This is a genomic window from Prevotella sp. AGR2160, from assembly GCF_000424185.1.
In the GTDB taxonomy this organism is placed as follows: Bacteria; Bacteroidota; Bacteroidia; order Bacteroidales; family Bacteroidaceae; genus Prevotella.
The window spans coordinates 1-57,671 of the sequence record NZ_AUJK01000008.1 but is presented as its reverse complement, the minus strand read 5'-3'; the positions used below and the strand labels follow the sequence as shown (position 1 = coordinate 57,671).

Here is a 57,671-nt window from a genome sequence, read left to right as displayed (position 1 = left end):
GATGACTTGTTTGACGCCCTTGACCGTCTTGAGCTTCTTGATAAGCTGCTGGGTCTTCGTGGCATCCTCGATCTGCACCACCACATTGCCCGAGAAGAGGCCGTCATGACTGTCGATGTTGATGGACCGCATCTTCAGCTTATCCTCACGGGAGATGATGTTCGTGATGTTGCTCACGATCCCGATGTCATCCTGACCGATGATGCGCAGGGTGATGGTATACTGGCTCTCACCCTTCCCGCTCCATTTCGCCCGGACGATACGGTAGCCGAAGCGGCGGCGCAGCTCGGGGGCGTTGGGACAGTCGCAGCGGTGGATGGTGATGCCGCCGCCGGCGGTGACGAAGCCGAAGACCTTGTCGCCGTAGATCGGATGGCAGCAGCGGGCGAGCTTATAGTCGATACCCTTGAGGTTCTTGTCGATGACGAGGACATCCTCGTTCTTCGCCACCTCCTCGTCGGGGTTCTCGTAGTTGAAGTTCTCCGCCGACACGTTCTCCTGCGGCTTGTCGAGGCCGTTGAGGTGGTCACGCGTCTCCACATATTTCTCGATGACGGTATTCGGGTCGAGGCGTTCCTCGGCGATATCCTTATAGAAGTCGCTGACTTCCTTATAACCGAGTTTCTTGATGAGATGGCCCATGACGGACTCTTCGACGGCGACTTTCCGGTTCTTGAAACGGCGTTCGAGGAGTTCCTTGGCATAGAGGCCATCCTTCTTCTTCGTCTCCTTCAGCGCCAGTCGGATCTTCGCCTTCGCCTTCGGTGTCATGGCGATGTTCAGCCATTCCTGTTTCGGCGTCTGGTTGTTCTGCGTGAGGATCTCCACCTCGTCGCCGGAGTGGAGGAGCTGCCGCATGCTCACGACCTTTCCGTTGATCCGACCGCCGATACACGTGTTGCCGATCTTCGAATGGATGCGGTAGGCGAGGTCGAGGACGGTGGCTCCCTTGGGGAGTTTGAGCAGGTCACCCTTCGGCGTGAAGACATAGACCTCATCCTCCACGAGGTCCATCTTGAACTGGTCCATGAGTTGCAGGTCATCATTATTCTCCAGTGCCGACCGGATGTTGGCGAGCCACTCATCGATGGCCCCCTCACCGCTCTTGATGCCCTTGTAGCGCCAGTGGGCGGCGAGGCCGTGCTCGGCGATCTCATCCATGCGCTCGGTACGGATCTGCACCTCCACCCATTTGTTCTCCGGTCCGAGGACGGTGATATGGAGACTCTCGTAGCCGTTGCTCTTCGGCACGGAGAGCCAGTCACGGAGGCGTTTCGGGTTCGGCTGGTACATATCGGTGATGATGGAGTAGACCTGCCAGCACTGCATCTTCTCCTTCTCCAGGGGGCTGTCGAGGATGATACGGATGGCGAAGAGGTCATAGATCCCCTCGAAGCCACATTTCTGCTTCTTCATCTTCTGCCAGATGGAGTGGATGGACTTCGTACGGCCTTTGATATGGAACTTCAGTCCCGCGGCCTCCAGCTTCGCCTTCACCGGTCCGATGAAGCGGTCGATATAGGCATCACGTGCCGTCTTCGTGGCGTTGAGCTTGTCCTTGATCATATAATAGGCGTCGTGCTCGAGGTATTTCAGACTGAGGTCCTCAAGCTCGCTCTTCAGCTTGTAGAGGCCGAGCTTATGGGCCAGGGGGGCGTAGAGATAGGAGGCTTCCTCACTGACCTCATGGCGGGCATCCTCGGCCTTCGTGTCCCGAATCTGCCGCATGACATTGACACGGTCGGCGATCATGATGAGGATCACGCGCATATCTTCGGAGAAGGAGATGAGGAGGTTGCGGAAGTTCTCACTCTCGATGACGGGGTTGCGCTTATAGAGTTCCTGGATGCGTACGAGGCCATGGACGATATGTTCCACATCCACTCCGAAGAGCTTCGTCACACGGGTGGCATCGGCATCGGAGAAGGTGTCGGGGTAACAGGCGTAGAGGAGGGAGGCGATGACGCCTTCCCGCTTCAGGCCGATCTCGTCGGCGGCGATCTCCGCCGTCTGCAGGGCCCGTACGATGGGGTTCAGACCGAAGCAGTCCCGCTGCAGCAGACCGCTCTCGGCGGCTTTCTCCAGCCAGTGGCGCAGGTTCGGCGTGTCATTGGGGAGAAAGGACTGTCCGATGGTCTGACGGAGGTGGTGTACGATACGGAGGGTCTCCGTGCGTTCCTTAGGGGTAAAAATCAGTTTTCCTTCACTCATAGACGCATGATTGTTATAAAATTCTATGGCAAAGTTACAAAAAAAAGAGGAAATATTTCTTTTTTTCAGAAAAACTTGCTATTTTTGTGGAAAATATACGGCTTGCAGGGGCCGTCCCTTGTGGCGGCCCGATGCCGGTAACGGCATTCCCTGCCACGAAAATAATCCCATTACGATTCGCCCTTCGGGCGACGGGCATTGGGTGTCGATGAACGGCGTTCCGCCGTCGGGCCGCCACAAGGGACGGCCCCTGCAAAAGGAAAATATACCAACGTAAAGAACCATACGATATGCTAAACAGAAAAGACCTGGAGCAGATTTCACAGCGTGGAATCACCGAAGAACAAGTAAATCATCAGTTGGAGGAGATCAAGACGGGCTTCCCCTATCTCAAGCTCGCTGCCGCTGCCTCCGTGGGCAATGGTATCCTGCGCCCCGAGGCCGAGGCCTGTGACCGTTACCGCAAGGCGTGGGCGGCCTATCAGGATGCCGGTCACAAGGTGGTGAAGTTTGTCCCCGCCTCGGGTGCCGCGAGCCGTATGTTCAAGAACCTCTTTGCCTTCCTGAATGCCGACTATGACGAGCCGCAGACGGATTTCGAGAAGACGTTCTTCGATCATATCAAGCAGTTCTCCTTCCGGGAGGCCCTGTGCGACAAGTGCAAGGAGAACGAGGGGAAGAGTATCATGCAGCTCCTCGGGATGTACCAGTATAAGTCCGTCGTGGCCAACCTCCTGGAGCCGAAGGGCCTTGACTACGGCAACCTGCCGAAGGGTCTGTTGCTCTTCCACAGCTATCCCGACGGTCCCCGCACGCCGATGGAGGAGCATCTTGTGGAGGCGGCCCTCTATGCTGCCTGCCAGGGTGAGGCGCATGTCCATTTCACCGTCTCCCATGATCATCTCGTCCTCTTCAAGCAGAAGGTCGCTGAGGTGAAAGGGAAGTATGAGAAGCTGTTCGGCGTGAAATATGACATCACGTTCAGTGAACAGAAGCCGTCGACGGACACCATTGCCGCGAACCCCGACAACACGCCGTTCCGCAATGATGACGGCAGTCTGCTGTTCCGTCCCGGAGGCCACGGCGCCCTCATCGAGAACCTCAACGAGATTGACGGTGATGTCATCTTCATCAAGAATATCGATAATGTCGTGCCCGACCGGTTGAAGACGGACACGGTGACATGGAAGCAGATCCTCGCCGGTATCCTCGTGACGCTGCAACAGAAGGCCTTCGGCTATCTGCGGGTTCTCGACAGTGGTACGTACAACCACGAGAAGCTCGAGGAGATCATCCGTTTCGTACAGCGTGACCTCTGCTGCCGCAAGCCCGACATCAAGGAGCTCGAGGATGCCGACCTCGTGATCTACCTCAGGGAGAAGCTGAACCGACCGATGCGTGTCTGTGGTGTGGTGAAGAATGTCGGAGAGCCCGGTGGCGGTCCCTTCCTCGTATACAACGCTGACGGTACGGTATCGTTGCAGATCCTCGAGAGTTCTCAGATCGACCAGAGCAACGCGGCGTATATGGACATGTTCAAGAACGGTACCCATTTCAACCCCGTGGATCTCGTCTGTGCCACGAAGGATTATGAGGGCCATCCCTTCGACCTGCGCAAGTATGTCGACAAGACGACGGGCTTCATCTCCCACAAGAGCAAGAACGGCCGTGACCTGAAGGCCCTGGAGCTCCCGGGCTTGTGGAATGGTGCCATGAGTGACTGGAACACAGTCTTCGTGGAGGTCCCCCTGAGCACCTTCAACCCCGTCAAGACCGTCAATGACCTGCTGCGGGAGCAACACCAATAAAAGTAAAAAAGTAAAATTCACAGATCCATTTGTAGGTGTCGTCCTATTGCGGCCACGCAAGGAAGATGGGGAAATTTGTTTTTTCCGATCGATGCGGGTGCGTGGCTGCCTTGTGCTTGCAAAGCACAAGCACATGACGGCAGGCCATTCAACATGGGCGCATACCATCTGCCCATGAGAGAGTGCTCCTACAGTGGCAGAAACACGACACGCCCTTCCATCCCGTTTTGCCGGGAAGGAAGGGCGTGTTAGTTTTTTTTATGTGTGGGGGATTATCCCAAATATTTCATCAATATTTTCGCGTTGCCACTCTCGCGGATCTTCGCGATGCTCTTCTCACGGATCTGACGGACACGCTCACGGGTGAGACCGAATTCCTCGCCGATCTCCTCCAAGCCACGCTCATGACAGCCGATGCCGAAACAAGCCTTGAGGATCTTCAGCTCACGGTCTTTCAGCACACCGTTGAGGACCTTGTCGAGATCCGTGGCCATGGACTCGAAGTCAACCTGACGGTCCGTACGACTGTCACTTCCGGAGGCGAGGACATCGGCCATGGAGTTCTCGTCATCATCACCGAACGGCGCGTCGATACTCATGTGGTGAGAGTCGGCATTGAGACTCTGCTCGATCTTGATCTCGTCCATGTGGAGGATCTCGGCGAGCTCCTGGACGGAGGGACGGCGGTTGTGCTCCTGGACGAACTTGCTCGTAGCCTGGGAGATCTTGCTCACGGCACCGACCTGGTTCAGCGGCAGACGGACGATACGGCTCTGCTCGGCGATGGCCTGCATGATGCTCTGACGGATCCACCAAACGGCATAGGAGATGAACTTGAAACCACGGGTCTCATCGAATTTCTCCGCTGCCTTGACGAGGCCGATATTGCCCTCGTCGATGAGGTCGGTGAGCGACAGTCCCTGATGCTGATATTGCTTGGCAACAGAGACGACGAAGCGGAGGTTCGCACGTACCAGTTTCTCCTTGGCACGTTCTCCCTCTTTACCGCCCTTGCGGATCTTCTCCGCCAGTTCGATCTCCTCGTCCACGCTCACCATCGGCTCGCGGGCAATCTCGGCGAGGTACTTGTCAAGTGCCTCACTGGAGCGGTTCGTAATACTTCTGTTGATTTTTAATTGACGCATTCCCATACCTCAAATTGTATTTTTTAAGTGTTTATCCTTTTATTGTTTTTCTAATGCCTGTTGCAAATTTCGTGCCTTTTCGTCAGGGGCGAATGCCCCCAATATAAAAAGCGGTGCAAAGTTAAGCATTTTTTTTCATATCTTCTTCATGAAAACGTAAGAAAATGGTAAAATTTAAGAATTATTAAAGCCTCACCCGGGTGAGGCTTTAAATATACCTCATTTTGGGTATTGCGGGGATGGGGAAAAGATCGTACCTTTGCAACCGAGATAAGGAACTCCGTTGCCGTTTACCAGTTGTTGAAGAGCTCGAAGGAGAACTTCATGCCGACGCCGTTGAACTTGTGGAAGGTGAAACCGGTGAAGATGCCGATGCTCACGGCCCGTGTGGTACAGCCGTAGCCGAGTTCGACGTACGGATTCAGTCCGGCGACACAGAGGCTGCTGGCATAGAGGCGCTCCCGCTCGATGATCTGTCCGAGTTTCGGAATGAAGGTGAGGAACATCAGCGGGGACTCATAGGTGGCGTTGGCGCGGATATAATATTTCGAGGCGTTATACCAGTTGCTGTTGAGCAGTTCGAAGTCGCCCGTCCACCGGTCCTGCCATCCGCCGGGGAGGAAGTCGAGTTGGAAGTTGGAGTAGTCGAGGAAGTAGGCGTGGTCGTCGCGGTTCGTATAGATACCCGATCCGAAGCGCAGGGAGAGGCTCCGTGTGCAGATCATCGGGAGGAAATACTGCAGGTCGGCCTCCATCTTCTCATACCGCGTGTTGGCACCGAAGAGTCCGCGCATGCCCCGTTCCCATTGTGCCGTGATGACGGGGCCTTCCTGGCCGACGGGACGGTAGGACAGTTGCAGGAAGGGTGCTGTGGAGTGGTAGACCGTCTCTTTCCCCGCCTGGAGGAAGCCCTCGGGGTGGACGGCGGAGCGTCGGTGGGTGATGAGGCCCGCCTGCAGGCCGAGGCGGTCGGGGATGATATCGTAGTTCACGGCTGTCTTCCACTCCATATCCTTGAAGTAGTCGAGGCTCATGGCGTCCCAGTTGATGGTGTCGCGTCGCATCGTCGGATTGGCGGCTTGCTGGGCTTTGATCTCGTCGAGGATCCGTGAGTTCGTGATGCGGTTACCATTCCTTATCTCTATCTGTATGAAACCGTTACGCCGTTTGTTGAAAGTATACGTCAACGGGATGTCGAAGTAGAACTGATGGAGCTTAAAGGCATAACCGAGGCGTGTGCGGAACTCGATCTTCTGTTGTGGGGAGAAGGTGTAGTTGCCGTTGACATCACATTTATAGACCAGTCCGCGGTGGGCGGAATATTCGAAGTAGAGCGGGTTCAACAGCGGGCCGATGCGCAGATGGCCCTGCCGGTTGCTGCCGAGGTCGGTATTGATGCGGTTCACCATATTATCGCCGAGGATATCCCAGAAGATATATTTTGCCGTCTTGCCCAACCGGTGGAAGAAACTCTTACGCTGGTGATGTTCCTCCATGGCCGTCACCGTCTGCAGGCTGTCGGCCCTGGCCGCGGCGATACTGTCGTTGGCCGACCGGATCCGCAGATAGTCCTTCACCACATGCTCCTCCGTGGGGGTCAGGGGAATGGGACGCAGGGACTCCATGAGCGGGATATTGTCGGAACCCCAGAGCTCACGGGCCACCGGTGTCTGCTGATTGTAGACACTCGTATAGTACGCCTGCAGCTTGTTGCCCATGACATTGATCTCCGCGGAGATATCGCAGCGGGCGGGGAAGGTAGAGGCGAAGCCGTGGTCGCCCATCGTCCCTTTCAGTCCGAAGGCGATCATGTCGTATTCGCCACGGACATAGAACTCGGTGATGCGGCCGTCTTGCTCTGCCATCACCCAGCCTTCCACGAGCTCGGTGTTCTTCAGTCGTGGCTTGAAGCGGATCATCGTCGTCGTGCCCATCGACAGGAAGGAATACTGGTAGTAGCGGCGGTTATGCTTGTTGATGGGGGAGAGGATATGGTCGCCGAAGAGAGTCGGCTCATAGAACCGCGGCTTGAGGAAGTCGAAGACAACGGTCAGTGACCGGTGGTTGTGATAGATGGTGGAGATATTCAGGATATCCCGGCGGTCGACGCGGTAGGAGAGGGGGCGGCGATGGCGACTGCCCCGTTTGTCCCGTCTGTCCACGATGAGTTGGTATTGCGAGTAGTTCTCTCCGAAATATTCCCGTCGGCCGTCACGGGCTATATAAAATAAGGTGGGAATACCGATGAGGGTGAAGTTACGGCGCTCCACCTCGATACGGTATTTCGTGTAGCCGTAGGTCACGAGGGTGTCCTGACGGGGTTGGTTGATGATCATGCGGGGATAGTTCATGACCATCCGGAGCAGTTGCCGGTCGGCAGTGCTCTCAGCCCTCGTGATCCGACTCCCGAAGGGAAGGATGAGGAGGCTCATGATGATGATCATTCTGATGAACCGCATACGTTGACAAATTTACGATTTTTTTTAGTTATAAGACGTACCATTCGTAAAAAAATTGTACCTTTGTCCACAAAAAAAGAATAAAAACGAAATGAAGCGACAGATTCTTCTCTTCCTCTTCCTCCTCAGCGTCCTCGTAGTGGCAGGACAGCAGAAGCGGGCCTTCCGCGGCGCGTGGATCCAGTGTGTCAACGGTCAGTTCCAGGGACTGGGACGCGACGCCATGCAGCAGACCCTCTCCCGGCAGCTCGACGAACTGCAGAAGGACGGTGCCAACGCCATCTTCTTCCAGGTCCGGGCCGAATGCGACGCCCTCTACCCGTCACCCTACGAGCCGTGGAGCAAGTTCCTCACGGGCCGTCAGGGCCTGGCGCCAGAGCCTTACTGGGATCCGCTGCAGTGGATGATCACCGCCTGTCACCACCGTGGCATGGAGCTCCACGCCTGGATCAATCCCTATCGGGCCAAACATGGGTCGACGACGGAGATGGCTGCCACGCATATCGCCCTGCGCCATCCCGAGCGTGTCTTCGCCTATGGTAACCAGCTCATCCTCAACCCCGCCCTGCAGGAGAACCGGGATTATATCTGTCGCATCGTCGATGACATCGTCACACGCTATGATGTTGACGGTATCCATATCGACGACTATTTCTATCCTTATCCCGTGGCCGGACAGACGATCCCCGATGCTGCCCTCTATGCCGCCCGTCCCGAGGGCTGCAAGACCATCGGCGACTGGCGCCGCCATCAGGTGAGCCTCGCCATCCGGCAACTCTCCGACTCCATCCATCAGCGCAAGCCCTGGGTGAAGTTCGGCGTCAGCCCCTTCGGCATCTGGCGCAACAGTACCAGTGATCCCCGCGGCTCCGCCACCCATGGCCTGCAGAACTACGACGACCTCTATGCCGACGTGCTGCAGTGGGTCGACGAGGGATGGGTAGACTACTGCGTGCCCCAGCTCTACTGGCCCATCGGCCACAAGGCTGCCGACTATGAGACCCTCATCCGTTGGTGGGACCGTCATGTACAGAACCGTCCGCTCTATATCGGTGAGGATGTGGAGCGCACGGTGAAGAGTGCCGATCTGCGGAATCCGTCGGTGAACCAGATGGGCGAGAAATACCGGCTCCATGACCTCCTGCCCAATGTGCAGGGCACCGTCCTCTGGTATGCCAAGGTCGTGGCCGACAACTACGGCAACTACGGCCATGCCCTCCGGGACTATTACTGGCGTTATCCCGCCTTGCAGCCCCGGATGCCGTGGCTCGACAATGAGGCGCCGAAGGCCGTGAGGAAGATGAAACGGCTGATGATGTCCGACGGCCCTGTCCTCTTCTGGACAGCTCCGAAGGCCAAGACGCCCCTCGACGAGGCGACCCATTTCGCCGTCTACCGTTTCGCCAAGGGGGAGAAGGTCGACCTCAGTGATCCCTCCCATCTGTTGCGCGTGACCTATGACAACTTCTTCCGCCTCCCGGCCACGAAGGAGAAAGCCACCTATGTCGTCACCTCCCTCGACCGTGTGGGCAATGAAGGGAAGGGAAAGAAGTGTAAGTGGTGATTTTTTTGATTTTTTCGCATTCCTACGCTGTTTATATGAAATAAAAGTTGTATCTTTGCACGGATATTGAGGCTCCCGGAAACGCTCAGAACGCACGAAAAGGGCCTCAGACGCAATTTTAACACAAAACAAAAGAATAACAATAAGCAATGGATGAAAATCTGACGATTGATCATGACCGTATTATGAAGATCAATATCGAGGAAGAGATGAAATCCTCGTATATCGACTACTCCATGTCGGTCATCGTTGCCCGTGCCCTCCCGGATGTCCGTGACGGTTTCAAGCCCGTTCACCGCCGTATCCTCTATGGTATGCTCGGTATCGGCAACACGAGTGACAAACCCTACAAGAAATGTGCGCGTGTCGTCGGTGAGGTGCTCGGTAAGTACCATCCCCACGGTGACAGCTCCGTCTACGGTGCCCTCGTGCGTATGGGCCAGGACTGGAACATGCGTTACACCCTTGTCGACGGTCAGGGTAACTTCGGTAGTATCGACGGCGATTCTCCTGCCGCCATGCGTTATACCGAGTGCCGTCTGTCGAAGATGGGTGAGCATATCATGGATGACCTCGACAAGGATACCGTGGATATGCAGAACAACTTCGATGATACCCTCCAGGAGCCTACCGTCATGCCGACGAAGATCCCGAACCTCCTCGTCAACGGTGCCAACGGTATCGCCGTCGGTATGGCCACGAATATCCCGACTCATAACCTCGGTGAGGTCATCGACGGCTGCTGCGCCTATATCGATAACCCCGATATCGACCTCGACGGGCTGATGCAGTATATCAAAGCCCCGGACTTCCCGACAGGTGCCTATATCTATGGTATCAACGGCGTGAAGGATGCTTATGCCACCGGTCGCGGACGTATCGTCATGCGTGCCAAGGCAGAGATTGAGACGGGTGAGAACCATGACAAGATCGTGGTCACGGAGATCCCTTACGGGGTCAACAAGGCCCAGCTCATCGAGTATATCGCTGAACTCGTCAAAGAGGGTAAGATCGATGGTATCTCCAATGCCAATGATGAGTCCGGCCGTCAGGGTATGCGTATCGTCATCGACGTGAAGAAGGATGCCAATGCCAATGTTGTCTTGAACAAGCTCTTCAAGATGACGGCTCTGCAGAGCAGCTTCTCCGTCAACTGCATCGCCCTCGTCAAGGGCCGTCCCCGTCTGCTGACGTTGAAGGACTGTGTGCGCTATTTCGTCGAGCACCGTCATGACGTGACGATCCGTCGTACGAAATATGATCTGAAGAAAGCCCAGGAGCGTGCCCATATCCTCGAAGGCTTGATCATCGCCTGCGACAATATCGACGAGGTGGTGCACATCATCCGTGCCAGCAAGACGCCGAGTGAGGCCCAGCGTAACTTGGAACAGCGCTTCTCCCTCGACGAACTGCAGTCGAAGGCGATCGTCGACATGCGCCTCAGCCAGCTCACCGGTCTGCGTATGGACCAGTTGCATGAGGAGTATGACGAGTTGGAGAAGCAGATTGACTATTTCAACCGTATCCTCGCCGATCCCGAACTCTGTAAGAAAGTCATGAAGGACGAGCTCCAGGAGGTGAAGGAGAAATATGGTGATCCCCGTCGTACGGAGATCAAATACTCCAGTGAGGAGTTCAACCCCGAGGATTTCTATCCCAATGATCCCGTCGTCATCACTGTCAGCCATCTCGGCTATATCAAGCGCACGCCGCTGGCCGACTTCCGTGAGCAGGCCCGTGGTGGTGTCGGCTCGAAGGGTGCCCGCACGCGTGACAAGGACTTCACGGAGTATATCTATCCTGCCACGATGCACCAGACGATGCTCTTCTTCACGAAGAAGGGCCGCTGCTACTGGCTGAAGTGCTACGAGATCCCTGAGGGTGACAAGAACTCCAAGGGCCGTGCCATCCAGAATCTGCTCAATATCGACAGTGACGATCAGGTCAACGCCTTCCTCCGTCTGCGCGGATTGAATGACGAGAAGTTCATCAACAGCCATTATGTCGTCTTCGCCACGAAGAACGGTACGGTGAAGAAGACCTCTCTCGAACAGTACTCCCGTCCGCGTGCCAATGGTGTCATCGCCATCAATATCGCCGAGGGTGATGAGGTCGTCGATGTCCGTCTGACCAATGGCCATAACGAACTGATCCTCGCCAACCGCAACGGACGTGCCGTTCGCTTCCATGAGGACGGTATCCGTGTCATGGGACGTAATGCTACCGGTGTCCGCGGCATGCGCCTCGATGGGGGTGATGATGCCGTCATCGGCATGATCGTCGTCAATGATCCCGAGAAGGAGACGGTGATGGTCGTCAGTGAGGAGGGCTACGGCAAGCGCTCCCAGGTGGAGGACTACCGCGTCACAAACCGTGGCGGCAAGGGTGTCCGCACACTGCAGATCACGGACAAGACCGGCCGCCTCGTGGCCATCAAGAATGTCAACGACCAGAATGACCTGATGATCATCAACAAGAGTGGTATCGTCATCCGTATGGCCGTCGCCGATATCCGTGTCATGGGTCGTGCCACACAGGGTGTCCGCCTCATCAATCTGACGAAGAAGAATGATGTCATTGCCAGTGTCACCAAGGTCATGAGCTCCGAGCTCGAGGCCACCGTGGAGGAGGAGAGCCGTCAGGCCTGGGAACAGAAGAGTGAGGAGATCAAACAGGACTCCGTCGCTGATGTCCCCGCCGGTGAGCCCGCAGCAGAGGCTCCTGCCGATGCTCCTGAAGGGTCAGCCGATGACAACCGTCAAGAATAAACCAAACCTTTAAAAAGAAAGAATATGAAACATTTCGTTACTGCAGCTCTGTTGGCACTGGGTGCCACAGCTGCCTTTGCCGGTGACAGTGATCAGCTGAAGGCCATCCTGAAGGCCGGAAGCTATGCTGAGACCGAGCAGCTCATCAACCAGAACCTCAACCAGCTCGCAGGTAATGAGGAGAAGGCGAAGGCCTACAACCACCTCATGGAACTGGCGATGAAGAAGTACAACAAGGAGTCGACCATCGTGACGCAGAATCAGATGAACGACCAGCTCAAGCAGAGTGATAAGAACCAGCCCTACGATACCTTAGGTATGTATAATGCCGTTGTCGATGCCCTCAATGCCGGTATGAAGTGCTATGAGTTTGACAACCTGCCGAATGCCAAGGGTAAGATCAAGCCGAAGTACGACAATAACGCCACGACGCTGTGGGCTGCCCGTATCCAGCTCGTCAATGGTGGTCAGTCGGCTGCCCAGAAGGGTCAGAACGACAACGTGTTGAAATGGTGGGGTAAGTTCCTCGATACGGAGGACGCTCCGATCTTCAAGGGTCAGAACCACGCCACGGAGAAGGATTATCTCGGTCAGGTGGCCCTCTTCACGGCCCGTTATGCTTACCAGGCTAAGCGCATGGATCTCTGCGACAAGTACTGTGACATGGCTATGAAGGACTCCACGCAGGCAAAGGATGCCCTGAACCTGAAGCTCTACTCGATGAAGAACGACCTGAAGAACCATGCTGACTCGCTGGCTTACGTGGAGAAGCTCAAGGGTCTCTACGCTCAGGATCCCGCCAACGAGGTGATCCTTGACAACCTCAACGGTATGTATGCTTCCCTGAAGATGGACAAGGAAGAGCTTGCCCTCCTCGATGACGCTATCGCCAAGAACCCGAACAACTTCGTCGCATTGGCTGACAAGGGTATGTACTATGTCAGCAAGAATGATGCTGACAAGGCTATCAAGTGTCTGCAGGCTGCCCTGAAGGTAAAGCCCGACAATGTCCTCGTGATGACCTATCTCGGTGCTTGTCTGAATGTGAAGGCTGCCAACCTGCAGGATCCCAACGGCCGTAAGGTCGTCTACACCGAAGCCCTGAAATGGCTCGACAAGGCTAAGCAGCTCGACCCCGAGAAGCAGCAGGCTAACTGGGGCTATAACCGCTACCAGACTTGCTACGGCCTCTATGGTGCCAACGACCAGCGCACGAAGGACGCTGAGGCTGAGAGCCACTAAAGCCTCACACCAACCCCTCCCCAAAGGGAGGGGCTTACATAGAAACAACACGGCCCCGCCTTGTCATAAGGCGGGGCCGTGCTGCGTTATAGTCTGCCTCGTTCATGGCCTGCCGTTGTGTGCTTGCGCTTTGCAAGCGCAAGGTGGCGCCTTTGCCAGCACAAGGGGTCGCCTTTGTCAGCGCAAGGAGGCGCGCAAGGGGTTCGCCGATCGGGGTCAGTGCGCGCCCAGATATTCCCGGATCTCCTTGGTGAAGATCTCCCCGTATTTCTGTTGCTTGAAGTTGCCGATGCCACTGACGGTACCGAAAGCCTCCACGGTGGTGGGACGGATGGTGGCGAGGTTCTGCAAGACCTTATCGGAGAAGACAATATAAGGCGGCAGACCTTGTTCCGTGGCCAGTCGGGTGCGCAGCACCTTCAGCCGTTTGAAGAGTTCGGCATCCAGGGCTCCATTGTCCACATGAAGGGCGGAGGCGTGGACTTCGGGGAACATGCTGGCTTGTTGGCCCCGCCCGCTGCGACCGGAAGAGCGACGGCTCTGCCGGCTGTCCGTACTGCCGCGCTCGGGTACCGCTTTCTCCACGAAGGCAAGCTGTACCTGGCGCTGGCCGTGCAGCACCTCCCAGCCGAGGGGCGTGACATGGAGGATCTGTCCCTGATTATAGATGATCTCGATGAAGCCCATCTGCAGCATCTGCAGCATATAGTCCTGCCATTTGGCCACCGACGTGTCCCTGCCGACGCCGAAGGTCTTCAGCTCATTATAATGGTTGCGCATCACCGTGGAGGAGGTCATGCCACGAAGGATCTCGATGCAGGTGTTCACACGGATCTTCTCCTGGGCACGGACAATGGCGCTGAGGGCTTTCTGTACGAGGATCGTCCCGTCGAACTTATGCGGTGGGTTCTGACATACATCACAATGGCCACAGTCATGGTCCATCTCCTCTCCGAAATAATTCAGCAGGATACGCCGGCGGCAGACACTGGCCTCGGCATATTCCTGCATGCGACGGAGCTTCATGAGGTTCACCTCGCTCTGTCCGCTCTCCTCGGCGAATTTCCTGAGTTGGATGACATCGGCCAGGGAATAGAAGAGGACGGTGTCGGCGGGGGCACCGTCACGGCCCGCACGACCGATCTCCTGATAGAAACTCTCGATGGATTTCGGCAGGTTGTAATGGATGATCCACCGTACGTTGCCTTTGTCGATACCCATGCCGAAAGCGATCGTGGCACAGACAACCTGCAGCTGGTCGATCTTGAAGAGCTGTTGCACACGCGCACGCTCCTGGGCGTCCAGTCCGGCATGATAGGCGGCAGCGGCAAGGCCCTCACGCTGCAGATCGGCGGCGATGGACTCCGTCGTCTTCCGGGCCAGACAGTAGATGATGCCTGCCTCGCCCTCATGACGGGCGATGAAGTGGCGGATGAAGGCCATCTTTGAACGCTTCTGACCCTCACGTCTGACGGTGAGGCTGAGGTTCGGCCGGTCGAAACTGTTGATGAAGACCTTCCCATGGAGCTGCAGCTGCTTCGCGATATCTTCCCGCGTGATCTTGTCGGCGGTCGCCGTGAGGGCCATCACGGGGACCTGCGGGAAATACTGTCGGATCATGCCGAGCTGCGCATATTCCGGTCGGAAGTCATGGCCCCACTGAGAGATACAATGGGCCTCGTCGATGGCGAAGAGGGAGATCTTGATGCTGCGGAAGAGATAAGGAATCTCACTGATAAGCTTCTCCGGAGAGACATAGATGAGCTTCAGATCACCGGCGAGACAGCGGCGGCGGATGATGAGGTCCTCGTTGGGATCATTGCCACTGTTGAGGGCTTCCGCGGGGATGCCGTTGGCCTTCAGTGCCTCCACCTGGTCCTGCATCAGGGAGATCAGGGGAGAGACGACGACGGCTGTGCCGGGCATGGCAAGGGCGGGGATCTGATAACAGATACTCTTGCCGCCTCCCGTAGGCATGAGCACGAGGGCGTCATGACCGGCCATGACCTCGTTGATCACTTCCTGCTGGGAGGGCCGGAACTGGTCATAGCCGAAATGCTGTTTGAGTATGGATAGTGGATTTTCCATGCGTTCGCTGATTTTTCCGCAAAGTTAGTAAAAAAAGACGAAAAAGGGCCTTTGGAATTTGTTTTTTCCCTAACTATTTTCTAATTTTGCAAAAACAGAAAAAGGCCCTTGCGGCTTTTCTGAAGCATTGCGGTTTTATTTGTCCCTCTCATGATCATGACGAAGAATAACAATATCGAGAAGAAGAAAGAAGCTCCTGCCTATTATGACACCGTAAATTCGCGGGTTATGAATGACCTGAGATATAAGGTCTATGATGTCGTGGTAGGAGAGAGGATGTATCGTGAGAAGGATTTCTCGGCACGGAAATTGGCGGATATCCTCCATACGAATGTACGGTATATCTCCGTGGTGATGAATGCTTACTTCCAACTCAACTTTTCTTCTTTCGTGAACAGATGTCGCGTGGAAGAGGCGAAGTGCATGCTTACGGACCAAAAATACCGCCATATGACGATCTCGCAGATCTCCGATAGGGTAGGCTTTAGCAACCGACAGTCTTTTTATAAGGCTTTTCTCGGTATGAACGGCTGTACACCCCTGGACTACCGAAAACAATACTTTAAGGCTCATCCCGGAGCGGGGGGAGCCAGCAAGCAGGCGGCAGAACAGCGGCGGAAGGCGGCACGGGAGGCGGCCCGGCAGAAACGCCAGGAGGAGAAGGCGGAGGCCCTCCTTCACCCGAAGAAGCGCGGACGGCCAAAGAAAGACTCATCCTGCTGAGAAAATATCATTCTGAGAAATCATCATTATCAATAGTATATGTATCAATCTTTTCAATATACCGATGAGAAGTTTGCCGATTTGCAACTTCTCCGTTATCAGTTACCTGGTTTCAACCGTTTGTCCCTCTCGCAGAAACTATATATCTACTGTCTGTCGAAGGCAGCCCTGATGGGACGTGACATCACCTTCGATCAGCAGGGCAAGTACAACCTGCGCATCCGGAGGATGCTCGAGGCCGTATACACCGCTTTCACGGGAGACCGTGAGGGTGAGCCGTTCCGGGCTTTGACGGTATACCTCAAGCGGGTGTGGTTCTCCAGTGGTATCTATCATCATTATGGCTGTGAGAAATTCCTGCCTGACTTTTCACAGGCATTCCTTCGTGAGCAGATTTTGAAGACTGATCCGGAGTTACTGCCGCTGCGCAGTGGCGAGACGGTGGAGGAGATGATGGATGAATTGTTCCCCGTGATCTTCGACCCCAACGTCCTGCCGAAGCGCGTCAACCAGGCTGCCGGCGTCGATCTCGTGAAGACCTCGGCCTGCAATTTCTATGAGGGCGTGACGCAGGAGGAGGTGGAAGCCTTCTACCAGGACAAGAAAGCGGAGGCGGCCAAGGAGACTGACGGAACAGAAGGACAGCCGTCCTGGGGACTGAATTCACGGGTGGTAAAACGGAATGGAAAGGTCATGGAGGAGCCGTGGACAACGACGGGTCGTTATGGCAATATCCTGTCGAAGATCGTTTATTGGCTGGAGAAAGCCCGCCGGTATGCGGAGAATGACGGTCAGCGCCGGGTCATTGACCTCCTCGTGGACTATTATCGTACGGGTGACCTCCGTACCTTTGATCAATTTAGTATCGCATGGGTACAGCAACAGGAAGGACTCATCGACTTCATCAATGGTTTCATTGAGGTCTATGGTGATCCGTTGGGCATGAAAGGAACCTGGGAAGGTCTCGTGGAATATAAGGATCTTGAGGCCACGCGGCGCACGCGTACCATCTCCGATCATGCCCAGTGGTTTGAGGATCATTCGCCTGTCGATCCCCGTTTCAAGAAGAAGACGGTGAAAGGCGTGACGGCCCATGTCATCTGTGCCGCCATGCTCGGTGGTGACGAGTATCCCTCGACGGCTATCGGAATCAATCTGCCGAATGCCGACTGGATCCGTTCGCAGTATGGCTCGAAGAGTGTGACGATCAGCAATATTACCTATGCCTACAACCAGGCTGCCCGTGGCAATGGCTTCCGTGATGAGTTTGTCATCGACCGGCCGACACGGGAACTGATTGACCGTTATGGGGATAGCACCGACGATCTCCATACGGATCTGCATGAGTGCCTTGGCCATGGCAGTGGACAACTGTTGCCGGGAACGGACCCCGACGCGCTGAAGGCTTATGGGAATACCATTGAGGAGGCGCGCGCCGACCTCTTCGGACTCTATTATGTCGCTGATCCGAAACTCGTGGAACTCGGGCTGTTGCCTGATGGTGAGGCATACAAGAGTCAGTATTACACCTATCTGATGAATGGTGCCCTGACGCAGTGCGTACGCATCCAACCGGGGCACGACATAGAGGAGGCACACATGCGCAACCGGGCCATCATTGCCAACTGGGTACTGGCTCAGGCGGCAGAGGAGGCAAAGGCTGCGGGACAGGTGCCGGCGGCACAGATCATCGAGAAGGATCATAAACACTATCTGCAGGTCAACAACTATGCGGAGCTGCGCGGCTATTTCGGGCGTCTGCTCGCTGAGATCCAGCGCATCAAGAGTGAGGGCGACTATGCTGCCGCCCGGAATCTCGTGGAGCGTTACGGCGTGAAGGTGGATCCGAAACTCCATGAGGAGATGCTTGCCCGCTACAAGGCTTTGAATATCGCTCCTTATAAAGGTTTCATCAATCCGAAACTGAATCTTGTACGCGATGCTAACGGAAATATAACGGATGTCGCCGTAGACTATACCGAGGGCTATGCCGAACAGATGCTCCGCTATTCCCGGGAGTATTGTTGATCATCTGCCAATACCTTATATCGTCCGCAGCACCTTGTCGGCCATGCGTTCGTAGACGATGCCGAGGTCGGCGAAACGGTTCAGACAGTTGACGGCAGCATGGCGCACACCGACGTTCGGGTGGGCGAGGGCTGCCGTCGCCTGGTCGAGGAACTCATGGATGCCGCGCGTGTTTGGCTCCTGACCGCGCATGAAGAGGCGGGCAAGGATGTCATAACCCATGATCATTCGGACGTCATTATCACCGGCAATCCATTCGTAAGCCAACTGCGGCGCACAGGCCACATATTGCAGAAGGTTGAAAGCCAGCAGTTCGCCGAGGTCCTGACTGTGTACATCCTCCACCCACACATCCACGAGGTCACGGTCCATGCGCTCCGCCGGCATGACCAGCGTGGCCAGGATCTTACACTCCCGGATATCCTCTTTCCACAAGGCGATGGCGAGGTCATAGTCCTTGCCATAATCCTTGGCCATGGCCTTCAGTTCCATGATGGGCACACCCCAGTTGATCTTGTATTCCGCGCCCTTCTCCCGCATCGACTGTGAGGCGGGACCGTTCATGACGAGGCGGAAGGAGCGCTTGATGGCGCGCACCTTCTCCGCCGTAGCGTCTTGAGCGTTATGCTGTTCGTTGTTGAGATTCTCAGTATCCATGTTTTGCTGTTTTGTTGAAGTGCAAAGATAGCAAATATATTTCATATTCTTTCATTTTGCCCTTACTTTTTCCGTTTTCTCAAATTTTAGGAGTTCTTATTTCTCTGTTTCGTAAAATATTTGTAATTTTGTGCGTTCGAAGTAATGAAACAAGGAAATAAAACTATAATAGACTTATGAATACAGGTAAAGTAGATGTCCTGCTTGGTCTCCAGTGGGGCGATGAAGGAAAAGGAAAAGTCGTCGACGTGCTCACGCCGCATTATGATGTCATAGCCCGTTTCCAGGGTGGTCCTAATGCCGGTCACACGCTGGAGTTCGAAGGTCAGAAATATGTCCTGCGCTCCATCCCCTCCGGTATCTTCCAAGGTGGAAAGGTGAACATCATCGGCAATGGTGTCGTTCTCGCTCCTGACCTCTTCATGGATGAGGCTAAAGACCTCGAGAAGAGTGGCCATCCGTTGAAGGAGCGCCTCCATATTTCCAAGAAGGCCCATCTCATCATGCCTACCCATCGTATCCTGGACCGTGCCATCGAGGCTGCCAAGGGAAAGAACAAGGTTGGTACCACCGGAAAGGGTATCGGTCCTACCTATACTGATAAGGTCAGCCGCAACGGCCTCCGTGTCGGTGATATCCTCGACCATTTCGACGAGAAATATGCGGCCCATAAGGAGCGCCACATGAAGATGCTGAAGGCCCTCGGCTGGACGGACTTCGACGGCTTCGACGAGGTGGAGAAGAAATGGATGGAAGGCATCGCCTATATGAAGGATTTCCATTTCGTCGACTCCGAGCATGAGATCAACCGCACACTGCGTGCCGGCAAGAACATTCTCTGTGAGGGTGCCCAGGGTACGATGCTCGATGTCGACTTCGGTTCCTATCCTTTCGTTACCTCCAGCAACACCATCTGTGCCGGTGCCTGTATCGGCCTCGGCATCGGTCCGAACAAGATCGGTAATGTCTATGGCATCATGAAGGCTTATTGTACGCGTGTCGGTGCCGGTCCGTTCCCCACGGAACTCTTCGACGAGACGGGCAAGACCATCCGTGATCTCGGTCATGAGTATGGTGCCGTGACGGGTCGTGAGCGCCGCTGCGGTTGGGTGGACCTCGTACAGTTGAAATACTCCGTCATGGTCAATGGCGTCACACAGCTCATCCTGATGAAGAGTGACGTCCTCGACGGTTTCGATACCGTCAAGGCCTGCGTAGCCTACAAGTTGAAGGACGGCAGTGAGACGACGGAGCTGCCCTATGAGATTGATGATGTCACGCCGGTATATAAGGAGTTCAAGGGCTGGAAGACGGATATGACAAAGATGACAAGGGAGAGCCAGTTCCCGCAGGCCTTCAAGGACTACATCAAGTTCATTGAGGACTTCCTCGAGACCCCGATCTCCATCGTCTCCGTAGGTCCCGACCGAGAGGCAACGATAGAGCGGTAGAAGCCTCACCCCCAACCCTCTTGCAGGGGCCGTCCCTTGTGGCGGCCCGCCGACCGTTAGGTCGGATGTGAGGGAATATGTTTCCATTTTTCCAAAAATCCGTCGTTCCGACGGCGGGCCGCCACAATGGACGGCCCCTGCAAACGGGGATGTGGCCCTTTAATTTTTTAATTTTATAATTTTTTACTTTTCAATTATGTCTCAGAAACCATCCATCCCCAAGGGAACGCGTGACTTCGGTCCCGAGGAGATGGCCAAAAGAAATTATATCTTCGACACCATCAAGTCGGTGTACGCTCTCTACGGATTCCAGCAGATCGAGACGCCGGCCATGGAGACCCTCCATACCCTTATGGGTAAGTACGGCGATGAGGGTGACAAACTGTTGTTTAAGATCCTCAACTCCGGTGACTATTTCAAGGGCATCAGCGATGAGGACCTTGCCAGCCGTGACACACTGAAACTGCAGAGCCGTCTCTGTGAGAAGGGTCTGCGCTACGACCTCACCGTGCCCTTCGCCCGTTATGTCGTCATGCACCGTGAGGAACTGCAGATGCCTTTCAAGCGTTATCAGATCCAGCCTGTATGGCGTGCTGACCGTCCGCAGAAAGGCCGTTACCGTGAGTTCTATCAGTGTGACGCTGATGTTGTCGGCTCCGACTCCCTCCTCAACGAGGTGGAGTTGATGCAGATCGTCGATACCGTCTTCCAGAAGTTTGGTGTCCGTGTACAGATCAAGATCAACAACCGAAAGATCCTCACGGGTATCGCCGAGGTCATCGGTGAGGCGGATAAGATCGTCGACATCACCGTCGCCATCGACAAGCTCGACAAGATCGGTCTCGACAATGTCAATGCCGAACTCCGTGAAGACGGCATCAGTGAGGAGGCGATCGCCAAACTGCAGCCGATCATTGCCCTGGAGGGTACGAACGACGAGAAACTCGCCACGATCCGTCAGGTCCTCGCGGGTAGTGAGGTAGGTGAGAAGGGTGTCGACGAGACGAAGTTCATCCTCGACACGTTGAAGACTGTCGGTCTGAAGAATGAGATCCAGCTCGATCTCACCCTGGCCCGTGGACTGAACTATTATACGGGTGCTATCTTCGAGGTGAAAGCCCTCGACACGCCGATGGGCTCCATCACCGGTGGTGGCCGTTACGACAACCTCACGGGAATCTTCGGCATGCCGGGACTCAGCGGCGTGGGTATCTCTTTTGGTGCCGACCGTATCTATGATGTCCTCAACGCCCTCGACCTCTATCCGAAGGAGACGACGAGTGCCACACAGCTCCTCTTCATCAACTTCGGTGAGCAGGAGACGGCCTATTGCCTCCCTGCTGTCGCCAAGGCCCGTCAGGCCGGTATCCGCACGGAGATGTTCCCCGATAAGGCGAAGATGAAGAAGCAGATGAGCTATGCCAATGCCAAACATATCCCCTTCGTCGTCCTTGCCGGTGAGAATGAGATCAAGGCCGGGAAATATACGTTGAAGGATATGGAGAGTGGTGACCAGCAGTTGATGACTGCTGAGGAGATCATCGCCCGTGTGAAAGGTGAATAAAAAATGGTGGGATTCGTCCCACCATAAGATATATCTATGACTTCGTAGGGGAGTGCATTTCCCTTCTATCTTTCAGGACAAACAAACTACCTATATGCAAACAGCCGTCATCGTTGAGATGACGGCTGTTTTTGTGTTGTAGGGACATCAGCAATGATGTCCCTATTTCTTATAAGATTGTCTTTACGGCCTCCAGCATTCCCTTCTCCTGGATCAGGTCGAGGTCTTTCTTCACGAGGGCCGTGAGACCGGGAACAGTCTTGTTGAGATCCTCATGCCATACATAATCATAGGCGAGGACACCCTCGGCAATCTTCTGTGTGTCACCGGTAGCCCAGAGCTCCTGGAGCTTGGCGATGATCTTCGGATCATCTTTCGGCGTGATTTCCGTACCATCGGCACGTTTGCCACCCTTATAATAGGTGATGATAGCAGCGAGACCGAACACGAGGCCCTTCGGCAGCTCACCCTTGCGCTCGAGATAGATCTTCACGCCGGGGAGATCACGCGTGTTGTATTTCGGGAAGGAGTTGAGCATGATACTCGTCACCTGGTGATCGACGAACGGGTTCTCGAAACGCTCGAGGACATCAGCGGCAAACTTCTGCAACTCATCCATCGGCAGGTCGAGGGTCTGCATCAGCTCGTCGAACTGTACCTTATGGATGAACTTACCGATGACGGGATGCTCACAGGCATCGCGGACAATGTTCACGCCACTCAGGAAGGCAACGGGGGAGAGGACGGTATGAGGACCGTTCAACAGGGTGACCTTACGGGCATGATACGGTTTCTCGTTGTCGGTGATGAGGACATGGAGTCCGGCCTTCTCTGCGGGGAACTCGGCCTTCATCTCTTCAATCGTCATATTCTCTGCTTTCTCGATGACCCAGAGGTGGAAGCTCTCGGCCTTGACGACCATGTTGTCCTTGTAGCTGATCTTCTCCTGAATCTCCTTGATGGTGTCACGCGGGAAGCCCGGAACGATGCGGTCTACGAGGGTAGCGCAGACATAGCAGTATTTGGTGAACCACTCCTTGAACCCTTCATAGTCCTTACCCATGTCGTCTTTCCAGAGTTCGATATACTGGTAGATGCACTCTTTCAGATGATGGCCGTTGAGGAAGATGAGCTCGCAAGGCATGAGGATCATACCCTTGGTAGGATCACCCTCGAAGAACTGATAACGGTGGAAGAGGAGCTGGACGAGCTTGCCGGGATAAGAAGCGGCAGGAGCATCGGTGAACTTACAACTATCGTCGAAGGCAATACCTGCCTCGGTAGTGTTGGAGATGATGAAACGCATCTCCGGCTGCTCGGCGAGGGCGAGGAATGCCTGGTTCTGTGTATACGGATTCAGGGCACGGCTGACAACATCGATACGGGTCAGCGTGTTCACGGGTTTGCCGTTCTCCTTACCCTGCAGATTGACATGGTAGAGGCAGTCCTGGCCGTTGAGCATGTCGATCATGCCATGCTCCAGTGGCTGAACAATCACTACGGAAGAGTTGAAATCCGTCTTCTGGTCCATATTATAAATGATCCAGTCAACGAATGCGCGAAGGAAGTTGCCTTCACCAAACTGAATGATTCTCTCCGGCATCACGCTCTTCGGTGCCGTACGCTTGTTCAATGCTTTGAGTTGTGACATAATATTAATTTGTTTTAGTTTGTTTTTAATTATTTCATTTGCAAAGATAAGAAAAATACCCGTACCCCGTATGTGTTTCTCTGAAAAATTGTCCGTAAAGGTTTACGTACGGACATGATTGATCATGTTCCGCCATACGCGGCTTTCGGAGCATAATAGATTATGTCCCTACGATCGTATCCATATAGCTAAAAATTTCGGCTTCATCATTGGGATGGAACCAATGGATGCGGTCGTCACGCTTGAACCAGGTCAGCTGCTTGCGCATATAGCGCCGTGTGTTCGACTGGATCTGTCGGATGGCCTCATTACGGTCTATTGTTCCGTCGAAATAGGCAAACATCTCACGGTAGCCGACGGTATTCAGACTGTTCAGACCGCGGAGAGGATAAACACGGCGGGCCTCTTCCTCCAGTCCGTCGGCCATCATCTGTAATACTCTGTTGTTGATACGGTCATAGAGTTCGGCGCGGTCGCGGTTGAGCCCGATCTTCACGATATCGAAGGGACGCTCCTTCACATGGTGTACACGGAAGGATGTATAGGTCTTGCCCGTCTGATGACAGATCTCCAGGGCATGGACGACACGGCGGGGATTATGGCGGTCGACGATCGCCCAGTGCTCGGGATCGAGGCGGTGGAGCTCCTCGACGAGCGCCGGCAGCCCCTCCGTGGCTAGCCGGCGTTTCATCTCCTCACGGATATCATCGCGAATGGTAGGGATATCATCGATACCCTCACAGACGGCATCGATATACATCATGCTGCCTCCCGTAAGCAGGGCGACGGGACGATGGACAGACTGAACGGCTTGTGCCTCGAAGAGTTTCGGCAACAGGGCCATGACATCCTGCTCATAGCACGATGCGGAATAATAATCTTGTAAGTGGTGATTGCCCACGAAATAATGGCGCACGCGACGCTGCTGTTCCGTTGTCGGTGCCGCCGTGCCGATAGGCAGTTCGGCAAATATCTGACGGGAGTCGGCATTCACAATGGGAATACCGTAGTGCTCGGCGATATCCAGACAGAGCGCCGTCTTGCCGACCCCGGTAGGACCGAGGACGACAAGAAGGACGGGCTTCTGGTTATTTCCTTCGTTCATCGGATGATACCTCGCTGGGAACTCTCCACGAAATCGATGATATACTGGATCTCCGGCGTGACATTCAGCGTCTCTTTAATCTTCTGAATACCATCCTTGAGGATGCCCTCACTATAGAGAAGGCGGTAAGCCTCATGGATATTCTCGATGAGGTCACGGCTGAAGCCATGACGGCGCAGACCGACGAGGTTCACGCCGCAATAGCGGGTCGGCTCCTTGCCGGCAATAATATAAGGTGGAATATCCTGGGAGAAACGGCAACCACCCTGGATCATCACGTAACCGCCGATACGGCAGAACTGATGGCAGAGGACGGTGGCGGAGACGATGGCATTGTCATCGATTCGCACCTCACCGGCGAACTTTGTGGAGTTGCCGATGATACAGTGGCTGCCGAGGACACAGTCGTGGGCGAGATGCATATTCTCCATCAGGAGGTTGTTGTCGCCCATGACGGTCTTGCCTTTGGATGCCGTACCACGGGAGATGGTGACATTCTCACGGATGGAGTTGTTGTCACCGATGACACAGAGTGTGTCCTCACCATGGAACTTCAGGTCCTGGGGCTTCGTGGAGATGCTTGCGCCGGGGAAGAACTCGTTGTTGTTGCCGATACGCGCGCCATAGTTGATGGTCACACTGTTCTGCAGGACGTTGTTATCTCCGAGGATCGTATTCTTATCGATATAACAGAAGGGGCCAATGATATTGCCGTCGCCGAGCTGTGCTTCGGGATGGACAAAGGCCAATGGACTAATCTGATTGGACATGTCTTATTTGTTTTTTACGATTTGTGCGGTGAAGGTAGCCTCGCTGACGACATGATCGCCGACGAACATATAACCCTTCATGGAACTGATGCCGTGACGGACGGGATGGAGAAGCTCGACACGGAAGAGGAGGGTGTCACCGGGGACGACCTTCTCACGGAACTTCACATCGTCGATCTTTACGAAATAGGTGCTCCAGCGCTCCGGCTCTTCCAGCTGGTTGAGCACGAGGAGGCCGCCGCATTGGGCCATGGCCTCTACCATCAGGACACCGGGCATGACGGGCTCTGTGGGGAAATGGCCCTGGAAGAAGGGCTCGTTGGCCGTGACATTCTTCACACCTACGATACTTGTCGGACCCATGGCGATGATCTTATCGACGAGCTGCATGGGATAGCGGTGGGGGAGGAGCTGACGGATGCGGACATTGTCCATGATCGGCTTCTCGTTGGGATCATAGATCGGCGCCTGAATCTCATGCTTACGGATCTCGCGGCGCATGGCACGGGCAAACTGGTTGTTGATGGTATGACCGGGACGCGTGGCAACGATACGGCCCTTGATGGGGCGGCCGATGAGGGCCATGTCGCCGATGATGTCGAGGAGCTTATGACGGGTACATTCGTTCTCCCACTGCAGGGGACGGTGCTGGATATAGCCGATATGCTTGGCATCGATATGCGGTACCTTCAGCACGTCGGCGAGGTGGTCGAGCTTGTCTTGTGGTACCTCACGCTCATAGATAACAATGGCATTGTCGAGGTCACCGCCTTTGATGAGGTTGGCTTCAAGCAACGGCACGATGTCACGGACGAAGACGAAGGTACGTGCCGGGGCGATCTCCGTGGCAAAGTCATCGACACGGTCAAGGGTCGCAAACTGGCTGTTGATGAATTTGGAGTTGAAGGAGCACATGGCGGTGATGGAGAACTCATCATCGGGGAGGATAATGATGCTCGAGCCTGTCTGCTCGTCCTTCACCTCAATCTTCTTGCGGATGATGTACCAGTCCTTCTCGGCATTCTGGTCTTCAATGCCTACCTTTTGGATGTTCTCCACGAAGATGGCGGCGGAGCCGTCAAGGATAGGGAACTCAGGACCGTTCACCTGGATGAGACAGTTGTCGATACCCATGGCATAGAGGGCGGCCATGCCGTGCTCTACTGTAGAGACACGGACATCACCCTTGCCGAGGACGGTACCCCGCTGGGTATCTACGACATTCTCCGCGATAGCCTCGATGACGGGCTGGCCCTCGAGGTCGATACGCTGAATCTTATAACCACTGTTCTCCGGTGCCGGGTTGAAGGTCACCGTGAGGTTGAGACCTGTATGCAGTCCCTTGCCAAACAAGGAGAAACTGCCTTTGAGTGTCTTTTGTTTAGACATATATCTTTTAATGATTATTATTTCTGTTTCTTGAGATTCTCGATCTCCTTCTTCAGATCGCTGATTTCCTTATACATTTCCGGGAGACGGCGGAAGATAGCCTGACTCTTGAAATACGGCAACTTCTCCATCGGCGGTGTGCCGATGAGCTGCTGGCCGCTCTTCAGACTGCCCGGTACACCACTCTGCGCACCGAGGAACACCTGGTCGCCGATGGTGATATGACCGGCGATACCTACCTGACCACCGAACATGCACCACTGGCCGACTTTTGTACTGCCGGCGATACCGACCTGGGCGGACATCACCGTGTTCTCTCCGACTTCCACATTATGGGCAATCTGTACGAGGTTGTCGAGCTTCACGCCCTTACGGATGATCGTCGTGCCCATGGTAGAGCGGTCGACACAACTGTTGGCGCCAATCTCCACATTATCCTCGATGGTGACGATGCCGATCTGCGGAATTTTGTCATACTGGTTCGTCTGCGGGTTCGGCGCAAAACCGAAGCCATCGGCACCGATGACACAGCCGGCATGCAGCGTGACATGATTGCCGAGCTTACAACCGTGATAGATCGTCACGTTCGGATAGATCTTACAGTCGTTGCCCAGCTTCACGCCCTCTCCGATGAAAGCATGGGGATAGACCTGCGTGCCATCACCGATGACGGCACCGTCACTGATCACGGCGAAGGCACCGATGTAGACATCCTTGCCGATGGTGGCTTTCGGGGAGATGAAGGCGAGACTGTCGATGCCGGTCTTCTTCGGACGGGCAGACTCGTACATCTGCAGCAGTTTGGCCACACAGTCACGGGCGTTCTTCACGCGGATGATTGTGGGCTTGACTTTATCAGCTTCTACCTCAATGCTCTCATCGACAAGAACGATCGTCGACTCGGTAGAATAAAGATAATGGGTATATTTGGAATTAGCGAGGAAGGAGATAGCCCCTGGCTTTCCTTCCTCGATCTTAGCGAATGTATGGACGGTGGCGTGCTCGTCACCCTCTACTGTGCCTTGAATGAAGGCAGCGATTTGTTGAGCTGTAAATTCCATTGAAATCGATCGAATTGAATTATTTTTGCAAATGTAGCAAAAAAAATCCAAATTACCTTGATTCCACGGGATTATTTACAGATTTTTTCAAGTTCAACGGCCATCTGAGCCTGCAAATCCTTGGCTTTGGCGGCTGCGGCAGCGGCAAACTGCTCGTCATGACCGGCATAGATAATGCCACGGGAGGAGTTGACGAGGAGGCCACAGTCCTTGATGATGCCGTACCGGCAGACTTCCTGAAGACTGCCTCCCTGAGCGCCGACACCGGGGACAAGGAGGAAATGGTTCGGAGCGACCTTACGGATATCCTTGAACATCTCTCCCTGTGTGGCACCGACGACATACATCATCTGGTCGTCACCGGCCCACTGCTGGCTGCGACGGATGACCTTCTCGAAGAGGCGCTCGCCGTCCTTGTCTTTCGTCAGCTGGAAGTCATGACTGCCCTTGTTGCTCGTCAGGGCCAGAAGAATCACCCATTTGCCGGCATAGCCGAGGAACGGTGTCACGGAGTCCTCACCCATGTATGGCGCAACGGTGAGGGCATCGAGGTTATACTCCTCGAAGAACGTACGGGCATACATCGCGGAGGTGTTGCCGATATCGCCGCGCTTGGCATCGGCGATGATGAAATGATGAGGATAATTGTCCTGGAGATAATGGATGGTCTTCTCGAAGGCTGCCATGCCTCTCAGCCCTGCTGCCTCATAGAAGGCGAGGTTCGGCTTGTAAGCGACACAGTAGGGCGCCGTAGCGTCGATGATGGCCTTGTTGAAAGCGAAGATCGGATCTTCCTCCTTCAGCAGATGCTCCGGGATCTTCTTCTCATCGGTGTCGAGACCTACACAGAGGAAACTCTTCTTCGTGAAGATCTGCTCGACTAATTCTTGTCTTGTCATAACGGTTATTTTTCTATTTCCGTCCAGGGGATCTCTTGGATCTTATCCTCGGACTTTCTTTGTTTCATGGAAGTGACGCGCTGGATGAACTCACTGGCCTGAACGGTCTTGTCCTTCTCCTCGGCATCATCCTCTTTTTTCGTGAATCTGATTCCCATATTATAATTCTGCTTCTTTGAGTTTCTCGGCATTCTCGGCGACGGTGAGGGCATCGATCATCGGCTGGATATTACCGTTGAGGAAACCCTGCAGGTCGTGGGTCGTATAGCCGATGCGGTGATCGGTGACACGGCCCTGCGGGAAGTTGTACGTGCGGATCTTCGCGCTGCGGTCGCCCGTGGAGACGAGGCTCTTGCGGCGGTTGGAGATATCGTCGACATACTTCTGATGCTCGTGATCGTAGATATAGGTATACAGACGACTCAGCGCACGCTCCTTGTTCTTCGGCTGGTCTCGTGTCTCCGTACACTCGATGAGGATCTCTTCCACCTCGCCGGTATTTGGGTTCTTCCACGGATAGCGCAGACGGACACCGGAACTGACCTTGTTGACATTCTGACCACCGGCACCACTGGAACGGAACGTATCCCACTTGATGTCGCCCTCATTGATATGAACCTCGAATTTCTCAGCTTCGGGGAGGACGGCGACGGTAGCGGCGGAGGTCTGCATACGGCCGTTGGACTCGGTGACAGGGACACGCTGGACACGGTGGACACCACTCTCGTATTTCAGCGTGCCGTAGACATCATTGCCACTGACGGCGAAGTCGATCTCCTTGAAACCGCCGACGGCACCCTCGGAGACATCGGTGACACTCACCGTCCAGCCCTTGCTCTCGCAGAAGCGCTTGTACATATTGAAGAGATCACCGGCGAAGAGGCAGGCCTCGTCACCGCCCGTTCCGGCACGTATCTCCATCTGTACGTTCTTGGCATCCTCGGGATCCTTCGGCACGAGGGCGATCTTGATGTCTTCCTCGAGTTTCGGCAGCTTCTCCTCATTCTCCGACAGTTCCTCGCGTGCCATGTCCTTCATCTCGGCATCACTCTCGTTGACGAGGATGTCCTTGGCTTCCTTGATGGCGTTGAGACAGTCTACATATTTCTTGCGCGCCTTCATGATCTCACTCAGATCCTTGTATTCCTTCGTCAACTTCACATAACGCTGCTGGTCGGCGATGACGGAAGGATCGGTGATGAGTGTCGACACCTCCTCGAAGCGCGCCTCGAGGCCGTCGAGTTTTTCTAATATCTTATTGTTGTCTGCCATAAATTAATATTCGAATGTTCCGAACTCGGAGTGAATAGTCAGGCTCTTTTTGCCTTCCTCGATATGTCCGATAACCTGTGCGTCGATGTTGAAGCTCTTGCTGATGGCAATGACCTTCTCGGCAACCTCGGGACGGACATAGATCTCCATGCGATGGCCCATGTTGAATACCTGGTACATCTCTTTCCAGTCAGTGCCGGAACAGTCATGGATCGTCTTGAAGAGCGGCGGTACAGGGAACATGTTGTCCTTCACGACCTTGCAGTTTTCACCAACGAAATGCAGCACCTTCGTCTGGGCGCCACCGGTGCAGTGGACCATTCCGTGGATCTCCGGACGCAGCTCGTCGAGGAGCTTCTTGATGACGGGGGCATAGGTACGTGTCGGGGAGAGGACGAGCTCGCCGGCATTGACGGGGACGCCGTCGATAGCGTCGGTGAGTTTGTACTTACCACTGTAGACGAGGTCGTCGGGGACAGCATGGTCATAGCTCTCGGGATATTTTGTGGCAAGGTATTTGGCAAAGACATCATGACGGGCACTCGTCAGACCGTTGCTGCCCATGCCGCCATTATAGCGGTGCTCGTAGGTAGCCTGACCGGTGGAGGAGAGGCCGACGATGACATCACCGGGACGGATGTTGGCATTATTGATGACATCCTTACGCTTCATACGGCAGGTGACGGTGGAGTCGACGATGATCGTACGTACGAGGTCGCCGACATCAGCCGTCTCACCGCCAGTTGGCCAGATGCCGATGCCCATGCCACGGAGCTCGGCGAGGAGCTCATCGGTGCCGTTGATGATGGCAGAGATGACTTCTCCCGGGACAAGCATCTTGTTACGGCCGATGGTGGAGGAGACGAGGATGTTATCCACGGCACCGACGCACAGCAGGTCATCGGTGTTCATGACGATGGCATCCTGCGCGATACCTTTCCACACGCTCAGGTCGCCGGTCTCCTTCCAGTACATATAAGCGAGGGAGGATTTCGTGCCGGCACCATCGGCATGCATGATGTTACAATACTCGGGATCTCCACCGAGGATATCGGGGATAATCTTACAGAAAGCCTGCGGGAAGATACCCTTGTCTATATTCTTGATGGCGTTATGCACATCTTCCTTTGCGGCAGAGACGCCGCGCATCATATATCGGTTATTCATTTTCGTTGTTATCTTTTCCTCCTTTTAATATTTTACTTCTTTACTTTTTTACTTCTTCATCGTGCCAGAACTCCCAACTGGCGAAAGCCTGGAGCAGGAGCATCTCAAGACCGTTCTTGACCGTGGCGCCATGCTCGCGGCCTTTCTTCATGAAGAGTGTCTCATCAGGATTATAGATGAGGTCATAAAGGAGCGTATGGATATCCATCGCCTCGTAAGGCAGTTTCGGACAGTTGTCGGCATGGGGATACATGCCCACGGGGGTACAGTTGACGATAACGGGATATTCCTTGACAATTTCCGGTGTCACGTCCTCATAACTGATCGCGCCGTTTTTGGGATGACGGGAGACGAAGAGTGTCTGCAGACCGAGCGACTTCAGCCCGAAGTTAATGGCTTTCGACGCACCGCCGGTACCGAGGATGAGGGCCTTGTGGTGACATTTCTCCAACAGCGGCTCTATAGAGCGCGTGAAACCGATGACATCACTGTTATAACCTTTAAGGTAGATCTTCCGGCCTTTATGAGTGACCCTGACAACATTGACGGCACCGATGGCACGGGCCTCAGGCGTGATATCGTCGAGATAGCTGATCACCTTTTCCTTATAGGGTATCGTACAGTTGAATCCTTTTAAGGTTGGATTGGAGTCGATGATCTCCGGCAGGTCCTCGATGGTCGGAATCTCGAAGTTGATGTACTCGGCATCGATATGCTCGTTGGCGAATTTCTCATTGAAATAGTTTTTTGAGAAGGAATGTCCGAGGGGATATCCTATGAGTCCATATTTATCCATACGTGATCAGTATAATATAGTAATGTGGAAAATTATTTGGTAGCGGTATACATCGTACAGATGCCGAAGGTGAGGCGACGGAAATGGGCCTCGCTGAATCCGGCCTGCCGCAGTACCTTCATCATCGTCTCTCCCTGTGGGAAGGCCTCGATGGTCTTCGTCAGATAGCCGTAGGCACTCTGGTCTTTGGAGATCAGACGGCCGTAGACGGGGAGGACGGTATGGGCATAGAGGTGGAAGAGCTGTCGCATGGGGAAGGCAACGGGTGTCGTCAGTTCCACGATGCTCAGATGGCCGCCGGGCTTGAGCACGCGGCACATCTCTCGCAGTCCTTGGTCGAGGTTCTGAAAGTTACGGATGCCGAAGGCGGCGGTGACAGCATCGAAACTGTTGTCGGGGAAGGAGAGATGGAGACAGTCCTCCTTGGCAAAGGAGATGACTTTGTCGAGACCGAGTGCGGCGGCTTTTTGCCGACCGATCTTCATCATACCTTCGGAGATGTCTGCGCCGATGAGCTCGTCGGGACGGAGCATGCGGGCCGCCAGAATGGCGAAGTCTCCCGTTCCCGTAGCGATGTCGAGAATACGGCGGGGATGATAGGGCAGCAAGGCCTTGATCGCCTTGCGCCGCCATCCCTTGTCGATGTCCCATGACAGCCGGTGGTTCAGGGTGTCGTACGTCGGGGCGATGTTGTCAAACATCTCCTCCACGAGCTTCCCCTTTTCCCCGTGGCCGTCATAGGGCTTGATCTTTTCCTGTTGGTAGGTCATCTTTCTTACTTGCGGCTGGCGAGATAGGCCTTCACGTTCTTCTCAATACGGGCAGCGATATCACCCTCTTCGGCAGCCTTGTCGAATTTCTCACCCGTGATATGCTCGTAGAGTTCGATGTAGCGCTCGCTGACACTCTCAGCATACTCATCAGTGATCTCAGGCATCTTCTGACCGGGCTGGTTCATGAAGTTATGCTCGATGAGCCACTGACGGACGAACTCCTTGGAGAGCTGGCGCTGCGGCTCACCCTTGGCGAACTTCTCCTCATAGCCGTCAGCATAGAAATAACGGCTGGAGTCGGGCGTGTGGATCTCGTCGATGAGGTAGACCTTCCCGTCGCGCTTGCCGAACTCATACTTCGTATCCACGAGGATGAGACCCTGCTTGGCGGCGATCTCCTGACCACGCTGGAAGAGCTTACGGGTATAGTCCTCGATGACGGCATAGTCTTCTGCACTCACGAGGCCCTGCTTGATGATCTCCTCCTTGGAGATGTTCATGTCGTGACCCTCGTCAGCCTTTGTCGTCGGCGTGATGATCGGTTCGGGGAAACGCTCGTTCTCACGCATGCCGTCGGGGAGCTTGACACCACAGAGCTCACGGCAGCCGTCCTTGTAGGCGCGCCATGCGCTACCCGTGAGGATGGAGCGGATGATCATCTCCACGCGGAAGCCCTCACACTTCAGACCGACGGTGACCATCGGATCCGGTGTGGCCAGTTTCCAGTTCGGACAGATATCACTCGTCAGGTCGAGGAACTTGGCGGCGATCTGGTTCAGCACCTGACCTTTGAAAGGAATACCTTTCGGCAGGACGACGTCGAAGGCGGAGATACGGTCTGTGGCGACCATGACCATGAGGTCGTCATTGATGTTGTAGACATCACGTACTTTACCATGATACACACTCTTCTGTCCATCAAAATGGAAATCGGTCTTAGTTAATGCTTTCATTTTTGTTTTTATTTTTATAGAATTCTCTTTCTTCTTCCATCCGGTTGTCATAAGCGTCATAGGCGTTGACGATGCGCGTGACGAGCTTATGGCGGACGATATCCTCCTTGCCGAGTTCGATGATACTGATGCCCTCGATACCCTTGAGGATACGCAGGGCTTCTTTCAGACCGCTCATCTGACGGTTCGGCAGGTCGATCTGCGTGAGGTCGCCGGTGATGATCATCTTCGTGTTCCAGCCCATTCGTGTGAGGAACATGCGGATCTGCTGCGGCGTGGTGTTCTGGGCCTCGTCGAGGATGACGATGGCATCACTCAGCGTGCGGCCGCGCATAAAGGCCAGCGGGGCAATCTGGATGATGTGTTTCTCCATCATATCCTGCAGCTTCACGGCGGGAAGCATATCTTCGAGGGCATCATAGAGCGGCTGGAGATACGGGTCGATCTTATCCTTCATATCGCCGGGCAGGAATCCGAGTTTCTCTCCGGCTTCTACGGCGGGGCGGGAGAGGATGATGCGCTTCACGGTCTTTTCCTTTAATGCCTTCACGGCGAGGGCGATGCTCAGATAGGTCTTTCCCGTTCCCGCGGGACCGACGGCGAAGATCATGTCGTTCTTCTCAAAAGCGTCGATGAGCTTCTGCTGGTTGGCACTGCGGCTCTTGATGGGCCGGCCGCTGATGGAGTAGACGAGGACGCCCTTGACACTGTCAGCCTTCGTCTTCTTCCCCTTCACGATGTCGAGGATATCCTCCTCGCTGATGGTGTTGTATTTGAGCACATGCTTGCGCATATTCTCAATATCCTCTTCCACCTTCGCCATCTCTTCCTCATCGCCGAGGATACGGATGACATTGTCGCGGGCTACGATGCGCAGCTTGGGGAAGAGTGACTTGATCATCTGCAGATGGCCGTTGTTCACCCCATAGAATACCACGGGGTCGATATCTTCAAGTACGATATGTTTCTCTATCAATTTTGTTTCGCGAAATATAATGTATAATATTATGGTGCAAAATTACTAAAAAATATTGAAACCCCATCTTTATCTGTTCTTTTTTTCTTACCTTTGCGTCCGATTTTACGAAACGATAAAAATGAAGCTGAGAAAAAGTAGATTTCTGTTGGTTTTTTCCGCCATCGTCCTCGTGCTCTTCCTTCTGAGGCTCCTCTTCCCATCACTGGCCAAACCACGGTTGAAGGCGGCCAAGCATCAGGAGATGAAGAAAGAGGTGAAGACACTGGCGACGGATGAGCTCGTCGTGGATTCCGACGTATTGGACCCGAATAAAAATAAGGAACAATCCATCTTTTATAATGCTGACGGGACACTGGCCAAGCGCCGCATCTTCAGTGTGCCGAATTTCGGGAATACCTTTCCCGACCAGAATGACGTACAGCTCACTGCCGCCGGGCGGTGGGGCGTGACGCCGGTGGCCAACCGTGCGGAGGCGGCGCGCAACACGAAGCAGCTCGTCTATGTGGGCAGCAACCCTTACTTCTATGTGGAGAACCTGAAATCGAGTATTCCTTACCTCGTGCCGCGTGCCTCTATTCTTCTACAGGATATTGGCCGTGCCTATTTCGACAGTCTGCAGTGTAAAGGTATTCCACTTCATAAACTCATTATTACAAGTATTCTTCGCAGTAAGGAGGATGTGTCGAAGCTCCGCAGTCATAACCATAATGCCACACAGAACAGTTGTCACATGTATGGCACGACTTTCGATCTCAGCTATAACCGATATAAAACGGTGGAGGCTCCCGGTGAGCATCGCCGTGAGGTCCGCAACGATACGTTGAAATGGGTACTCAGTGAGGTCCTTCGGGATTTCCGTGAACATAACCGCTGCTATATCAAATATGAGGTTAATCAAGGGTGCTTTCATATTACGGTGAAGTAAGGCCCCACTCCCAACCCCTCTCCCAAGGGAGAGGGGAGTGAAATGCGAGACACGCCCATAAAAAATCCCCGTCTGTCTGTGGCAGGCGGGGATTTTATTATAATAATCCGTCGAAAAACGGCGGGCCGCCACAAGGGACGGCCCCTGCAATCCTTAGTATGCGAAGAGGGGATACTTCTTCATCGTTTCGTTGACCTTCTCTTTGACGCGCTTGATAACCTGGTCATTCTCGGGATCCTTCAGAACCTCGTCGATGAGATCAGCGATGAGGTGCATCATGTCTTCCTTGGCGCCACGGGTGGTCATAGCAGCGGTACCGAGACGGATACCGGAAGTCTGGAACGCACTGCGCTCGTCATACGGCACCTTGTTCTTGTTGACGGTGATGTCGGCGGCAACGAGAGCGGCTTCTGCGACCTTACCGGTTAGATCAGGATATTTCTGACGAAGGTCGAGGAGCATGGAGTGGTTGTCGGTACCACCGGAGACGATGCCGAAGCCGTGGGCGATGAGGTCGTCAGCGAGGACGGCGGCATTCTTCTTCACCTGTGTGGCATATTCTTTCCAGGACGGCAGGAGGTTCTCACCGAAGCCGACAGCCTTGGCGGCAATGACATGCTCCAGCGGGCCACCCTGGTTGCCCGGGAAGACGGCGGAGTTGAGGAGCTGGCTCATCTTTTTGACAACACCCTTTTTTGTGGTCAGTCCCCACGGGTTGTCGAAGTCCTTACCCATCATGATGACACCGCCACGGGGACCGCGGAGCGTCTTATGGGTTGTTGTGGTAACGATATGCGCGTATTTCACGGGGTTTTTCAGCAATCCGGCAGCGATGAGGCCGGCGGGGTGAGCCATATCAATCATGAGGAGGGCACCGACCTCGTCGGCGATCTTGCGCATGCGCTCATAGTCCCATTCACGGCTGTAGGCAGAGCCACCACCGATGATCAGTTTCGGCTTGTTCTCCAGCGCGAGGCGCTCCATCTCATCATAGTCAACACGGCCCGTCTCACGGTTCAGCGTATAGCCGACATGGTGATAGAGGATACCGGAGGTGTTGACACTGCTGCCGTGGGACAGGTGACCGCCCTGGTCAAGGTCGAGGCCCATGAAGGTGTCGCCGGGTTTGAGGACGGCGAGGAGAACGGCCTGGTTAGCCTGTGCGCCGGAGTGCGGCTGCACGTTGGCATATTCGGCACCGAAAAGTTTCTTCACGCGCTCAATGGCGATCGTCTCCACCTGGTCTACGACATAGCAGCCACCATAGTAGCGCTTGCCGGGCAGGCCCTCGGCGTATTTGTTGGTCAGATAACTGCCCATGGCCTCCATGACCTCGTCGCTGACGAAGTTCTCGGAAGCGATGAGTTCCATACCACGCAGCTGACGCTGGTGCTCCTGTTCAATCAGGTCGAAAATCTCTTGATCTCTTCTCATAATTTACACTAGTTCAACATTATTGATGTTTTGTTCCTTGTCACAGTAATGGCAGCGGAGAATGCCGTGCTCCTTGTCCTGGATAGTGAACCAGGTCTCCATGGGCTCGTTGTTGCAGATGCACTTGGGGTTGTTGCATTTCACAATGCCACGGAGCTCATCGGGAGTCTCCACGAGTTTCTTCTCCACGACCTCATAGTTCTTGATGATGTTCAGCACGATCTTCGGAGCCACGACACTCAGTCGGTTGATCTCCTCATCGGTGAAGAACTTATTGGATACTTTGATGATTCCCTTGCGGCCGATTTTCTTCGACGGCAGGTTGTAGCCGATGGTCACGGGGTTCTTCTCATCCTGTAGGTGCAGGAGGTTCACCACCTGAAAGGTCTTCTCGGCCGGGATATGATCGATGACAGTGCCGTTCTCAATGGCGCTGACGAGTAATTCTTTTCTTGCCATATTACCTTTACTTCTTTACTTTTCTTGCCTTTTTACCTTTTAACTTTTTTACTTCTTTACTTTTACTCGATGATGGTCTTATCATTTCGGATATCATCAAGGGTATAGCCGAGGCAATAGCTGAAGATGGCCTCACGGGCGAAGAGGCCGTTCTTGGCCTGCTGGATATAGTAAGCATGGGGATCCTCGTCGACATCATAGGCGATCTCGTTGACACGCGGCAGCGGGTGCATGATCTTCATATTCTCTTTGGCATTGCAGAGCATGTCACGTGTGAGACGGTAGACATTCTTCACGCGTTCGTATTCCATGAGGTCACTGAAACGCTCTTTCTGTACGCGTGTCATATAGAGAATGTCGGCATCGGCGATGACATTAGCATCGAATTTCGTATGTTCCTTGAAGTTGATGTTGTGCTCTTTACAGTATAGCTTATATTCCTGAGGCATAGCCAGTTCCTTTGGCGCAATAAAGTGGAACGTTGGGTTGAAATGGCGCATGGCCATGATCAGTGAGTGAACGGTACGACCGTATTTGAGGTCACCGACGAGGTAGATGTTCAGGTTCTCCAGTGTGCCCTGTGTCTTCTGGATGGAGTAGAGGTCAAGGAGACACTGAGAGGGGTGCATGTGGGCGCCGTCACCGGCATTGACGATAGGCACGGGAGCTACCTCGGAGGCATAGAGGGCCGCACCTTCTATATAATGCCGCATGGCGATGATGTCAGCATAATTGCTGACCATGAGGATGGTGTCCTTAAGCGTCTCGCCTTTTGTCGTACTGGATGTCTTGGCATCGGAGAAACCGATGACGCGGGCACCGAGGCGGTTGGCAGCGGTTTGAAAACTGAGTTGGGTACGCGTGGAAGGTTCAAAGAAAAGGGTCGCGACGACCTTTCCTTTCAACAGCTCCCGGTTGGGATGTTTCTCGAACTCCCGGGCCATCTCCAGCAGGTAGAGCAACTGCTCCTTGGAGAGGTCGGCAATCGTTACAAAGTTATGCTTTTCCATTTATATCTTGGTGATTGTTCCGAATTCGACTCCAAAGTTACACAATATTTTTGACTTATGGCTTGGTTTTCGAAAAAATTATCGTATTTTTGCACGATAAAGAAGAAAATAAAGCAATGAGACGTAAGTTCATACACTTTCTCTGGGCAGCGATGGCCACCATTTTCGGTGTCTCCGTCTTTGCCTTCGTGGCCATCTGGTTCGGTTGGATCGGATATATGCCCGATATAGAAGATCTGCAGAATCCTATCAACCGTTTTGCCTCACAGGTCTATTCCTCCGATGGTAAGGTAATGGGAACATGGAATATGAATAAGGAGAACCGTATCGTTATTCCTTATTCCAAGATGTCACCTTATTTAGTAAAGGCCCTCGTGGCGACGGAGGATGAGCGTTTCTACGAGCATTCCGGTATCGACTTCAAGGCCCTCACACGTGCTGTCGTCAAGCGTGGTTTCCTCGGTCAGGCCAATGCCGGCGGTGGCTCCACCATCACGCAGCAGTTGGCCAAGCAGGTATGGTCGAACCAGCATCCGGCACAGACAACGATGGAGCGCTTGCTTCAGAAGCCGATCGAGTGGGTCATCGCGATCAAACTCGAGCGTTACTACACGAAAGAGGAGATTATTGCCCTCTATCTCAACTATTTTGACTTCCTGCATAATGCCGTGGGCATCAAGCGGGCCGCCAACACCTATTTTAATAAGGAGCCCAAGGACCTGAATCTCGTGGAGAGTGCCACGCTGATAGGTCTTTGTAAGAATCCCTCCTATTTCAATCCCGTCCGTTATCCTGAGCGCTCCCGTCAGCGCCGCAATGTCGTCCTTGGTCAGATGGTGAAGGCCGGTTATCTCTCTCCCGCGGAATATGCGGAATACAGCAGTGAACCCTTGACGCTTAACTTCCACCGTATTGACCACAAGGATGGTACGGCCGTCTATTTCCGTGAGTTCCTCCGTCAGTATATGATGGCGAAACGCCCCGACCGCAGCGATTATCCGTTGTGGAACCAGAGCCAGTTTGTCATCGACTCTATCACCTGGGCCTCGGATCCGCTCTATGGCTGGTGCAACAAGAACTTCAAGAAAGACGGTACACCTTATAATGTATACACCGATGGCCTGAAGGTCTTCACGACGATCGACTCGCGTATGCAGCGTTATGCCGAGGAAGCTGTCTTTCAGCAGATAGCCAATTTCCTGCAGCCTGCTTTCGATGCAGAGAACCGTAATAAGCCCAATGCGCCCTTCTCCGGCAAACTTACGGCCACACAGGTACACCAGATCCTCGGACGGTCGGTGGAACAGAGTGAGCGCTGGCGGAATATGCGCGCTGCGGGATTCAGCTATGAGGAGATCCATAAGGCATTCCATACACCTACGGACATGACGGTCTTCTCCTATCACGGCGATCTGGACACGGTGATGACGCCGCTCGATTCCATCAAATACTATAAGAAATTCCTGCGGGCCGGTTTCATGTCCATGGATCCGAAGACGGGAGCCGTGAAGGCTTATGTCGGTGGTATCGACTACGCCCATTTCATGTACGATATGGTTACGGCGGGCCGTCGTCAGGTGGGTTCCACCATCAAGCCGTTCCTCTATTCTCTGGCCATGGAGAATGGTTTCTCGCCTTGTGATCTGGCGCCGAACCGTCAGCAGACGTATATCGTGGCCGGTGAGCGCTGGACGCCCCGTAATGCCAGTCATGCCCGTTACGGACAGATGGTGACGCTGAAATGGGGTCTCGCGCAGTCGAACAACTGGATCTCAGCCTACTTGATGAGTAAGCTCAATCCGCAGCAGTTCGTCCAGCTCCTGCATGACTACGGCATCAACAACCCCGATATCCATGCGTCGATGTCCCTCTGTCTCGGTCCTTGCGAGGTCAGCGTGGCAGAGATGGTGAGTGCTTACAGCACCTTTGCCAATCACGGCATCCGTTGTGCGCCGCTCTTCGTGACCCGCATCGAGGATAATGAGGGCAATGTCATCGCACGTTTCCAGCCGCGTATGAATGAGGTGATCTCCGCCGACTGTGCCAACAAGATGCTCGTCCTGCTCCAGGGCGTCGTCGATGGCGGTACGGCAGGACGGCTGCGTTACAACTACCATTTCACGGGACAGATCGGCGCGAAGACCGGTACGACGAATAATAACTCCGATGGTTGGTTCATGGGCTTCACGCCACAGCTCGTCAGTGGCTGTTGGGTAGGCGGTGAGGACCGTGACATCCATTTCGACTCGATGAAGATGGGACAGGGTGCAACGATGGCGCTGCCGGTATGGGCGATCTTTATGAAGAAGGTCTATGCCGACCCGTCCTTACCTTATAATGAGAAAGCGACGTTCGGACTACCGGCGGAGTATAATCCCTGTCTGAAGGAGGACAGTCAGATGGACGCGAATGGAATTGATGAAGTCTTTGAATAGATCCGTAAATGGTAGGAGAGAGGGCAGTATGCTGCTCTTCGCCCTTCTGCTGTTCGTCTTCTCCTCCGCTATTCAGGCGAAGGTGTGGACGGCCGAAGACGTGCCTATTGCTTACTTGCAGGACCGCACGCAGTATCTTACTGATCCCGATGAGCTCGTCTCCGACGAGGCCCGTGACTCCGCCAACTACTGGCTCGGACGGATCGAGAAGGAGACGGGCGTGCAGCCGCTCTTTATCGTGGCCGCTGCCGTGAAGAATGGTGATGCCTTCCGTATGGCCGAGGATGTCGGCAATCAATATGGTGTCGGTACGAAGAAGGAGCGCAGTGGCCTCGTCGTCGTCATCGCCGTAGAGGACCATCAATACTTTATCGCACCGGGAAAAGGTGTCGAGGGCGTGCTGACGGATGTGGAGTGTGGACGTATCGGCCGCAACTGTATCCGTGACAACATGCGCAATGATGACCTCGATAATGCCGTCGTCAGTACGTCGAAGGCGCTCTATTATAAGTTGAAGGGAAACAACGCCCAGTTTGAACATGTCGTTCAGACCAGCGGGGAAGAAGAGGATGATTTGCCGACATGGGCGGTGATGCTTCTCCTTCTCGTTATCTTCTCGCCGATGCTCTATGCCTGGTGGCGTAACCGTCATGGTCCAAGAGGTGGTGGCGGCCGTAGGCATGATGGTGATGGCGGTATTCCGCCGATCATCTTCTTCGGTGGAGGCGACAGTGGCTCCTGTGGCTCCGACTTCGACAGTGGCGGCTTCTTTGGCGGCGGCTCCTTCGGTGGCGGTGGTGCCGGCGGCGGATGGTAAGTTATTTTATTTCTATTGTGAGCTATAAAAATCTATTGCGAGCTATATTGTGAGCTATCAATAAAAACGAAAGAATATGAAGAACAAAGGATTATGGATTGCCCTCGGCGTGATTGTCGTGATCATCCTCTGGGGCGTGAGTGCATACAATGGTATGGTCAGTAAACAGGAGACGGCGACGACGGCCTTGGCCAACGTACAGGCAACGTATCAGCGTCGTGCAGACCTGCTTCCGAATCTCACGAAAGTCGTCAAGGCTTATGCTAAGCATGAGAATGAGACGTTCAAGGAGGTAGCGGAGGCCCGTTCGAAAGCCTCACAGATCAAGCTCGATGCCGGTGATCTCACGCCGGAAAAGATCCGCCAGTTCCAGGAGGCGCAGGGAGAACTCTCTGCAGCCCTTGGAAAGTTGATGGCTGTCAGCGAGAATTATCCGCAGTTGAAAGCCAGTGAGAACTTCCAGGATTTGCAGACGCAGCTTGAAGGAACGGAGAACCGCATCAATGAGGCCCGTCAGCAGTATAATGAGGCCGTGCAGGATTATGACGTGACGATCCGTCGTATGCCGAATGTCCTCGTTGCCGGCATGTTCGGCTTCGACAAAATGGCGAAGTTCGAGGCCGCCAGTGGTGCCGAGAAAGCGCCTGATTTGGATATCTAAGTAGTAGGGACATCATGGATCATGTTTAGCCTTTTTTTAAAACATAATCCATGTTGCCCCTAAAATTATTTTTTTCTCGTTTTTTTATTTGCGTGTTTAAAATTTTTTAGCTATCTTAGCTGTCGAAATGTGAATACGATATTTGATAACTAGAAATTTTGAAACATGGTTACTGAACTTAAATCGCTAAAGAAAATGCAATCTTACCAGAAACCGATGATCCATGTCGTTGAGATGGAGTTGTCGGAAATCTGTGATACGTCCGGAGGAGCGGCCGCGGGAAAGCAAGAAGATAAATCAGGTGTTCCCGGCACTAAAACCGCGAAATCCTCTGACTTTGAGGACTTCACTTCGACCACGCCTTCCGCCTCTTGGGATGATCCCGGTGAGACTGCTATTCCTACTGAATAAAATAATCTTGAGATAATGAGAATACTTGAACCTATTATTACACTTTTCACTTTTCCTCTGCTCTTCGCTTGTTCGTCGCAGACGGACGAGGGTGGAATCCTTGTGCCCGAGGCTGCAAGGCTGTCGGTGAGGTATACGATGCCACCGGATGCTGCTTCCCGTGTCGTGGGACATTCGTTGCAAACGGGGCTGCTGGACAGCAGGACGCGTGTAGGCCTCTTCGGCCTGAAGTCTGATAACAGCTTTGCTTTTGATAACCTCAAATACAAAGGTAACGGACAGTTCAATAACCTCGTTCCTGACGACGGCACAACAGTACCTGCCGCACCGGATGCCGGCACGCAGGTCATTGCCTGTGCTCCTTATGGCGATGGTTTCAAGGACTTGCCGGAGACTTCTGCTTTCCAGGTGCAGACCGACCAAAGTACGGAAGAGGGCTATCTCAACAGTGATCTGCTCTGGGGAGAGGCCGCAACGATCGGAGCCGATGGTGCCGCCGTGATTCCGATGAAGCGTAAGCTCTGTCGCTGATCTCGCTGACGGGCGGACTGAAAGCCGGTGATTTCCAAGGAGCCAAGTTAGCGCTTTACGATGCCTATACGAAAGTAGGGTTTAATCCGCGTACGGGCGTGACGGGGACGGCCAGCAATTGTGTGCCGGTAGACTTTCTGAAGATCGCCGATGACAACGAGGCGACGACCTTCAAGGCGATGGCCCTGCTACCGCCACAGGAGTTTACCACGAAATATCCCTGCTATATCCGTCTGACCTTGAAAGACGGTACAGAAACCTATTTCCGTTTTGATCCGCTGACCATTGAGTCCGGCTTTTATTACCGTTCCGATGTTATTTTCAATGGGTATCCCACGAATATCCAGGCTACCATCAAGACCTGACAGGACGGAGGAATGAATACAGGATATATGAAATAACCAAACCAATGCATAAACTTATCTATGTCAGTTTGATAATTCCCCTTTTGGCCGCCTGCTCCTCTTCGACGGACGATGGGGAGAATGCCAAGGATTTCCCGAAAACTATTCCACTAGCAGCATCGACACTCCACACGCAGATCACCACGACGAGCAAAGCCACTTCCACGTCTGCGGAGACGTGGCAGGGAACGGAGAAACTGGCTATCCGTATGGTATCGACGGCTGTTGACGGTACGAAGTATGACATCGTGAAAGCCTATACGCCAGACGCGTCATCGGATATGCTGAAAATATCTAACGCATCGGAAGAGCCGTTCTTCTTCCGCTCGCCGAATGAGCCGGTCCGTACCTGTACGGCCTGGTATCTGCCAAGGGCAACGGGAGGCTATCAGTCGACAGCGCCCGACGGCACAAAGATTGCTGTCGCTGCCGATCAGAGTAAGGATGGCGTTTCCGGCAGTGATTTCCTCTACTGTCCGGCTACGACGGTCGCTTACCAGTATCCGCTGCCGGATGACTATTGCCTGCTGTTCTGTCATCAGTTGAGTCTGCTGTCCTTCCTGATTGTCGCCGATGATCCCGACAACCATGCTATCACGTCGGAGGCTGTGGGCACGACGGACGCGCCGATGATCACGGCAGCGACATTCTCCGCTTCGTCAGGCCTGACGACGAGCACCGGCTCACGGGAACTCTTCGGCTCCTATGCTTCTACGGACGTTACGAAGAGTGTGGTGATTCCTGCGACGACGACAAAGCCTGCTACGGAGGGGTATGTAGGCTGTTATGAGGCCGTGGTCATCCCGCAGACCTTCGCAAAAGGGAATACCTTGTTTTCGGTGACTGTTGGTGATAAAACATACAAGTATGTATACAACGCTGACAAGGATCTGCAGCTTTTGCCCGGTTTTCGCTATACCTTCCATCTCAAACTTCTGGACGACAATCAGCTTTTGGTGCTCGTCAGCGCCAATAACTGGGACGAAAAGGAAAAAGAGATCGGTAATGATACGAAATATATTACGGTGACGTTGTGGCAAGGCGGCACTAAGACCGGAACAACAGGTTCCGCTACGGACTGGTCGGGGAAGATCGATACGGGTACGAAGAGCGATGCCACTACCTGGGATTCGGGAGGCGTAACGGGTACGAAGCTCGATGCTACTTCCTGGAAATCGGGCGGCATTACAGGTACAACGGGTATTGTAGAACAGTGGCAGCTCGACCAAATCAGCAATACTTCCACGAGTAATCCTTCTGAGACCAACTGGCAGAAAGAGGGAAAAACCATTTATCACTAGGAAATATAAACCTTTAACGACGAAAGATAATGAATAAGAAACATGTTTTTACTGGTCTCGCCGTAGCGTTGGCTATGACGATGACTCTCGCAGGCTGTTCCACGGAAGACACCATGAGTGGCGACAGCATGAGCAAGACTCTAACCATCAGTGTGAAGGATGGCGGCTTCGACGGCCAGAACAGTAAGGCGTCCAAGGTGACGTCGCGCGCGATGCCTACGGGTGATGACGGCCTTGGCACCGACTTCACGATGAATGACCAGATTGGTATTTTTGAGGTGAAAGACGGAAAGGTGACGAAGTCCAATGTCTGCTATATCAATGATGGTAGTTTGTGGAATGCCAGCAATACGATCCAGTATGACGCCAACGCCACTTACTTCGCTTATTATCCATATATCAGCGATGATGCGTTCAAGACGCTCACGGGTGCTACGGATATGAGCAGCGCTGTAGACGCTACGGCTGCCACGGACGCTTCTCTGACGACAGACCAAGCCAAGGCCGAGAAGTTCTTTGCCACACTGATTGACAAGTGGACGCCGAAGACCGATCAAACGAAAATGGAAGACTACAATGCCTCCGATCTCATGGTCGCCAAAGGCACGCTGCCTACGGATGCTGATGGCTACACGATGAGTTTCACGATGAATCATGAGATGGGCCTTTGTCTGACTACGTTGAGCCCAGTCACCTACAGGGTCGATAAGACTTATTCGTTCGTGATGTGGCCGGATTATAAGCTGTCTGGTGATGTGAAGCCTTGTCTTTATCAGAACAAATACCGTTACATCGTCAAGCCGAATGTTACCTCGCAACTTCAGGTCTCTGCGGATGGAACTACTTATTCCGTCAATTACTTTGTCAAGACCAAGGGTCACTATACCGACCATGTAGTTGGCGGAAAAGAGCAGGTATATCAGATGCGTATAGGTGACATCTTTTATGAAAATGGAGCCATGACGCATGCCGGCACACTGAATACCAATTATAAGCCCATCGGACTGGTAGGCTATATTGCCAATTCAGATAATCCATTGATGGACGGATATAGTCATGCGTTGGTGATCTGTGGAAAGCCTTATACGGTAAATCTAAGTGGTACTAATGCAAAGGTGACCGATGCTTTCACAACAAAGGCCCCACAGATTCAAAATTATTACGATGTCTTGTCTGATAAAGATGGTATCCAACGTACGAAGGATCTTGCAGATGTGCAGCTCTTTAAAAATCTAACAGACTTTACGGGCTCTTCCCTTATTAACAAGTTCAACGAACTGGCTCCATTGACAAATGATAAAACGACATCACCAAACTCCGGGTGGTTCTTACCTGTCGGTGCTCAGTTGTACGCCATCCTCAATCAACTCAATATTGCTGGTGGAGGCACAGACATCAATTTGGCAAGTCAAGAAAAAGAAACGTTTATCACATCAGTGACTGCCACGGGGGTGCAAGCGTCCTTGAAGAAGGCTTTCGAAAATCTTGGAGAGGGATATTATCAGTTTGTCACTAATAGTAATAAATATTGCTTTACGACAGCTTCCTGGGCGAAAGCAGGAAGTAATTATGGCTTTTCTTTCAAAATTGATACGAACCAGCTTATGGGAAGTACGACCTCTTCGGATCCTATTGGATATTTTCCCATCTTGGCATTCTGATAACGTATAACATCTATATAGGGGCGGTCTTATGGCCGCCTTTTTTTTTGTTGCTATGTTGGTGGCCGCCATGTTTTCCTTTATTTTATCCTATTCTAGTTGTCTGAGATTCGCACGATAATCACAACCTTGTCATCTGTCCGTAAATATGCGAGAAATGGGCATACTTGCTATCTGGTTGGAATACAATGAGATAGAATTTTTGCTTGTTTTTGTGGTGAATTATCCTGTATAATTATTCGTATAATGATACATTACGGTTCGGTATTGCTGATAATTATGCAAAAATCTATGGTCTTTTTCGAGAATAAGTATGTCATTTACGAAAATATCTTACGGAGATAATTTTCTAAACAACGTGTTTATAAAATTATCTCTGTAAGATAGCCTCGCAAAGTGGCAAGATTGTCATTTCTGAATGACATTTACGAGTCTCCTCTTTCTAGAATGGGAGTTGGAAACGATGGATTTTTAGTGTCAATTTTCAGTCAGCGGGAACTAGGATTGACTGTTTTGGTTCTCTTGCAGAGTGCCCCTAAACCTATCTGACCGCACCCTGCAAGAGGATCTATTCCCTCACCAAATGTTTCATCGCGTGCCCGCCCCATTTTGCATCGTTCTTATAACGGAACCCGACATGGGTGTAGAGGCGCTCGGCCTTTGGATTGCCGTTGTCAACGAGAAGGCCGACACGGGGAATCTTCAACGCTTTGGCTTTTTCGGCGCAGGCTTTCAGCAAGGCAGAGGCGACGCCGTGACCACGGTAGTCGGACTTTGTGCAGAGACTGTCAACATACAGTTCTCCCGGTTCCGTCTCATCATCCATGTCACTGTAATCGATGCCAAAAGACTCCCGGGCCCCGTCAATGAACGGACGGCGGAGTTCATGGAGCTTGCCACCGTCATAGCTGACGACAGCGCCCATAAGATCGCCGTCATCGCTGACGGCCACGAGGGTGTTGCGGTAACTATACTGGCTGTCGTCACGACTGACGAGCTCCGTCATCAGACGTTCAAAGTCCTCAAGAGTATGTTCGGGACCGGCAAAGTTCCGACAACATTCATGGTTCATGGCCTCCATGATGAGCAGCGCGATCTCATGCGCCTGCTCTTTCTTCGCTTGTTGTATCTTCATTTTTGTTGTATGTTATTGTGGAGAGGCGGAACATGATGAATCATGTCCCTACGATTGCCGTTATAGCTTTTCAAGATCTGTCAGACTCAATCCTGTAGCTTTGGCGATCTGTTCCTTGGACAACCCCATCGCAAAGAGGTTTTTGGCTGTCAGAAGAATCGCTTGCTTTCTTCCTTCAGTTAAGCCTTGCTGTCTTCCTTCAGTCAAACCTTGCTGTCTTCCTTCGGTCAAACCTTGCTGTCTTCCTTCGGTTAAGCCTTGCTGTCTTCCTTCGGTTAAGCCTTGCTGTCTTCCTTTTTGCAAGCCTTCTATCAATCCTTGCTGATGTCCTTTGTTTTCGGCCCCACGCATGACATTCAGTGTATCGCGATAATGACGCAGAGCAGCATCATACTTGATACGCTCATCCTTCGTCATATTACTCACTTCACCAATTTCTGCCAACTTACGGAAGACAGAATCTTTGGCAACCCACGGCATTCTATCTAATATTTCCATATTCTTCAAGACATAAATCCAACGTTCGAAATCATCATTACACTCCTCGGCTTCTTTATGGAAGACAGGGAGCTGAAGAAAAATAAACCGTTCCTTGTCAGAGAACACTTCATTTAGCTGTTTGTTCATCAGCACGACATCCGTACGGAAGTTATCTCCTAGACCGTCCATATGGAAGTTTACGAAAGCTACTAAATAAACGGCATTGATATGATAGTCCCAGTCAGCTCCCTTTTCTCCTTGCCGAGAGACAGCCTGAGAATAATAGTACAGACAGCGGTCGGCGAAATGGGGCTGTTCCTTGTTCTGCATCTCTACGATAATCTTCTCTCCGGTATCCGTCATACAGAAGATGTCATAGATAAGTGAACGGTCTTCACGATAATCTGCCGGTTGTTCCTTATCCAGGAAACGAAGATCCGTGATCGTCCTTTCTCCCTTCAAGAGATTATTCAGAAAATCAAGCAGAAGAGGTTTTGAAACTTCCTGACCAAAGATTCGCTTGAATCCAATGTCTGTAAAAGGATTGACAAACTTTCCCATACGCCACTATTTTTTGCAAAGATAGTTTTTTTCTTTGAAAACAGCAAGAAAAGAGATACCTTTTTTATCGTTTTCTTAACGTAGGGACAGGATTTATCATGATCCGAAAACGTAGGGACATGATTTATCATGCTCCGTCTAAAACCTCACGCCGATTTTCGCGCCGAGCGTCATGATGTGCATGTATTCCCCGCTGTCCTTACTCTGCGGCGCCTGCAGATTATAGTTGAGAAAGAGACTGGCTTGGAGATGTTGATGTACCTGATAATCGATGCTGACACCCGTGCCGCAAGTCCAGCCACGGCGATGACCGAGATGGACATCGCCGATGGTCTTGGAAGGATACATGATCCTTCCACCGACGAGCTTGCTGCCAACACTCCAGCGGCGGGAGAGAGGAAGGGAGAAATAAGGACCGGCCATCAACTGATAGAAGTCTATGGTATTGTCAGCGGCTTCTGTGTCGTTGATGATATATCGTAAGTTAGAAATCGAACCTTGTCCGCCGATACCGATATAAGGCGTGAAAAACCAAGCCCCTTCCAGTCCCATCGTCGTTCCCGTAGCCGTTTGAAATACCGTTTTCTCATTGAGGTCGTAATGACTTAATGGAAGGTTGAAACCGGCATAGAGACTGAGGAACGACGGATTGCCGATGCCGAACTGTTCCCGTCTGCCATCGGTAGGCAGAGTGTTTCTGCCTTTATTTTTATAGATTGCATCCGTAATCCAGTAGGCCATCTCCGTAGATAGGATTCCCACGCCGGCACCGACCATGACGTCGCTGAGCCAGTGCTTGTTGTTGGCAATACGCATGAGGCCCGTCGTCGCGGCAACACCGTAAGCACCGACACTCACCCACGGACTGAGGTAGCCGTATTCCTTACTGAGCATGGTCGCCACCATGAATGCCGTCGCCGTATGGCCCGATGGAAAGCTGTGACTGTCACTGCCGTCAGGACGGTAGACCGTCGTGAGATGTTTCGTGGTCTGTACGGCTGTCGCCATCATCGCGGTGGCAATGGCATCGGTGGCGAGCATGCGGCCCCAAGAGCTGCGGCTCTTCACGCCTGCCGCCTTCAGTCCGACCATGACGGCGGCGGGAAGAAACTGCAGATAGTTGTCGAACGGACGCTTGAACTCCGGCAGGAAGTCGTTGCGCAACGTCCGGAACTTCTTATCCTGGTGCTTCTCAATGAGGCCGCCGACGATCAGCGGCACACCGACATAAGTTGTCTGGAAGAGTCGTGAGTCCGTGATTTTGTCAATGAGCGGCTCCTTGACGGCTGCCGTATCACGCAGAGGGATAGAGTCGACGTGGACTGTTGTGCTGTCCTTCTGGGCGTGCAGGGGAAGGACTGCCGCCAACAGGAGGAAGAAAATATTCGTTCTTTTCATTTATTATTGGTCTTTATTCACTTTCAACATGATCGTCGGCAGAACGACGAGTAACAAGGGCAGGGCAACACAGAAGCCGCCGATGACGGCAATAGCCAGTGGTTGTTGCATCTGTGCGCCAAGGCCGAAGCCAAGGGCCAGTGGCATGAGGGCGAGGATGGCGCTGATAGCCGTCATCAGCTTCGGACGGATACGCAGCGCAATGGCGTAATCGACAGCCTCACTGACGCTGCCGCCGGCTTTCCGGTTCATGTCATACTGGTTGAGCGTGAAAATGGCATTCTCGGCGATGATACCGACAACCATGATCATACCCGTATAACTGCTCACGTTTAGTGGCGTATTCGTGATGCCGAGAGCGATGAGGCTGCCGCAGAGTCCCATGACGGCGAGGATAAGGATGCCGGCTGATATCACCCATTTACGGATCAGGAAAAGCAGAACGGTGAATACGAGCAGGGCAGCGAGACCGAGGATCATGGCCAACTCTTGGAACGACTGCTGTTGCTGGGCGTAGGCGCCGCCGAACTGGAGCGTATAGCCTTGTGGCAGATGGAGACTCTTGTTGAACCGCTGTTGCAAGTCGGCGACGGTAGTGCCGAGGTCGCGTTGGTCGAGGCGTGCCGTCAGCGTGATATCGCTCTTCAGGTTCTCACGTTTCTGCTCAATCTCGCCGGGAATCACCTCCCGCCAGGCGAAGAAGCTCACGGGGCGTGTCGTACCGTCGGGAAGGAAGATAGGCTGGTGCATGATCTTCTCGGGATCATTATCACTGTAGTTGACAAAGCGCAGGAGGACTCGCCGCATCTGTTCTCCGTCTTGTATAGAGCCGATCTGCAGTCCGCCAGTCATCGCTGCCTGCGACGGGTCCGGTTCAATGACATTATCGGGCTGACTCAAGGGAACACCACCGATATAGCACGACAGTTGTTCGGAGAAATCGTCGAGACTGATGCCGTACTGTTGGAGGCGCTGGGCGTCGGGATGAAAGACAATCGACGAACCGGCGGGGACGAGGCCGTCATCGATATCCGTCACGCCGGGAGTCTGCTTCATAATCGTCTCCGCCTGGGCGGCAAGATGTTGCAACTGCGTATAGTCATCACCGAAAATCTTCACTTCGATAGGCTGCGCCGTACTCATCAAGTCACCGAGCAAGTCCGTGATACGCTGGCCGAAATCAATGGTCATGATTGGTACTTTGGCTGTGATCTGTTGACGGAGATCACTGATCACTTGTGGCGTCGTCTCCTTATGGTTCGGCTTCAACTGGATGAGGTAATCACCATAGTTCGTGGGCTTCACGCTGAACGACATACCGAAGGCTGTACGACGTGTGTAGGTGGCTACCTCCGGATGAGCCATGATGATCTTCTCCATCTGTCGGCATAGCCGGTCGGTCTCTTCGAGGTTCGTGCCTGCCGGTGAATGATAGTCTAGCACGATTGAACCCTCATCAAGGTCCGGGAGAAATCCCGTCTGCAGATGAGAGTAGGAGAGCCATGCCCCCGTGATAATCAGAGCGACGAAGATAATCGCGATGGCGGGACGGCGGTAAGCCCATGTGAGGAAGTGAACTTTCTGAATGGCATCTTTCTCCATGGCTTCCTTACTGTCCCATTGATGATGAGGCTTGAAAACCTTGCCTTTCGTCAGTGTCAGATAGATGGTCGGCAGGAGGATCCATGTCACGAAGAAGGAGGCGATAAGCGTCAGCTCCATCGTCGTCGCTAGGTCGGAGAAGAAACTTCCCGCGAGGCCACTCATCAGTCGGAAGGGGAAATAGACGACGATCGTTGAGAGCGAGGACGCTACCATGGCCGGGAAGAGGTTATGGATAGCATCTTTCACCACATCAAGGCGACTCTTGTCGGGATATTCTTCTTGTTCCCGGTAGATCTGTTCGATGATCACGACGGCATCGTCGAGGACGAGACCCACAGAGGCGGCGATGGCACCAAGTGACATGACGTTGATACTGATCCCGGCGAGGGAGACGAGGAAGATGCTGAAGCAGAACGTTACGGGGATGGAGAGGATCACCGCGGTGCTCGCACGCCAGGAGCGAAGGGCGATGATCATGACGATGACAGCGAGGACGAGGCCTTCGATGATTGTGCGGATGGTACTGTTGATACTGTCGCCGACAAACTTGCTCTGGTTGTAATAAGGCTTCAGCTCATAACCGGGCGGCAGCGCTTTGTCCACTTCTTTCTTTTCGGCTTCCACATTCTTGGCGAATGTCAGCAAGTTGACACCGGGCTGCTTCACGAGGTCGATAATGACAGCCTCGTCGCCATCGGAGTTGATCTTGATGAATTCCTGTTGGTTCTGCACTTCTACGCGCGCGATATCCGAGAGACGGACACAGCGGTTCTGACTCCCGCGGATGATCGTACTGTCCAATTGCTGGAGATTATTGATACGGGTATCGGTGAGCGTGAGGTACAGACGCTGGTATCCGGCAACCTGTCCTGAAGACGTGATGAAGTTCGTCTTCAGAAAGGCATCCTTGATGGCTTTGGGCGTAATGCCTAATGTCGACATCTTCTGCGCGTCAGGGATGATGACAAACTCTTTGGCCTTACCGCCTTGTACGACGACATTACTGATACCATCTACCTGGGAGAAGAGGGGACGGACGATGAGGTTGGCAACATCGCGCATCTCGATCTGACTGTGGGTCTTGCTCTTCAGCGTATAGCCGTAGACAGGGTAGAGACTCTGGTTCATCACCTCCGTGGAGATAACGGTCCCGGCGGGAAGGAAGGTCTTGATCTCGTTGACACGACTCTCCAGCTGCGCCTTCTTGGCGTAGATGTCACCGCCCCACTGAAAGAAGACGTCAATCTGACTGCTGCCTCGACTCGTCGTACTCTTTACGAGCGTAACGCCCGGCACTTTCTTGACGGCACTCTCCAATGGCTTTGTCACCGTGATCATCATTCGGTCTACAGGCTGCTGGCCCGCATCGGCGATGAGGGTGATGCGCGGGAACTCTACTTCCGGGAAGAGGCCTTTCGTCATGTTCGTATAACTGTAGATTCCCATGAGCAAAAGGAAAACGCCGATGAAGAGGATCGGCTTTTGGAAAAGCTGATACCATGATGTTTTCAGTTTCTTCATGACTCACCTCCCTTCTGAAAGTCGGATTCGTGCCTGGTCGTCAAGGCCATAGGCTCCTTGAACAATGATACGCGTCGACGGCGAGAAATGCGGTGAGAGAATCTCTACCTCATCGCGGTTCTGATTGCCGATTGTCACGGGTACGCGTGTGGCCGTCGTGTCGTTGGCAGCGACCATAACCCAGAAAGAGGAGAGGTTGGCATCACTCTGAACGGCCTCTTTCGGCAATACCTGGTGCTGGCCTGATGTACTGCCAATGGTGAAGATCACCTGTGCCGTGAGGCCTGCGGGGAGGAAGCCGACGGAGGCACGGGCGACATAGGCTACGGTCTGATCGTCGGTGTTCATCTCCATGAGCGGACGGGAGAGGACGATACTGCTGCGTCGGCCGTCGGGGAGGATGAGAAGGCCGTGGCTGCCCGTGTGAATCTGTCGGCTGTAGTCGCTGGGGACTTTCACCTTAAAGACAAGGCTGTTGAGATCCGTGATGATACAGACGGGAGAGCCCTCGGTGACAAAGCTGCCGACCTGCGGCAATACGCTGCTCACGAGTCCCTGACAGGAGGCATGGACGGAGAGGGGCGTCGTGGCAACGCCGAGGGCCTGCTGTTCGGCACTGACCATGGTAAAGAGAAGAGAGCCGCGGCGGACCATATCGTCGGGACGAACGGGGAGGGCGCGGATATATCCTGTGACGGGAGCCGTCAGTGTGATCTGATGGAGATAATCGGTCTGAGCCTGCAGTGTGATTTGTTGGCTGATGGCTCCCTGATGGATCGTCGTCGTGGTGACAGCCGTAGAGGGTGTCGGTTCTGGCTGAGGCTGTTGGCTGCTGCCACAACCGGCGAGGAGGGGCAGAATCAGGGCAAAGAGATATTTATTCATAATCATGTGATGTTACCAGTTCCAATAATGATAAGTGTTGATTTGTATTTGTTTGTTGATATTCAAAAGATTCCGCTGGGTACATGCTTGATGGAAATCGCGGAATACTTTCAACTGATCAATGACGGAACGACGACCGACCATCATCTCTTTCTCGTAGTCGGAGAGAAGGACACGGTAGCTGCGGATCTGCTCGTCGGTCTGGCGGATTCGCTTGTCCTGCGTCTTCATGAGTTGCAGCAGTTGGCGCAGGCGGGTCTGCCGTTGCTGATCAACGAAATGCTGTTGGTAGTCAAGGGTCTCTCGGGAAATTTCCATCTCACGGCGACGGCGCTTCAGCTGTTGTCCGTCCTGGAGTGTCCATGAGAGATGAAGACCGGCCGAGACGCCCCACCGTTTGTAGAAGTCGAGATAGGTACCTGTCTGACTGCCGGCGTCAGCATAGAAAGAGAGTTGCGGACGGTAGGCATCGAGACAGGACTGATATTGTGCTTCTGCCTCTTGTTTCTTCAGTTGGTATTGATGGAGAAAGGCGGAAGGCTGGTTCGTAGGAGCGGTAAGGGTGAGGGTGACGGGGGCAAGGGGCAGGGTGTCATGGGTACCACAGAGTACATTCAAGTCGGCGTAATGGTTCTCATAGTCCTGAAGGGCAGTGAGGCGTTGGTCAGCATTGTTTTTTCGCTCGATTTCCAGGAGATGGACATCGGTTGGACTGACAAGGCCTTGACGGGACAGGGCACGTACGGTACTCTCTTGTCGGAGAAGGAGACTGTCGATCGTATGACAGAGGGCAACATTCTGTTGGTCTAGGAGACAGAGGAGATATTGTTCGGTGACCTGGCGTTGCAGCTCATGGGTCGTCAGTTGAATATTGTCGTCGGAGAGCGCATCCTGGATACTGAGTATTTTCTGTGAATTGCGGTAAGCATATTGTCCCGTCAGTGGTTGTATGACCTGGATGCCGGCATTGAGATGACTGCTGCTCTGTCCGAGGTCATAGCCGTAATAATCTCCGGCACTCTGGGCATCGGCCTTGAAACGGGTCTTGCCATTATCGGTGGAGAGAATTGGGACAAAGAGCAAATCGCCCGTCAGCTCCCAACGGGCATGGGTGTACAGCGCTTTCAAGCGCAGCTGTTCCTGTTCGTTGAGGAGTTTCGACTGTTTGCTCGTCTTGATCATCGGACTTGTCAAGACGGCTTGATGCAGAAAGTCGTCGAGGCTGCGCTGGGCGTTGGCGCCGAGGACATATCCTAAAAACAATAACAATAATAGTCTTTTCATCACATTCTGTTTTTTGTCATGTTCTACTTGTTTTTGCGGCAAAATTAGAGAGGGATTTTGAATACTTTTGGGAGATTTCGACTAATTTCGACGACTTTTTCAACATCTTGTGTGTTATCCAAATTGTCTACAAAATGTAGCGATATTTTTGTCGCAAGTTTAAAATAATCTTCAAATGATGTCGTTATTTCAAAATATGAAAGTATTGATAATAGAAGATGAGCATCGGTTGTCCGATAATATTAAGGACTACCTCTCTACGCAGGGATATCTCTGTGAGCAGGCCTTCAACTTCAGTCAGGCAAAGATGATGTCGGGCAGTTATGACTATGACTGTGTCCTGTTGGACCTCATGCTCCCCGGCGGTGATGGCCTCGATATTCTGAAGAGTATCCGTTCTAAGAATAATGGTACGGGCGTGATCATTATCTCTGCCAAAGATTCCCTTGATGATAAGTTGAAGGGCTTGCGGATTGGTGCCGATGATTATCTGCCGAAACCATTCGCCTTGCCGGAGCTGTCGATGCGGATCTATGCCTTGATCCGTCGGAAAGATTTCAAGGCACATAACCAGTTGGAGTCGAATGGCGTGGTCATCAACCTTCTCGATAAGGAGGTCACCGTGAAAGGGACGCCCGTCACACTGACACATTCGGAATATGAATTGCTGCTCTTCTTTATTAGTAATGAGGGTAAGGTGCTGTCAAAGATGGCTATCGCCGAACATCTCAGTGGGGAGATGGCCGATATGATGAATAACTTCGATTTCGTCTACAGCCATATCAAGAATCTCAAGGCCAAACTGGCGAAAGCCGGCGCCCCCGACTGTCTGAAGACAATTTATGCCACTGGTTATCAATGGAAAGTATGAGAAAATCTACCACACTCATCCGTCAGCTCGGCGTAAGAATTATCGGCAGTCTGCTTGTCTTACTCGTCCTTGTCACTCCTGTACTCTATTATATCACAACGAGTTATTATGCTGAGGATCTGATTCGTATCATTCACGAGAATGGTATTCAGAATCCTCATCTCGACTTGCAGAGGGACACGCTCACGGGTATGTTCATCCAATTCTTCGTCATTGTGATCGTCATCATGTTGGCTATGCTGTTTGTTATGCAGCATGTCCCGCAACGGCTGTGGCATCCTTTCCGTGTAACCCTCGACCGTATAGCGTCGTTTAAGGTGGAGAACGGGCAGATACCGGTTCTCCCTGAGACGAACGTCAAGGAGTTTCAACAGTTGAATGCCATCCTCACAAAGATGATGACGGAAAGCGCCAACAGCTACCAGGTGCAGAAAGAGTTTACGGAGAATGCGTCGCATGAGTTGCAGACACCTCTGGCTGTGGCAATGGTGGAGATCGATAATCTTCAGCAGGATCCAACGTTGACACCGAAGCAGGCTGCTGCCTTGCAGAATATCTATGTGGAACTGCGGCAGATGTCCCGCTTGAGCCGTAACTTACTTTTGCTTTCTAAAATTGAGAACAACCAGTACCGGCAAGGGACAAAAGTGAATCTTGTGGAGAAAATCAACGCGTTACTGCCGCTGTGGGAGAATCTCTGCGTCGGGAGGCAATTGGATTTTGTCCATGAAAGCTCTCAGATGATGGTGGACTGCAATGAAGTGTTGCTCGAGAGTCTGTTGAACAATCTCGTCGTCAATGCCATCCGTCATAGTGATGATGGGGGAGCGATCACGATCCAACTGAAGGATGGCTGTCTCGATGTCGCGAATACTTCCACGGAAGGACCTCTTGACAGACAAAAGATATTCTCCCGTTTTTATCGGAGTAAGTTAACACAGAAAGGCAATGGTCTCGGACTGGCTATTGTGAAGAGTATCTGTGATTATCATCATTGGCAGATTAATTATCAATATCTTTCTCAACAGCATCATTTCATCATCCGCTTCGTACGGACATGATTTTTCACTTTTCGATCCCTATATATAATAATAGGTGTAAATGGCATATTTCAAAAATATTGCATTTTTCTTGAATTTTCTTTCCGAAATATTTGGAGGTTTGGAAAAAAGTCAATACCTTTGCACTCGCTTTTGAAAACAAGTACACTGCTTCATGCGGAGTGAATGAGGATAAAGCACTGAGAAAGAGTTCTTTGAAAAGATTACATAAGACAGAAAGAAAGTAGTACAAGAAGGAAACCTGTCAATCACATGAAGGTTTTACGACTCAATACTTCGAGTATGGATATTCACCCTG

At 53.1% G+C, this 57,671-nt stretch carries 47 protein-coding genes (1 of these 47 running past the window's edge); 20 read left to right on the top strand and 27 right to left on the bottom strand.

Features of this window, described 5'->3' with window-relative positions:
- On the bottom strand, window positions 1-2,211 hold the 5' portion of the coding sequence (locus G604_RS0106855; RefSeq protein WP_028909933.1) for a RelA/SpoT family protein. It extends 9 nt beyond the left edge of the window; 2,211 of the gene's 2,220 nt are visible here — the first part of the coding sequence; it begins with the start codon at window positions 2,209-2,211; its stop codon lies off the left edge, out of view.
- Between the two features lie 25 nt (window positions 2,212-2,236).
- Between G604_RS0106855 and G604_RS15190 the strand changes: the two genes are divergently transcribed.
- A complete protein-coding gene (locus G604_RS15190; protein ID WP_155941876.1) occupies window positions 2,237-2,488 on the top strand; it encodes a hypothetical protein in 252 nt (83 codons plus the stop codon).
- 13 nt (window positions 2,489-2,501) lie between these two features.
- Window positions 2,502-4,019: a DUF4301 family protein gene (locus tag G604_RS0106850; protein ID WP_028909932.1), complete on the top strand. Its 1,518-nt coding sequence runs from the start codon at window positions 2,502-2,504 to the stop codon at window positions 4,017-4,019.
- 272 nt (window positions 4,020-4,291) lie between these two features.
- Here the strand turns inward: G604_RS0106850 and G604_RS0106845 are convergent, their stop codons facing one another.
- Together G604_RS0106845 and G604_RS0106840 are read right to left on the bottom strand one after the other, a co-directional pair.
- Entirely contained in the window at window positions 4,292-5,164 is an 873-nt protein-coding gene (locus tag G604_RS0106845) for an RNA polymerase sigma factor RpoD/SigA (RefSeq protein WP_028909931.1), read from the bottom strand.
- A 290-nt stretch (window positions 5,165-5,454) separates the two neighbouring features.
- A complete protein-coding gene (locus G604_RS0106840) occupies window positions 5,455-7,623 on the bottom strand; it encodes a DUF5686 family protein (protein ID WP_028909930.1) in 2,169 nt (722 codons plus the stop codon).
- 91 nt (window positions 7,624-7,714) lie between these two features.
- On the opposite strand from G604_RS0106840, the gene G604_RS0106835 reads away from it, so the two are divergent.
- The 3 genes from G604_RS0106835 (at window position 7,715) to G604_RS0106825 (ending at window position 13,197) form a co-directional block, all read left to right on the top strand.
- Complete coding sequence (locus G604_RS0106835) at window positions 7,715-9,187, top strand: glycoside hydrolase family 10 protein (RefSeq protein ID WP_028909929.1); 1,473 nt, start codon at window positions 7,715-7,717, stop codon at window positions 9,185-9,187.
- Between the two features lie 149 nt (window positions 9,188-9,336).
- A complete protein-coding gene (gyrA, locus tag G604_RS0106830) occupies window positions 9,337-11,955 on the top strand; it encodes a DNA gyrase subunit A (RefSeq protein WP_028909928.1) in 2,619 nt (872 codons plus the stop codon).
- A 24-nt stretch (window positions 11,956-11,979) separates the two neighbouring features.
- On the top strand, window positions 11,980-13,197 hold the full coding sequence (locus G604_RS0106825; protein WP_028909927.1) for a hypothetical protein: 1,218 nt from the start codon (window positions 11,980-11,982) through the stop codon (window positions 13,195-13,197).
- 216 nt (window positions 13,198-13,413) lie between these two features.
- Here the strand turns inward: G604_RS0106825 and recQ are convergent, their stop codons facing one another.
- Window positions 13,414-15,285 (bottom strand): DNA helicase RecQ, encoded by a 1,872-nt coding sequence (recQ, locus tag G604_RS0106820; RefSeq protein WP_028909926.1) that lies wholly within the window; start codon window positions 15,283-15,285, stop codon window positions 13,414-13,416.
- Between the two features lie 156 nt (window positions 15,286-15,441).
- Here recQ and G604_RS13755 point away from each other — a divergent pair, with 156 nt between their 5' ends.
- Complete coding sequence (locus G604_RS13755; RefSeq protein ID WP_196801099.1) at window positions 15,442-16,008, top strand: helix-turn-helix domain-containing protein; 567 nt, start codon at window positions 15,442-15,444, stop codon at window positions 16,006-16,008.
- Window positions 16,009-16,047: 39 nt separating this feature from the next.
- On the top strand, window positions 16,048-18,036 hold the full coding sequence (locus tag G604_RS0106810; RefSeq protein WP_028909925.1) for a dipeptidyl-peptidase 3 family protein: 1,989 nt from the start codon (window positions 16,048-16,050) through the stop codon (window positions 18,034-18,036).
- 15 nt (window positions 18,037-18,051) lie between these two features.
- Here the strand turns inward: G604_RS0106810 and G604_RS0106805 are convergent, their stop codons facing one another.
- Window positions 18,052-18,693 carry a DNA alkylation repair protein gene (locus tag G604_RS0106805; RefSeq protein ID WP_051220261.1) on the bottom strand — a complete coding sequence of 214 codons (642 nt, stop codon included), beginning with the start codon at window positions 18,691-18,693 and terminating at the stop codon, window positions 18,052-18,054.
- A gap of 176 nt (window positions 18,694-18,869) precedes the next feature.
- Between G604_RS0106805 and G604_RS0106800 the strand changes: the two genes are divergently transcribed.
- Together G604_RS0106800 and hisS are read left to right on the top strand one after the other, a co-directional pair.
- The gene (locus G604_RS0106800) at window positions 18,870-20,144 is read left to right on the top strand and encodes an adenylosuccinate synthase (protein ID WP_028909923.1); all 1,275 of its coding nucleotides are present in this window, start codon (window positions 18,870-18,872) and stop codon (window positions 20,142-20,144) included.
- A 196-nt stretch (window positions 20,145-20,340) separates the two neighbouring features.
- On the top strand, window positions 20,341-21,708 hold the full coding sequence (hisS, locus tag G604_RS0106795) for a histidine--tRNA ligase (protein WP_028909922.1): 1,368 nt from the start codon (window positions 20,341-20,343) through the stop codon (window positions 21,706-21,708).
- 169 nt (window positions 21,709-21,877) lie between these two features.
- Here hisS and G604_RS0106790 read toward each other — a convergent pair whose 3' ends face one another.
- The 13 genes from G604_RS0106790 to G604_RS0106730 form a co-directional block, all read right to left on the bottom strand.
- Window positions 21,878-23,359, bottom strand: coding sequence for a tagaturonate reductase (locus tag G604_RS0106790; protein WP_028909921.1), 1,482 nt, complete (start codon window positions 23,357-23,359; stop codon window positions 21,878-21,880).
- A 160-nt stretch (window positions 23,360-23,519) separates the two neighbouring features.
- Window positions 23,520-24,464: a tRNA (adenosine(37)-N6)-dimethylallyltransferase MiaA gene (gene miaA / locus G604_RS0106785; protein WP_028909920.1), complete on the bottom strand. Its 945-nt coding sequence runs from the start codon at window positions 24,462-24,464 to the stop codon at window positions 23,520-23,522.
- Window positions 24,461-25,234, bottom strand: a complete 774-nt coding sequence (lpxA, locus tag G604_RS0106780) for an acyl-ACP--UDP-N-acetylglucosamine O-acyltransferase (protein ID WP_028909919.1) — start codon at window positions 25,232-25,234, stop codon at window positions 24,461-24,463. Before lpxA ends, miaA begins: the two co-directional genes overlap by 4 nt.
- A gap of 3 nt (window positions 25,235-25,237) precedes the next feature.
- Window positions 25,238-26,623: a bifunctional UDP-3-O-[3-hydroxymyristoyl] N-acetylglucosamine deacetylase/3-hydroxyacyl-ACP dehydratase gene (locus G604_RS0106775; RefSeq protein WP_028909918.1), complete on the bottom strand. Its 1,386-nt coding sequence runs from the start codon at window positions 26,621-26,623 to the stop codon at window positions 25,238-25,240.
- A gap of 17 nt (window positions 26,624-26,640) precedes the next feature.
- Complete coding sequence (lpxD, locus tag G604_RS0106770) at window positions 26,641-27,684, bottom strand: UDP-3-O-(3-hydroxymyristoyl)glucosamine N-acyltransferase (RefSeq protein WP_028909917.1); 1,044 nt, start codon at window positions 27,682-27,684, stop codon at window positions 26,641-26,643.
- A 71-nt stretch (window positions 27,685-27,755) separates the two neighbouring features.
- Window positions 27,756-28,583 (bottom strand): orotidine-5'-phosphate decarboxylase, encoded by an 828-nt coding sequence (gene pyrF, locus G604_RS0106765; RefSeq protein ID WP_028909916.1) that lies wholly within the window; start codon window positions 28,581-28,583, stop codon window positions 27,756-27,758.
- Window positions 28,584-28,588: 5 nt separating this feature from the next.
- Complete coding sequence (locus G604_RS15390) at window positions 28,589-28,741, bottom strand: hypothetical protein (protein WP_196801098.1); 153 nt, start codon at window positions 28,739-28,741, stop codon at window positions 28,589-28,591.
- Window position 28,742: 1 nt separating this feature from the next.
- The gene (prfA, locus tag G604_RS0106755; RefSeq protein ID WP_028909915.1) at window positions 28,743-29,855 is read right to left on the bottom strand and encodes a peptide chain release factor 1; all 1,113 of its coding nucleotides are present in this window, start codon (window positions 29,853-29,855) and stop codon (window positions 28,743-28,745) included.
- A gap of 3 nt (window positions 29,856-29,858) precedes the next feature.
- The gene (locus G604_RS0106750; RefSeq protein WP_028909914.1) at window positions 29,859-31,022 is read right to left on the bottom strand and encodes an AIR synthase-related protein; all 1,164 of its coding nucleotides are present in this window, start codon (window positions 31,020-31,022) and stop codon (window positions 29,859-29,861) included.
- A gap of 40 nt (window positions 31,023-31,062) precedes the next feature.
- On the bottom strand, window positions 31,063-31,818 hold the full coding sequence (locus G604_RS0106745; RefSeq protein WP_028909913.1) for a shikimate dehydrogenase family protein: 756 nt from the start codon (window positions 31,816-31,818) through the stop codon (window positions 31,063-31,065).
- A 32-nt stretch (window positions 31,819-31,850) separates the two neighbouring features.
- Window positions 31,851-32,588, bottom strand: coding sequence for a bifunctional demethylmenaquinone methyltransferase/2-methoxy-6-polyprenyl-1,4-benzoquinol methylase UbiE (gene ubiE, locus G604_RS0106740; protein WP_028909912.1), 738 nt, complete (start codon window positions 32,586-32,588; stop codon window positions 31,851-31,853).
- Window positions 32,589-32,593: 5 nt separating this feature from the next.
- Window positions 32,594-33,544 carry a phosphoribosylaminoimidazolesuccinocarboxamide synthase gene (locus tag G604_RS0106735; protein WP_028909911.1) on the bottom strand — a complete coding sequence of 317 codons (951 nt, stop codon included), beginning with the start codon at window positions 33,542-33,544 and terminating at the stop codon, window positions 32,594-32,596.
- Complete coding sequence (locus G604_RS0106730) at window positions 33,528-34,520, bottom strand: PhoH family protein (protein WP_028909910.1); 993 nt, start codon at window positions 34,518-34,520, stop codon at window positions 33,528-33,530. The genes G604_RS0106735 and G604_RS0106730 overlap by 17 nt, the downstream gene beginning before the upstream one ends.
- Window positions 34,521-34,641: 121 nt before the next feature.
- Between G604_RS0106730 and G604_RS0106725 the strand changes: the two genes are divergently transcribed.
- Window positions 34,642-35,448 carry a DUF5715 family protein gene (locus tag G604_RS0106725; RefSeq protein ID WP_028909909.1) on the top strand — a complete coding sequence of 269 codons (807 nt, stop codon included), beginning with the start codon at window positions 34,642-34,644 and terminating at the stop codon, window positions 35,446-35,448.
- A gap of 153 nt (window positions 35,449-35,601) precedes the next feature.
- Here the strand turns inward: G604_RS0106725 and glyA are convergent, their stop codons facing one another.
- The 3 genes from glyA to pyrB form a co-directional block, all read right to left on the bottom strand.
- Complete coding sequence (gene glyA / locus G604_RS0106720) at window positions 35,602-36,882, bottom strand: serine hydroxymethyltransferase (protein ID WP_028909908.1); 1,281 nt, start codon at window positions 36,880-36,882, stop codon at window positions 35,602-35,604.
- A 3-nt stretch (window positions 36,883-36,885) separates the two neighbouring features.
- Window positions 36,886-37,341 (bottom strand): aspartate carbamoyltransferase regulatory subunit, encoded by a 456-nt coding sequence (gene pyrI, locus G604_RS0106715; protein ID WP_028909907.1) that lies wholly within the window; start codon window positions 37,339-37,341, stop codon window positions 36,886-36,888.
- A gap of 62 nt (window positions 37,342-37,403) precedes the next feature.
- Complete coding sequence (gene pyrB, locus G604_RS0106710; protein ID WP_028909906.1) at window positions 37,404-38,351, bottom strand: aspartate carbamoyltransferase; 948 nt, start codon at window positions 38,349-38,351, stop codon at window positions 37,404-37,406.
- A 116-nt stretch (window positions 38,352-38,467) separates the two neighbouring features.
- On the opposite strand from pyrB, the gene G604_RS0106705 reads away from it, so the two are divergent.
- From G604_RS0106705 to G604_RS0106670, 8 genes are all read left to right on the top strand, one after another.
- Complete coding sequence (locus G604_RS0106705) at window positions 38,468-40,786, top strand: transglycosylase domain-containing protein (protein ID WP_028909905.1); 2,319 nt, start codon at window positions 38,468-38,470, stop codon at window positions 40,784-40,786.
- The gene (locus G604_RS0106700) at window positions 40,779-41,603 is read left to right on the top strand and encodes a TPM domain-containing protein (RefSeq protein WP_231376080.1); all 825 of its coding nucleotides are present in this window, start codon (window positions 40,779-40,781) and stop codon (window positions 41,601-41,603) included. Before G604_RS0106705 ends, G604_RS0106700 begins: the two co-directional genes overlap by 8 nt.
- Before the next feature lie 76 nt (window positions 41,604-41,679).
- On the top strand, window positions 41,680-42,264 hold the full coding sequence (locus tag G604_RS0106695; RefSeq protein ID WP_028909903.1) for a LemA family protein: 585 nt from the start codon (window positions 41,680-41,682) through the stop codon (window positions 42,262-42,264).
- Window positions 42,265-42,429: 165 nt separating this feature from the next.
- Window positions 42,430-42,675, top strand: coding sequence for a hypothetical protein (locus tag G604_RS0106690; protein WP_028909902.1), 246 nt, complete (start codon window positions 42,430-42,432; stop codon window positions 42,673-42,675).
- A gap of 15 nt (window positions 42,676-42,690) precedes the next feature.
- Window positions 42,691-43,206: a fimbrillin family protein gene (locus G604_RS0106685; protein WP_081657692.1), complete on the top strand. Its 516-nt coding sequence runs from the start codon at window positions 42,691-42,693 to the stop codon at window positions 43,204-43,206.
- Between the two features lie 122 nt (window positions 43,207-43,328).
- Window positions 43,329-43,571, top strand: coding sequence for a hypothetical protein (locus G604_RS0106680; RefSeq protein ID WP_155941875.1), 243 nt, complete (start codon window positions 43,329-43,331; stop codon window positions 43,569-43,571).
- Between the two features lie 44 nt (window positions 43,572-43,615).
- Window positions 43,616-44,911, top strand: a complete 1,296-nt coding sequence (locus G604_RS0106675) for a fimbrillin family protein (protein WP_036904818.1) — start codon at window positions 43,616-43,618, stop codon at window positions 44,909-44,911.
- A gap of 29 nt (window positions 44,912-44,940) precedes the next feature.
- Entirely contained in the window at window positions 44,941-46,572 is a 1,632-nt protein-coding gene (locus tag G604_RS0106670) for a fimbrillin family protein (RefSeq protein ID WP_155941874.1), read from the top strand.
- Window positions 46,573-47,140: 568 nt separating this feature from the next.
- Here the strand turns inward: G604_RS0106670 and G604_RS0106665 are convergent.
- From G604_RS0106665 to G604_RS0106640, 6 genes are all read right to left on the bottom strand, one after another.
- Complete coding sequence (locus tag G604_RS0106665) at window positions 47,141-47,707, bottom strand: GNAT family N-acetyltransferase (protein ID WP_028909897.1); 567 nt, start codon at window positions 47,705-47,707, stop codon at window positions 47,141-47,143.
- Window positions 47,708-47,767: 60 nt separating this feature from the next.
- A complete protein-coding gene (locus G604_RS0106660; RefSeq protein ID WP_028909896.1) occupies window positions 47,768-48,748 on the bottom strand; it encodes an Rpn family recombination-promoting nuclease/putative transposase in 981 nt (326 codons plus the stop codon).
- Between the two features lie 138 nt (window positions 48,749-48,886).
- Complete coding sequence (locus G604_RS13750) at window positions 48,887-50,146, bottom strand: phosphatase PAP2 family protein (protein ID WP_028909895.1); 1,260 nt, start codon at window positions 50,144-50,146, stop codon at window positions 48,887-48,889.
- Between the two features lie 3 nt (window positions 50,147-50,149).
- Window positions 50,150-53,272, bottom strand: coding sequence for an efflux RND transporter permease subunit (locus G604_RS13745; RefSeq protein WP_028909894.1), 3,123 nt, complete (start codon window positions 53,270-53,272; stop codon window positions 50,150-50,152).
- Window positions 53,273-53,275: 3 nt separating this feature from the next.
- Window positions 53,276-54,157: an efflux RND transporter periplasmic adaptor subunit gene (locus tag G604_RS0106645; RefSeq protein WP_196801097.1), complete on the bottom strand. Its 882-nt coding sequence runs from the start codon at window positions 54,155-54,157 to the stop codon at window positions 53,276-53,278.
- 12 nt (window positions 54,158-54,169) lie between these two features.
- Window positions 54,170-55,441 carry a TolC family protein gene (locus tag G604_RS0106640; RefSeq protein ID WP_081657691.1) on the bottom strand — a complete coding sequence of 424 codons (1,272 nt, stop codon included), beginning with the start codon at window positions 55,439-55,441 and terminating at the stop codon, window positions 54,170-54,172.
- Between the two features lie 196 nt (window positions 55,442-55,637).
- Between G604_RS0106640 and G604_RS0106635 the strand changes: the two genes are divergently transcribed.
- Entirely contained in the window at window positions 55,638-56,312 is a 675-nt protein-coding gene (locus G604_RS0106635; protein WP_028909891.1) for a response regulator transcription factor, read from the top strand.
- Window positions 56,309-57,373 (top strand): sensor histidine kinase, encoded by a 1,065-nt coding sequence (locus G604_RS0106630; protein ID WP_028909890.1) that lies wholly within the window; start codon window positions 56,309-56,311, stop codon window positions 57,371-57,373. Before G604_RS0106635 ends, G604_RS0106630 begins: the two co-directional genes overlap by 4 nt.
- The last annotated feature ends 298 nt before the right edge of the window (window positions 57,374-57,671 follow it).

Bases quoted from the DNA above. Each gene is read 5' to 3' on its own strand.
- G604_RS0106800 (WP_028909923.1), top strand. From the start codon at position 18,870: ATGAATACAGGTAAAGTAGATGTCCTGCTTGGTCTCCAGTGGGGCGAT.
- pyrI (WP_028909907.1), bottom strand. From the start codon at position 37,341: ATGGCAAGAAAAGAATTACTCGTCAGCGCCATTGAGAACGGCACTGTC.
- G604_RS0106840 (WP_028909930.1), bottom strand. From the start codon at position 7,623: ATGCGGTTCATCAGAATGATCATCATCATGAGCCTCCTCATCCTTCCC.
- G604_RS0106805 (WP_051220261.1), bottom strand. From the start codon at position 18,693: ATGGATACTGAGAATCTCAACAACGAACAGCATAACGCTCAAGACGCT.
- G604_RS13750 (WP_028909895.1), bottom strand. From the start codon at position 50,146: ATGAAAAGAACGAATATTTTCTTCCTCCTGTTGGCGGCAGTCCTTCCC.
- G604_RS0106850 (WP_028909932.1), top strand. From the start codon at position 2,502: ATGCTAAACAGAAAAGACCTGGAGCAGATTTCACAGCGTGGAATCACC.
- G604_RS0106695 (WP_028909903.1), top strand. From the start codon at position 41,680: ATGAAGAACAAAGGATTATGGATTGCCCTCGGCGTGATTGTCGTGATC.
- G604_RS0106735 (WP_028909911.1), bottom strand. From the start codon at position 33,544: ATGAAAGCATTAACTAAGACCGATTTCCATTTTGATGGACAGAAGAGT.
- G604_RS0106845 (WP_028909931.1), bottom strand. From the start codon at position 5,164: ATGCGTCAATTAAAAATCAACAGAAGTATTACGAACCGCTCCAGTGAG.
- prfA (WP_028909915.1), bottom strand. From the start codon at position 29,855: ATGGCAGACAACAATAAGATATTAGAAAAACTCGACGGCCTCGAGGCG.
- G604_RS0106810 (WP_028909925.1), top strand. From the start codon at position 16,048: ATGTATCAATCTTTTCAATATACCGATGAGAAGTTTGCCGATTTGCAA.
- pyrF (WP_028909916.1), bottom strand. From the start codon at position 28,583: ATGACAAGACAAGAATTAGTCGAGCAGATCTTCACGAAGAAGAGTTTC.
- G604_RS0106825 (WP_028909927.1), top strand. From the start codon at position 11,980: ATGAAACATTTCGTTACTGCAGCTCTGTTGGCACTGGGTGCCACAGCT.
- G604_RS0106675 (WP_036904818.1), top strand. From the start codon at position 43,616: ATGCATAAACTTATCTATGTCAGTTTGATAATTCCCCTTTTGGCCGCC.
- G604_RS13755 (WP_196801099.1), top strand. From the start codon at position 15,442: ATGACGAAGAATAACAATATCGAGAAGAAGAAAGAAGCTCCTGCCTAT.
- G604_RS0106725 (WP_028909909.1), top strand. From the start codon at position 34,642: ATGAAGCTGAGAAAAAGTAGATTTCTGTTGGTTTTTTCCGCCATCGTC.
- lpxA (WP_028909919.1), bottom strand. From the start codon at position 25,234: ATGTCCAATCAGATTAGTCCATTGGCCTTTGTCCATCCCGAAGCACAG.
- G604_RS0106750 (WP_028909914.1), bottom strand. From the start codon at position 31,022: ATGAATAACCGATATATGATGCGCGGCGTCTCTGCCGCAAAGGAAGAT.
- G604_RS0106670 (WP_155941874.1), top strand. From the start codon at position 44,941: ATGAATAAGAAACATGTTTTTACTGGTCTCGCCGTAGCGTTGGCTATG.
- G604_RS0106775 (WP_028909918.1), bottom strand. From the start codon at position 26,623: ATGTCTAAACAAAAGACACTCAAAGGCAGTTTCTCCTTGTTTGGCAAG.
- ubiE (WP_028909912.1), bottom strand. From the start codon at position 32,588: ATGACCTACCAACAGGAAAAGATCAAGCCCTATGACGGCCACGGGGAA.
- G604_RS13745 (WP_028909894.1), bottom strand. From the start codon at position 53,272: ATGAAGAAACTGAAAACATCATGGTATCAGCTTTTCCAAAAGCCGATC.
- lpxD (WP_028909917.1), bottom strand. From the start codon at position 27,684: ATGGAATTTACAGCTCAACAAATCGCTGCCTTCATTCAAGGCACAGTA.
- miaA (WP_028909920.1), bottom strand. From the start codon at position 24,464: ATGAACGAAGGAAATAACCAGAAGCCCGTCCTTCTTGTCGTCCTCGGT.
- G604_RS0106835 (WP_028909929.1), top strand. From the start codon at position 7,715: ATGAAGCGACAGATTCTTCTCTTCCTCTTCCTCCTCAGCGTCCTCGTA.
- G604_RS15390 (WP_196801098.1), bottom strand. From the start codon at position 28,741: ATGGGAATCAGATTCACGAAAAAAGAGGATGATGCCGAGGAGAAGGAC.
- G604_RS0106630 (WP_028909890.1), top strand. From the start codon at position 56,309: ATGAGAAAATCTACCACACTCATCCGTCAGCTCGGCGTAAGAATTATC.
- G604_RS0106790 (WP_028909921.1), bottom strand. From the start codon at position 23,359: ATGTCACAACTCAAAGCATTGAACAAGCGTACGGCACCGAAGAGCGTG.
- glyA (WP_028909908.1), bottom strand. From the start codon at position 36,882: ATGAGAAGAGATCAAGAGATTTTCGACCTGATTGAACAGGAGCACCAG.
- pyrB (WP_028909906.1), bottom strand. From the start codon at position 38,351: ATGGAAAAGCATAACTTTGTAACGATTGCCGACCTCTCCAAGGAGCAG.
- G604_RS0106645 (WP_196801097.1), bottom strand. From the start codon at position 54,157: ATGAATAAATATCTCTTTGCCCTGATTCTGCCCCTCCTCGCCGGTTGT.
- G604_RS0106705 (WP_028909905.1), top strand. From the start codon at position 38,468: ATGAGACGTAAGTTCATACACTTTCTCTGGGCAGCGATGGCCACCATT.
- G604_RS15190 (WP_155941876.1), top strand. From the start codon at position 2,237: ATGGCAAAGTTACAAAAAAAAGAGGAAATATTTCTTTTTTTCAGAAAA.
- hisS (WP_028909922.1), top strand. From the start codon at position 20,341: ATGTCTCAGAAACCATCCATCCCCAAGGGAACGCGTGACTTCGGTCCC.
- G604_RS0106660 (WP_028909896.1), bottom strand. From the start codon at position 48,748: ATGGGAAAGTTTGTCAATCCTTTTACAGACATTGGATTCAAGCGAATC.
- G604_RS0106685 (WP_081657692.1), top strand. From the start codon at position 42,691: ATGAGAATACTTGAACCTATTATTACACTTTTCACTTTTCCTCTGCTC.
- G604_RS0106745 (WP_028909913.1), bottom strand. From the start codon at position 31,818: ATGGATAAATATGGACTCATAGGATATCCCCTCGGACATTCCTTCTCA.
- G604_RS0106640 (WP_081657691.1), bottom strand. From the start codon at position 55,441: ATGAAAAGACTATTATTGTTATTGTTTTTAGGATATGTCCTCGGCGCC.
- G604_RS0106635 (WP_028909891.1), top strand. From the start codon at position 55,638: ATGAAAGTATTGATAATAGAAGATGAGCATCGGTTGTCCGATAATATT.
- G604_RS0106690 (WP_028909902.1), top strand. From the start codon at position 42,430: ATGGTTACTGAACTTAAATCGCTAAAGAAAATGCAATCTTACCAGAAA.
- G604_RS0106665 (WP_028909897.1), bottom strand. From the start codon at position 47,707: ATGAAGATACAACAAGCGAAGAAAGAGCAGGCGCATGAGATCGCGCTG.
- gyrA (WP_028909928.1), top strand. From the start codon at position 9,337: ATGGATGAAAATCTGACGATTGATCATGACCGTATTATGAAGATCAAT.
- recQ (WP_028909926.1), bottom strand. From the start codon at position 15,285: ATGGAAAATCCACTATCCATACTCAAACAGCATTTCGGCTATGACCAG.